Genomic DNA, 57,671 nt, shown 5'->3' on the forward strand with positions numbered 1-57,671 from the left:
GGGTCGAGGCCGGCGTGGTCGACCACCGCCCGCAACCGCGCGTCGAACGCCGCGGGTCCGTCGATCGCCTCGAACCGGTTCCACAGCAGGGGGCTCGCGCCGAACTCCGGGTCCCCGACCACCACCTTCGGGTCGATGACCAGCCACGACTCGCGCGCACCGGCCAGCACGTTGGCGTAGTGCAGGTCCTGGTCGACCAGGATCGACGCGCTCGACGCGCTCAGCGCCACCGAAGCCTCCAGGGCCGCGTCCAGCACCCGTCGCGGCACCGGGGCCGCGGTCCTCGCCCAGTCCGCCACGACCTGCTCGCGCCAGCCCCGCTGCTGGTCGGCGAGGGTGGGCAAGCCGTCGGGCGCCGGGATCGCCAGCTCGCCCAGCAGCCGCGCGCCCACCTCGACGGCGGTGTCCACCGGCGCGTCGAGCAGGGAGCGATCCTCGTCCAGCCGCTCCAGCAGCAGGGCGCACGCCTCGTCGTCCCGGTCCAGCAGCAGGACCACGCCCTTTCCACCCCACGCGGCCAATGCCGAAGCTTCGTACTTGGTCTTGTCATCCGGCCACGACACCTTCAGCACGCACCGTTCACCCGCGGCGGTCGAAGCCGGCAGCACGACCGCGCAGTTGCCGTGCAGCACCCGTCCCTCAAGGCGCAGGCCCCAGCGCCCGGTCAAGCGGTCGACGACGTCCGGCAGCCCGTCCACCCACCGGCTGCCGCGCGGGCCGTACCGGAATACGGTTTCCCGAACAAAGCGCTCAGGAATCTTAATGACCATCCGATGTCCTTCGCATTACGTGTCGTGCCCGCGCGCGGACCGAAGCCCGCGCCGGGCCGGCGTTCAACCGTTCACAGGATTAACGCTGAGGCGCACCGCACACTTGCTACGGAGAGCCACGGGTCACTACACCAACAGACTAGTGGCATTGAAAGACCCGGTCGTGTAGCGTCTGCGGCGACATTGCGGACATTTACGAACGACGACCTGGGGGAAGCCGTGGTTTCGACCGCTTCGTAGTTTCCACGCCGAGGCCGTGAACGACCCGCGGGGCGGAGAGCGCCGCGGGGCGAGCTCGTGCCGGACCGGCGAATGAACCGTTCCAGAACCGCGCGACCGGCGCGGTGATAAAGGTGGACGGACCCTGACCGCCGGTTCCGGGGTCCGCACCGACGCGTGCGGACCGGGCTCGACATTCAGGTGCACGGTTCCCGTTTTTTCTCGGCCGCGCGGCAGTGCGCCAATTCTTTCGACGTGCACGTCGACCCGACCGGTGGGCATTCCGCCCGACCGGCGAGCCGGCGCGCGCGGTGGAACCGCCTACGCAGTCCCGCACCGGAACGCTGGTCCGCCCGTGCGTCGGTGCCGCACATCCCTGGAGTTCCCAACATGGCAGTTCTCGGCGTGTCCGGCCTCTTCGCCACGGAGACGGACGACTACGACCCGAGCAGGTTCTTCGCCTTCTACCACGACGCGACGGCCTGCCTGGTCCACAACGGACGGACCCTGGCGGCGATCGAGGAGGAGCGGCTCAACCGCGACAAGCACACCAACAGGTTCCCGATCAACGCCATCCGGGCCTGCCTGGACGCCTCGGGCACGGACGCGCGCGACATCTCCCACGTCGCCTACTTCTTCGAAGAGGCTTACACCGACCAGGACATCGCCCGAGAGGCCCTCGACGACCCGGGTATGCCCCTGGTCCCCTCGCGGACCCTCCTGCACCAGCGGATCACCGAGGCGACCGGGGTCGACCTGAGCGACCGGCCGACCTCGTTCCTCACCCACCACGAGACCCACGCGGCCTCGGCGTTCTACGACTCCGGCATGTCGTCCGCGCTCATCGTGGTGTCCGACGGCAACGGCGAGCGCGACGGCATCTGCGTGTTCGCCGGCGACGGCGACGGCATCCGCCTCCTCCACGCCTACAACCGCAGCAACTCGCTCGGCCACTTCTACACCGCGGTCACGAAGTACGTCGGCTACAAGAACTTCGACGAGTACAAGGTGATGGGCCTCGCCTCGTTCGGTGACCGCTCGGTGTACCGCAAGCTGTTCTCCGAGCTGTACGCGTTCGGCCCCGACGGCAACTACGCGCTGGCCAACGACCGCGTGGTGAAGACCCTGATCGAGGAGGTCGGCCCGCCCCGACGGCACGACGACCCGATCACCCGCGTCCACAAGGACCTCGCGGCGGCGGCGCAGGAGGCGGTCGAGCGGATCGGCCTGCACGTGATCGAGCACTGGCTGCGGCGGACCGGGCTGACCGACCTGTGCCTCGCGGGCGGCGTCGCGCAGAACACGACGCTGAACGGCAAGCTGCTGAAGCTGCCCGGCGTGCGGCGGGTGTTCATCCCGCCGTCGCCGCACGACGCGGGCGCGGCGCTGGGCGCGGCCATGATCATCGACCGGCGGCTCCACGGCCGGGTGCACGACGTCTTCAGCCCGACCGCCTACCTGGGCGCGCCGCTGGGCGACGACGAGCACATCCGGGCGCGCCTGGACGCCTGGGGCGACTTCATCACCTACGAGCGGCCCGAGCACCTGGAGCGGGACGTCGCCGCGGCGCTCGCGGGCGGCACGGTGATCGGGTGGACGCAGGGCCGGGCCGAGTTCGGCCCCCGCGCGCTGGGCAACCGCAGCATCCTGGCCGACCCCCGCCCGGCGGAGAACCGCGACCGGGTCAACCTCATGATCAAGCAGCGCGAGGACTACCGCCCGTTCGCCCCCGTCGTCACCGCGCCCGACGCCGCGACCTACTTCGAGCTGGACGGCGCCGAGGCGGACCACAGCTACATGGGCTTCGTCGTGCCCGTGCGCGAGGAGCACCGCGCCGGCCTGGGCGCCATCACGCACGTGGACGGCACCGCCCGCGTCCAGGCGCTGCGCGAGGAGCAGAACCCCCGGCTGTACCGGCTGCTCAAGGAGTTCGAGGCGGTCGCGGGGGTCCCCGTGCTGCTCAACACCTCCTTCAACAACCACGCCGAGCCGATCGTGCAGTCGGTCGACGACGCGGTGACGAGCTTCCTCACCACGGGGCTGGACCTGCTGGTGGTCGGCCCGTACGTGGTGCAGCGCACCGACACCCCGGCGGAGGCGCTGGCCAAGTCCCGCCTGGAGATCCCCCGGTTCTGCCAGGTGGTCCGCACCGTCGACCGCCACGGCGAGAACCAGGTGATCATCCGCACCAGCCGGCCGAACCGGAGGACCCCGGTCAGCGCGGTGCTCGCCGAGCTGCTGCGCGAGGGCGGCCGGATCTCCGACCTCCCCCTCGCCGCCGACGAGCGGGAGGAGCTGGTCCGCGAGGTGCGCAGGCTCTGGGACAACCGCCTCGTCGTGGTCTCGCCGAGCTGAGCCGGCCCCCGCGTCCCTCCGCGTCCCTCCGACAAGTGACGACAAGAACAGGGGAACCCGTGTCCGAGAAGACACTGCCCGCTCCTACCACCGATTTCGCCCAGGCCAAGCGCGACGTCCGGGAGCACGGCTACGCCGTGCTGGCCGGCCTGCTGAGCGCCGACCAGGTCGCGCGGCTGCGCGAGCGCGTCGAGGTCGTCGCCGCCGAGCAGCGCGAGCGGCAGGAGGACTGGACGACCAACGGGAACCAGAAGGTCTTCATGCTCCTCAACCACGGCCAGGAGTTCCTGGAGCTGGCGGAGCACCCCGTGGCCGTCGAGTTCGCCGCGGACCAGGTCGGGCCCGACCCGCTGCTGTCGAGCATCACCGCGAACATCGCCAAGCCCGGCAACGTGCAGCAGCAGCTGCACGCCGACCAGCAGTACGTCCCGGAGCCGTGGCCGTACGTGTCGTCGATGAACGTCGTGTGGGCGCTCGACGACTTCACCTCCGAGAACGGCGCCACCGTGGTCGTGCCCGGAAGCCACCTGCTCCAGCGCGCGCCCGACGGCACCCACGAGCGGCTGGAGTCCATCACCGGCCCGGCGGGCAGCGCGGTCGTGCTCGACGGCCGGGTGTGGCACGGCGCGGGCGTGAACAAGACCGAGTCCGGCACCCGGATCGCGATCCTGTCGCACTACTGCGCGCCCTACATCCGGCAGCAGGAGAACATCATGCGCTCCCTCAGGCCCGAGGTCCGCTCGTCCCTCACGGCCGGCCAGCGCAAGCTGCTCGGCTACGACGTGTGGTCGGGGCTCGGCGTGGTCGGCGGTCCCCCGCGCGACTGGACGACGCGCAAGGACCGCAGCGGTCCCACCAACGCCGACGGCCTGTTCCAGGACTGACCCGACGGCCTCTGACTGACACGGAGCGTGGTTGAGATGCCGGGACGATTCGCGTCGCGGACCTCGGGGCAGTCCTGGAACCGGCCGCCCAAGGCAGCGGTGCTCTACCTGACCAACCAGTCGTCGTACCCGCCGCACAGCGGCGGCCAGGTGCGCGAGTGGCAGTTCCTGTCCAGGCTGGACGGGCTGTACGAGGTGCACTTCGTCGCGGTGACACCGCACTTCGACCGGGACGTCGAGACGTTCGACGCCCTGCTGCGGCACTGCCGCACCGTCACGTTCTTCGAGGCGGACCCGGCGGAGGGCGACCCGGCGGTGCTGCCCGACCGCGTCCGGCGGCACTGCCGCGCCGACGTCAACCCGTACCTGCGGTCGTTCATCGCGGCCAACGGCATCTCCTTCGTCCACGTGGAGGGCTTCTTCCTCATGCCGCACGTGCCCGAGGACTGCGGCGTGCCCGTGCACCTGGTCGAGGAGAACATCGAGTACCAGCTGGAGAAGAGCAGGCAGGAGGTGCTCGGCGGGGACGGTCCGCACTGGACGGTCACCCGCGACCTCGAACACGCCGCGTGGCGGCGGGCCGCGAAGTGCGGCGTGGTGAGCCTGGACGACGAAGCGGTGATGCGCGCGGACATGCCCGACCTGTCGGTGTCGTGGCTGCCGATGGGCTGCGACCACTTCCGCGCGTCGGACGACCCCGGCGAGTTCGGGCGCACCACCGTGGACGGTCCGCTGGTGGTCTACACCGGCAGCGCGGCGTGGAGCCCGAGCCGCGACGCCACCCTGTGGCTGCTCGACCACATCTGGCCGCGGGTGCGGGCACGGGTGCCCGCGGCGACGCTCGCCGTCGCGGGCAGCGGCCAGACACGGGAGGCGCTCGGCCTCACCGAGGTCGACCCGTCCGTCCGGCTGCTCGGCACCCTGCCGAGCTTCGGACCGCTGCTCGGCGCGGCGGACGTCTTCCTCTGCCCGCTGCGGTTCGGCGGTGGCACCAAGGCGAAGATCCTGGAGGGCCTGGCCGCCGGCTGCGCCGTGGTCAGCACGCCCGCGGGCGTCCAGGGCATCGACCCCGAGGTCCGCGAGGCGGTCCTGGTGCGCGACTCGGCGGAGGAACTCGCGGACGCCGTCACCCACCTGCTGGTGGACGGCGCGTCCGCCGAGCAGCTGCGCAAGCACCTCGACTCGGTCCGCCACCTCCTGCCCACGTGGGATGACGCCCTGTCGCACCTGGACAAGGCGTGGTCCGAGACAGCCGGCAAGTGACCGGCGGACACCCACGGCACGACAGACACCCGGAGATCCACCACCGGGGCCATTTCACCGAGAAAGGCACTGTCACATGACCATCGTCTCTTCCTACAACGAGTGGGACCCCCTGGAAGAGGTCATCATCGGTACGGCTCGTGGTGCGGGCAAACTCGCGTTCGAACCGGCACTGGCCGCCTACTACCCGAAAGCCGACCCGGAGCGCGGGTTCAAGGGCGCACCGTACCCGCCGGAGGACGTGGAGCGGGCCGAGCGCCAGCTCGACACGTTCGCCCTGGCGCTGGAGAAGGAGGGCGTCACGGTCCAGCGCCCCGACCCGGTGAACCACATCGCGCCGTTCTCCACCCCCGACTTCGAGGTGGCCAACGGGCACGCGCAGACCTGCCCGCGCGACGTCATGCTGGTCGTCGGCGACCGCATCATCGAGGTCCCGATGGCGCAGCGCGGCCGGTTCTTCGAGTACCGGGCCTACCGGCGGCTGGTCAAGGAGTACTTCGCCGGTGGCGCGCAGTGGGTCGCCGCGCCGCGCCCGCAGCTCACCGCGGAGACCTACACCGAGGACTACACCACCGAGGACGAGCTGTACGACTTCACCACGCACCCCGCGCTGACGGAGTTCGAGCCGCTGTTCGACGCCGCGTCGTTCACCCGGTGCGGTCGGGACATCTTCGTCCAGCCCGACGTGGTGACCAACAGGTTCGGCATCGAGTGGCTCCGCCGCTACCTCGGCCCGGAGTTCCGGGTGCGGGTCGTCGAGTTCACCGACCGCTACCCGCAGCACATCGACACCACCCTCGTCCCGCTGCGCCCCGGCCTCGCCCTGACCAACCCGGAGCGCCCCTTCAAGGACGACTCGGCGAAGTTCTTCGCCGACAACGACTGGCGCCTGGTCGACGCCGTCCCGTCGGTGCGCACCGGCCCGCCGACCACGCGCGACGTGAGCAACTGGATCTCGATGAACATCCTGATGCTCAACCCGGAGACGGTCGTGGTCGAGTCGGCGGAGACCCCGCTGATCGAGCTGTTCAAGTCGCTCAAGATCGACGTCATCACCGTCGACTTCGACGCGGTGTTCCAGTTCGGCGGCAGCTTCCACTGCTGCAGCCTGGACATCCGCCGCCAAGGCGAGTTGCAGAGCTACTTCGCCTAGTCACCGCGACGTCCGGAACTGGAGGACCTACGTGGACGCGCACGCGTTGATCGAGCGAGCCACGCTGATCGACGGTGGGGTGCTCGCGAAACCCCACCTGCTGGGTGGGGGCATCGCCGGCGCCAACGAGCCGCAATGGGTCTCGTCCGCCTGCGGCGCCAGGGTGAAGGACGAGGCCGGCCGGCCGTTCCTGGACTTCCTGCTCGGTTTCGGGTCCGTCATCCTCGGGCACGCCGACCCGCGCGTCACCGAAGAGGTCGTCCAGGACATCCGCGAAGGCGTCTCGCCGACCCTGCGGAAGGTGAAGGAACTGGAGCTGGCCGACCTGCTGACGCAGGTCGTCCCGAACGCGGAGATGACGATCCCGCTGAAGTCCGGCTCGGACGCGACCAGCGCGGCGGTCCGGATCTCCCGCGCCTACACCAGGCGATCCCTGGTGGTCCGCTGGGGTTACCAGGGTTGGCACGACTGGTGCGCGCCGCGGGGCGCGGGCATCCCCGACGCCTACCGGGAGCTCACCATCACCGTCCCCTTCAACGACGTGGACGCCCTGGGTGAGGTCTTCGCCCGGCATGGCGACCGGATCGCGGCCCTGGTCGTCATGCCGGCGGACGGGCACGTGCTCGACCGCGAGTACCTGCACGAGTGCCGCAGGCTCACCGACCGGTACGGCAGCCTCTTCGTGCTCGACGAGGTCCGGACCGGGTTCCGGCTGGCGCTCGGGGGCGCCCAGGAGTACTTCGGCGTCTCGGCGGACCTCGTCGCGCTCAGCAAGGCGATGGCCAACGGGCACCCCGTCTCGGCCCTCGCCGGGCGCGAGGAGGTCATGCGGACCCTCGCCGACGTGTCGCTGTCCGGCGTGTTCTTCCGCAGTTCCGACGGCATGGCCGCGGCGCTGGCGACGATCCGGGTCCTCCGGGACACCGACGCGCTGGAGACCGTGTGGGCGCGCGGGCGGCAACTGCTCGACGGGCTGGCCGCGGCGGCGGCCAGGACGGGCGCGCCGGTGCGCCCGGTCGGCCTGCCGCCCATGCCCTACCACGAGTTCGACCTCACCGGCGAGGCGCTGATGAGGGCGGAGCAGAAGTTCTACGAAACCGTCTGGGAACAGGGGCTCCTGCTGTCGCGGGGGCACCACTGGTTCACCTGCGAGGCGATGACCTCGGAGGACGTCCGGTGGGCGATCGACGTCATCACCACCGGTTACGAGGCCGTGGCGGCGTACGGATGAAGGCGGTGGCTCGTGATCCTCGCGACGAACGATGACGGAGTGGCCGCGCCCGGGCTGGCCGCGCTGGTCCGGGCGCTGGAAGCGGCCGGCGTCGAGCACGTGGTGTTCGGCAACGAGGAGGGGTGGACCGGGGCCGGCGCCGCGATGGCGGTGCCGTCCGGTCGGCCCTCGATCGTCCGGGTGGTCGGGGACGCGTGGTCCTTCCGGGACAGCACCCCGGCGTTGATGGTCGCCTCGGCGTTCTCGGGGCTGGCGGGGCCCGCGCCGCGGGGCGTCGTCGTCGGGATCAACCACGGGCCCAACGTCGGCCGCATGACCGAGTTCTCGGGCACGGTCGGGGCCGCGATCACGGCGGCCGCCTTCGGCGCGTCGGCGGTCGCGGTCAGCAGCGACGACGTCTACTCGACGCACGGCCGGGAGGACGGGCCGCTGGAGGGCGAACTGGCCGGGGAGCTGGCGGTCACGCTGCTCGACGCGGCCCTCGACCTCGGCCGCGGTGTCGCGCTGAGCCTGAACGTCCCGAACCTCGACCGCGGTCTGGTCCGGGGGCTGCGCGTCGCGCCGCCCGCGCCGGTGCTGCCGTTCGTCCGGTGCTCCTCGACCGGCGAGCTGACCTGGGCCCCGCGCGCGGTCGAGGCGCCGGAGGGCAGCGACGTGGCGCTCCTGGCGGCCGGTTTCGCGACCGTGACGGTGGTGCGGGGCGCGGTCGCCCCGGACGAGCTGGCCGCGCGCGTCGCGATCATCGAGGCCGATCGGTGGGGTGGGCGACCGGTACCCGCCCGCCTGGCACAAGAGGTGTGAACAGCTATGGCAACCAGACGCGGAGAGGGATTCATGTCGTCAGCATCTCGTTGGGTGGTCGGCCTCAATCACGGTGCGCACGACTCGTCTTGTGCGCTGCTGCGCGACGGCGAGCTGGTGGTGACCGTGGAGCAGGAGCGGCTGTCCCGACGCAAACGAGCAGTGGACCAGTCACCGGCCGACGCGCTGAAGTTCTGCCTGGACCACGCCGGCATCCGGCTCTCGGACGTCGACGTGGTCGCGCTGGGCTCCGACCACGACCGCCTCGCGGAGTGGCTCCACCTGGAGGGCGCGGAGCGCCTGCGCGTCCTGCCGTTCGACACCCCGGAGTGGCTGTTCCCGGACCGGCTCTTCGACGGTGAGCGCCCGCGCGAGGTCCGCCCGGTGGCGCACCACCTCGCGCACGCGGCGAGCGCGTTCTGGCCGAGCGGGTACGAGGACTGCGCGGTGCTCGTCGTGGACGCGATGGGCGAGGACACGGCCACGTCCATCGCCCTCGGCGAGGGCCGCGACCTCCGCATCGTGGAGGACTTCGGCGTCGAGACCTCGCTCGGCTTCTTCTACGAGGCCGCGTCCGAGTTCGCCGGCCTGGGCCGCAACGACGGCGGCAAGCTGATGGGGCTCGCCTCGTACGGCCGCGCCGCGCACGACGCGGCGCTCGCCTTCGAGGACGGCACCATCGTGTGGCGCGGTGTGCCCGACGCGACGACGGTCGGGCGCGACCTGATCAACGAGCGGTCGGCGGCGTTGCAGGAGCACTTCGCGCGGGCCTCGTTCCCCTACGCGCCCCGCCGCGAAGAGTCGATCATGGCCTACGCGGACTTCGCCGCCTCGGCCCAGCGCGCGTTGGAGACGACGCTGCTCGCGCTCGCCGCGCGGGCGCGGGAGCTGACCGGCCGGGAGCGGCTGGCCATCGCCGGCGGCGTCGGCCTGAACTGCACCGCCAACGGGAAGCTCGCCGACAGCGGCATCTTCGACCAGGTCTACGTGCAGCCGATGGCGCACGACGCGGGTGTCGCGCTCGGCGCGGCGCTGGTGGTGGCCAACGAGACGACCGACCTGACGGGCCGCTCGCGCATGGAGCACGCGTACTGGGGCCCGGACCTGGCCGACGAGGACGTGGCCAAGGCGTTCGCGAACGCGGGCATCCGCGCCGAGGAGCTGCCGTACGAGTCGCTGCTGCCCGAGGTGGTCAGGCTGATCGAGTCCGGCGCGGTCGTCGCCTGGGGCCAGGGTCGGGCCGAGGTCGGGCCGCGCGCGCTCGGCGCGCGCAGCTTCCTGGGCGACCCGCGCGACCGCCAGTCGCTCACCCGGTTGAACAACGCGAAGAACCGGGAGATGTGGCGCCCGCTCGCGCCCAGCGTCCAGGCGGAGCACTTCCACGAGTTCTTCGACGGCTCGCCCAACCCGTTCATGATCGTCGCGGCCAAGGTGCGCCCCGAGGTCCGCACGCGCATCCCCGCGGTGGTCCACGTCGACGGCTCGGCGCGCCCGCAGGCGGTCACGGCGGAGGCGAACCCCGTCTACCACGCCCTGCTCGGCGAGTTCCACCGCCGCGCCGGTGTCCCGGTGCTGGTGAACACCTCGCTGAACGTCGCGGAGGAGCCGATGGCGTCGTCGGCCGCCGACATCCTCGGCACCTTCGTGAAGAGCGGTGCGGACGCCGTCGTCATCGGCCGCCACCTCGCGGTCCGGTCATGACGCACCGGGTGGTGGAGGCGCTCCACGACGAGGAGGAGATCCCGCCGTCGCCGGTGCTGGCCGGCGTGCCGTTCCGGGCGGGCGTCGACGACGAGGCGTGGTTCCTCGCGAGCCGCGAGGACGGGCGGCCGACGCTGGCCTCGCAGTCGTGGTGGGACCTGCCCGCGTCGGCCGACACCGCGCTGCTGCTCAAGGCGGTGGGCGTGGTGGCGGCCGGCCACGACGTGCTCACGTCGCGGTTCGCCTACGACGGCGACCGGGTGGTCTGCATTCCGGGCTCGGCCGGGCCCGCGCTGCTGGAGCTGCGCCGCTCGGGCGGGTCGTGGACCGCGCCCGCCATCGAGTCCGACATCGACCCCCTGGCGGGGCCGGTGGTCCGGGCGCTGGTCGAGCGGCACGACTCGGGCGTCCGCTTCGGCCTCCAGGTCAGCCACGCGGTCGTCGACGGGTGGTCGTGGAAGCTGCTGCTGGACGAGCTCGCGGACACCTACGACCTGCTCGCGGCGGGCCACGAGGCCCGGCCGCTCCCGGCGCCGCAGATGCGCGACTGGGCAGCGGCCCAGCACGCGCTGCTGGCGGCCACCGGGGACGACCGGGTCCGCCGGTGGGAGGCGCTGCTGGCCGGGGCGGGCCTCGAACCGGTCGACGTCGACCGGCTGACCGGTTCCTGGTCGGGCGAGCTCGGCTGGGAGGCGCCCGCGTCGCGGTGGGACTCGGTGGTCGATGCGGCGAAGCGGCTGCGGGTCTCCCCGCTCACCCTGCTGGCGGGCCTGCTCGCCCGGACGCTGAGCGCGGTGCGCGGGCGTCCGGGCGCGATCCGCATCCCGTTCCTCAACCGGGACCTGCCCGGTTCGACGGAGATCATCGGCAACCTCAGCAGCCAGCTGCTCGTGCCCTTCCCCGACGTCTCGGCGCTGACCGACGAGCAGGTGGTCGAGGCGGTGCGCGACACGGTCCTGGAGGGCGTCTCGTGCGCGCCGGTCCCCTACGACCAGGCGCTGACCGGTCTGTGGGGCCCCCGGCAGGCCGCGCACGTCCACCTGTGGGCGCCGTTCCTGTCGCTCCAGGACGAGGACGAGGAGCCGCTGCTGGCGGGCGGCCACGTGACCGAGGTCGTCTCGCCGGCCGACGAGCAGGACGGGTGCGAGGTCACGATCGAGCACGACGAGGACGAGCTGCGGATCAGCGCCGCCTGGCGCGGCGTCTCGGAACGCGCGGCGCAGGACTTCATCCGCACGTTCGAGCTGTTCGTGCTGTCCGTCATCGACCTCGACGGCGGCCGGGCGGGGGTGTCGCCGTGAGACCGACACTCCTGATGGACGCGGGAGGGGTCTTCTTCAGCAACGTGAACGAGGAGACCCCCTTCCTGACGTCGATCGCCGAGCGGTACGAGGCCGACCCGGTGGTGTTCCAGGCCGAGGTGGCCGGCCGGCAGCACGAGTACGAGTCCGACGAGCGGACCGCGCACGAGGTGCTGGCCGACTGCCTGCTCGCCGCCGGGGGCGCGTTGCCGCTGGGGCTGGACGAGCAGTGGGCCGACGAGCTGTACCTGAGCTGCGTCTCCGGGTACGGCGAGACGTTCGCGCAGGTGGAGCGCGTCCGGCGGGAGCACCCCCGGCTCCGGCTGGCGCTCGCGAACAACGAGGCCGCGCACTGGGACCGGCTGAAGAACGACAAGCACGGCCACTTCGACCTGTTCGAGGTCCTCTGCTCGTCCTGGGTCGTGGGCGAGGTGAAGCCGTCCAAGGCGTACTTCGACCGCGCCCTGGAGCGTTGCGGGGGCGAGCGGGGTCGATCGGTCCTCATCGACGACCGGCCCGCGGTGGTCGCCGCGGCCGAGGCCAACGGCCTCCACTCCGTTCTTCTGGAGCACCCCTCGGGGATCCACGCGGCGCTGGACGCGGCGCTGGAAAGACTGGGGACGTCAATCGGCGGTACCCGGTGACGTCGACCGCACGTCACCGATCACGAGCTGAGGAGTTTGAGATGGGCGACAACCGCCGCACGGTTCGAGTGGCCATTGTCGGGGTTGGCAACTGCGCGGCGTCGCTGGTGCAGGGTGTCCACTACTACCGCGATGCCGATCCGGGTACCCGGGTGCCCGGGTTGATGCACGTCGAGTTCGGTGGCTACCACGTGCGGGACGTGGAGTTCGTGGCCGCGTTCGACGTGGATGCCAAGAAGGTCGGCACGGATCTGTCCGAGGCGATCGGGGCCAGTGAGAACAACACGATCAAGATCGCCGATGTGCCGCCGTTGGGTGTGACGGTGCAGCGGGGGCCGACGTTGGACGGTCTGGGGCGGTTCTACCGGGAGACGATCGAGGAGTCCGACGAGGCGCCGGTGGACGTGGTGGCCGCGTTGCGTGACGCGGAGGTCGACGTGCTGGTGTCGTATCTGCCGGTGGGGTCGGAGGAGGCGGACCGGTTCTACGCGCGGGCCGCGATCGAGGCGCGGGTGGCGTTCGTCAACGCGTTGCCGGTGTTCATCGCCTCGGATCCGGAGTGGGCGCGCCGGTTCGAGGAGGCGGGTGTGCCGATCGTGGGTGACGACATCAAGTCGCAGGTGGGTGCGACGATCACGCATCGGGTGCTGGCCAGGCTGTTCGAGGACCGGGGTGTGCAGTTGGACCGGACCATGCAGTTGAACGTGGGCGGCAACATGGACTTTTTGAACATGAAGGAGTTGGAGCGGCTGGAGTCCAAGAAGGTCTCCAAGACGCAGGCGGTGACGTCGCAGGTCGATCGGGAGATGGGCAGGCGGAATGTGCACATCGGGCCGTCGGACTACGTGTCGTGGTTGGACGACCGGAAGTGGGCGTATGTGCGGTTGGAGGGTCGGGCGTTCGGTGACGTGCCGTTGAACCTGGAGTACAAGTTGGAGGTGTGGGACTCGCCGAACTCGGCGGGGATCATCATCGACGCGGTGCGGGCGGCGAAGATCGCGTTGGACCGGGGTGTCGGCGGGCCGATCCTGTCGGCGTCGTCGTACTTCATGAAGTCCCCGCCGGTGCAGTACTCGGACTCGGCGGCGCACGAGGCCGTCGAGGCGTTCATCCGCGGCGACGTCGAACGCTGACCGGGACCGGGACCGAACACCGCGCGAGTCGGATGCCGCTCGCGGGCAGGGGCCGAGTTCCCGCCCGCGAGCGGCGCCGCCCGTCCCGGCGAAAGCCCACGACCGCTCGCCGCGCCGGCCACAATGACCGGGTGAGCTCGGAGTCGATCGCAGACGTGGTGGCGGCCCTGTCCGGCGGGGCGGAGCACGCCGTGCTCGCCGTGCGCGGCGAGGTGGTGGTGGTCCGGGTCGGCGACGTGGTGCTCAAAGCACACGAACCGGGCACCGACGCCGATCTGCTCGCGGCCCGGCTGCGGATCGCGGAGGACCTGCCGGGCGTGCTGCTCCCGCCGCTGGGGCCACCGACCACCGTGCACGGCCGCGTGGTGACCTCCTGGCCCTACGGCACGCCGGTCGCGCAGCGCGAGCCGGACGAGCTGCCGCTGGAGGCCGCCGGCCGGCTGCTCGCCGACCTGCACCGGGTCGCCGCGCCGGCGGGCGCGCCCGAGGCGGGCGCGTGGGCGCGGATGGTGCGCGCGGTGCGCGAGGTGCCGCGCGGCGTCGCCGGCGCGGGCGTCGTCGCGGACGCGTTCGCCACCCTGCCCGCCAGGGGGCCGGACGGCTCGACCCTCATCCACGGTGACTGGCACCTGGGGCAGCTGCTGTGGCGCGACGGGTGGCGGCTGATCGACCTCGACGACCTGGGGCGCGGCGACCCGGCGTGGGACCTGGCGCGGCCGGCCGCGCTGCACCTGGCGGGCGTGCTGGACGCGGTGACGTGGCGCCGGCTGCTCGACGCCTACCTCGACGCGGGCGGGACGGCCGTCCGGCGCGCCGACCCGTGGGCCGCGCTGGAGGTGCCCGCACGCGCGCTGGTCGTCCAGATGGCGGCGCGCGCGCTGACCGCGGCCGAGCGCGACGGCAAGCGCCTGGACACCGCGCAGCGCGCTCTGATCGGGGCTTGTGCCCGGATCGTCTCCAGTCACGCGCCGGTGGCGCACGGCTAGTATCGCGGACAACTGTCAGAGCAGGAGGCTCACACGATGCAGTGTCCCAAGTGTCATGCGACCATGCGCACCTTCGACCGCATGGGCGTACACATCGAGCAGTGCGACGGCTGCCGAGGGGTCTTCCTCGACTACGGTGAGCTGGAGGCCATCACCCGCCTGGAGACCCAGATGGCCGCTCCTCCGCCGCCCCCGCCGCCCGTCGCGCCGGCCCCCGCCCAGGTGCACTACGTGCAGCAGCCCGTGCAGCCGGGGTGGGGCGCGCCGCAGCCGCACTACGGCCACGGCTACGGCCACCGCAAGCACCACGGCCTCTCGGGCCTGTTCTTCTCGTCCTGACCCGGTCCTGACCCGGTCCCGGCGCCGTCCGGGCCCGGTTTCCGCCGCCTCCGTTGCGACTCCCGAAAAACTGGGCGATACTCGGTAGTGAACCAGGGAGGTCGCCATGTCGGTCGCAACGGAGGCCGCGCAGATCCGGGATCTCTTCGACCAGATCGAGGAGATCGAGGAGGTCGCCGCGAGCCTGTCCGAGGACGACGCGCGGCGGCACAAGCTCGACGGCGTGGTGGCCCGCGCGCTGCGCAAGGCGCCGCCGGTCCGGCCCGTGGTGGCGGGCGAACTGCTCGACCTGACCGAGAAGACGGTCAAGGCGTGGGCGCGCGAGGGCGTGCTGGCCGTCCACAGCCGCGAGCCCCGGCTGCTGCTGGACGCCGTGCGGCTGCACGAGGTGCTGCACGTGGTGTCCGAGCTGCGGCGCGCCGGCCGCACCAGGGGGCTGCTGGACGAGGTGCACCGCAGGCTCGCCGACCAGGCGCTGCTCGACCGCCCCGACCTCGCGACGAGCCTGGAGCAGCTGCACCGGGGTGAAGGACGGGTAGTCCGCTCAGCTTGATCACCGTAGTCGAGACGCCCGTGGCCGGCGCCCAGGCCGCCCGGCTCCGCGGCCCCGCCCGCCAGGCGTACGAGCGCTTCCTGGACGAGCTGTCCCACCGCGGCTGCGCCGCCCTGGGCTACCGCGTCACCGGGCCGGAGCCCCTGCCCCGCCTGTGCGTGAAGCACCTGCGCGGCAACGACCGCGTCGTCGTGGCGTTCCCGCACCCGACCGACGCGTGGGTGCTGCTGGTCGGCACCCACGAGGACGACCCCGGCCGCAACCTCTACGACGCCCTGTACGAGCTGGCCGGCGTCCGCCCGCGCCTCGACGAGCGCCGCACCAAACCGCCGTGCTGCGGCGACGGCGGCCCGCCGACCTCCGACGAGGACCTGGTGGACGACCTGGTGGCCCGCGCACGCGCCCTGGCCAAGTCCCGCCGCCGGTCCTGACGGGCAGGGCGGGGGTGTCGGGGCCCCTCGCCCTGCCGTCACCGCGCGATCAACCCGGACCGGCCGGTGGCCGTCGCCGGGAGTCGGACGCGGAACCCACCCGGTGCCGGGCCACCCGGGTACGGGTGGAGCCGGTGGCACGGGACGTCGCGGGCACCGGCGGGGCCGGGGTCCGCTGGGTCGCGGAGGTGCCTCGGACCGCGAGCGGATCGCGGTCCGGGACGCGGGATCACGTCCGAGCGGACGTTATCTACTTCCGGGTAACAGCGGCAAGGGGCCCAACCGGTGATCACCCGGACGCCGCATCCGCCTGACCCCGCCGCAGCAGCGGGACCACCGCCCGTGCACGGTGCGCGACGAGCCGCCCGCACGCGTGCGAACCGGGCCCGGACGCGGAACGGCCCCCGGAGCGGGAGGCTCCGGGGGCCGTTCGGTCGTGCGGTGACCGCGATCGGGTCAGCGGTAGTCGCGACCGAAGTCGTAGTCGTCCAGCGGCACCGCCGCACCGGTACCGGTGCCGAAGACGTCCGGCGTGTAGTAGCCGTCGTCGTAGGACGGGATGGCGTAGGCCGCGGCCCGCGCTTCCTCCGTCGGCTGCACCTGGATGTTCCGGTAGCGGTTGATGCCCGTGCCTGCCGGGATCAGCTTACCGATGATCACGTTCTCCTTGAGGCCGATGAGCTTGTCCGAGCGGCCGTTGATGGCCGCGTCGGTCAGGACCCTCGTCGTCTCCTGGAACGACGCCGCCGACAGCCACGAGTCGGTGGCCAGCGACGCCTTCGTGATGCCCATCAGCACCGGACGGCCGGCGGCGGGCTCGCCGCCCTCGGCGACCACGGCGCGGTTGCCGGACTCGAACTCCGCCCGCTCGACCAGCGAGCCGGGCAGGAACTCGGTGGCGCCCGAGTCGATGATCGTCACCCGGCGCAGCATCTGCCGGACGATGACCTCGATGTGCTTGTCGTGGATCGCCACGCCCTGCGCCCGGTAGACCTTCTGGACCTCCTGCACCAGGTGCAGCTGGGCCTCGCGCGGACCCATGACGCGCAGCACCTCGTGCGGGTCGGGCGTGCCCTCCAGCAGCTGCTGGCCGACGTGCACGTGGTCGCCGTCCTGGAGCGGGCCGGTGGCCGTGTTGGCCAGCCGCTGGCGCTTGGACAGCTTCTCGAAGACGATCTCCTCGGACCCGTCGTCCGGGATGAGGGTGATCTTCCAGAACCGGTCGCCGTCCTCGATGCGCACCCGGCCGTCGACGTCCGCGATCGGCGCCTTGCCCTTGGGCACGCGGGCCTCGAACAGCTCCTGCACGCGGGGCAGACCCGTCGTGATGTCGTCGCCGGCCACACCACCCTGGTGGAAGGTGCGCATGGTCAGCTGGGTGCCGGGCTCACCGATCGACTGCGCGGCCACGATGCCGACCGCCTCGCCGACGTCGACCAGCTTGCCGGTCGCCATCGAGCGGCCGTAGCAGGACGCGCACACGCCGACCGCCGACTCGCAGGTCAGCACCGAGCGGACCTTGACCCTGGTCACGCCCGCCTCGACGAGCGTCGCCAGCGCCGGGTCGCCCAGGTCGTCACCGCGGTTGAGGACCACGTTGCCGTTGGCGTCGGTGATGTCCTCGGCGATGGTCCGGGCGTACACGGAGGTCTGCGCGAACTCGTGCAGGCCGACCTTGTCGCCGATCCGCTCGCCGACCGTCATGTTCACGCCGCGCGTGGTGCCGCAGTCGATCTCGCGGATGATGACGTCCTGCGACACGTCCACCAGACGACGGGTCAGGTAACCCGAGTCGGCGGTGCGCAGCGCGGTGTCGGCGAGACCCTTGCGGGCGCCGTGCGTGGCGATGAAGTACTCCAGCACCGACAGGCCCTCGCGGAACGAGTTCTTGATCGGCCGCGGGATGTACTCGCCCTTCGGGTTGGTCACCAGACCGCGCATGCCCGCCAGCGAGCGGACCTGGGTCATGTTGCCCGCCGCGCCGGACTTCACGATCATGCGGATCGAGTTGTCCTCGGGGAAGTTGGCCTCCATGACCTCGGCGACCTCTTCCGTCGCCTTGGTCCACACCTTGACCAGCTCGTTGTTGCGCTCGGTGTAGGAGAGCTGACCGCGCTGGTAGCGCTTCTCCACCGCGTCGGCGAGCTTCTCGTACTCGTCCAGGATGCCCTGCTTGGCCTCCGGCACGAGCACGTCGGAGATCGCCACCGTGACACCCGACCGGGTGGCCCAGTAGAAACCGGCGTCCTTCAGCTTGTCCAGCGTCCGGGCGACGGTGACCATCGGGTACCGCTCGGCGAGGTCGTTGATGACCGTGGCCTGCCGCTTCTTGGGCATGACCTCGTTCAGGAACGGGTAGTCCTGCGGCAGGACCTCGTTGAACAGGACGCGACCGAGGGTGGTCTCGGCCAGCCACGGCTGACCGGGCTCCCAGCCCTCCGGCTCCTGGCCCTTCGGCGGGTTCTTGTCCGTGATCCGGATCTTGACCATCGCCTGGAGGCCCAGCACCTTGCGGTCGAACGCCATCAGCGCCTCGGCGGGCGACGAGTACGCCAGGCCCTCGCCGATGTCGCCCTCCTTGTGCCGGGTCAGGTGGTACAGGCCGGTCACCATGTCCAGGCGGGGCATGGCCAGCGGCTTGCCCGACGCGGGCGAGAGGATGTTGTTCGACGACAGCATCAGCACGCGCGCCTCGGCCTGCGCCTCGGCGGACAGCGGCAGGTGGACCGCCATCTGGTCACCGTCGAAGTCGGCGTTGAACGCCTCGCAGACGAGCGGGTGGAGCTGGATGGCCTTGCCCTCGACCAGCTGCGGCTCGAACGCCTGGATGCCGAGGCGGTGCAGCGTCGGCGCGCGGTTGAGCAGCACGGGGTGCTCGGTGATGACCTCTTCCAGCACGTCCCACACGGCCGGGCGCGCGCGCTCGACCATCCGCTTGGCGGACTTGATGTTCTGCGCGTGGTTGAGGTCCACCAGCCGCTTCATCACGAACGGCTTGAACAGCTCCAGCGCCATCTGCTTGGGCAGGCCGCACTGGTGCAGCTTCAGCTGCGGGCCGACGACGATGACCGAACGGCCGGAGTAGTCGACGCGCTTGCCGAGCAGGTTCTGGCGGAACCGGCCCTGCTTGCCCTTGAGCAGGTCGGACAGCGACTTCAGCGGCCGGTTGCCCGGACCGGTCACCGGGCGACCGCGGCGGCCGTTGTCGAACAGCGCGTCGACGGCCTCCTGGAGCATCCGCTTCTCGTTGTTGACGATGATCTCGGGCGCGCCGAGGTCGATCAGCCGCTTGAGGCGGTTGTTCCGGTTGATGACCCGGCGGTACAGGTCGTTGAGGTCCGAGGTCGCGAACCGGCCACCGTCGAGCTGCACCATCGGGCGCAGGTCCGGCGGGATGACCGGGACGCAGTCCAGGACCATGCCCTGCGGGTTGTTGCGGGTCGCCTGGAAGGCGGCCACGACCTTCAGCCGCTTGAGGGCGCGCAGCTTCTTCTGGCCCTTGCCGCTGCGGATCGTCTCGCGCAGCACCTCGGCCTCGGCGTCCACGTCGTAGTCACCCAGCAGCTTCTGGATGGCCTCGGCGCCCATCGCGCCGGTGAAGTAGTCGCCGTAGCGGTCGTACAGCTCGCGGTAGAGCAGCTCGTCCGCGATCAGCTGGGCGCGCTCCAGCTTGGTGAAGGTGGACCAGATCTCGTCGAGCCGGTCCAGCTCGCGCTGGGCCCGGTCGCGGAGCTGGCGCATCTCGCGCTCGCCGCCCTCCTTGACCTTGCGGCGGACGTCGGACTTGGCGCCCTCCGCCTCCAGCTCGGCCAGGTCGGCTTCCAGCTTCTGCGCACGCGCCTCGACGTCGGCGTCGCGCTTGTTCTCCACGCGCTTGCGCTCGACCTGCATCTCGTTCTCGAGCGTCGGCAGGTCGTTGTGGCGCAGCTCGGTGTTCACGCCCACGATCACGTAGGCCGCGAAGTAGATGATCTTCTCAAGGTCCTTCGGCGCCAGGTCGAGCAGGTAGCCCAACCGGCTCGGGACGCCCTTGAAGTACCAGATGTGCGTGACGGGCGCGGCCAGCTCGATGTGGCCCATCCGCTCGCGGCGCACCTTGGCGCGGGTCACCTCGACGCCGCAGCGCTCGCAGATGATGCCCTTGAAGCGGACGCGCTTGTACTTGCCGCAGTAGCACTCCCAGTCCCGGGTGGGACCGAAGATCTTCTCGCAGAACAAGCCGTCCTTCTCCGGCTTGAGCGTGCGGTAGTTGATGGTCTCGGGCTTCTTGACCTCGCCGAAGGACCACTGGCGGATGTCGTCCGCGGTCGCGAGACCGATGCGGAGCTCATCGAAGAAGTTGACGTCTAGCACGTCTACTCTCTTCCCCTTTTTGGATCGTTGCCCCAGCAGGGCTGGCACGGGAGCTGGCGGTGGCCGCCGGGAGGCGCGGGAGGCGTCGCCCGGCGGCCGGCGAGGGTCAGTTGACGACGTCGTCCACGGACGGCGACTCGGTCCTCGACAGGTTGATGCCGAGGTTCGCGGCCGCGCGTTCGAGGTCTTCGTCGTCGCCGTCGCGCATCTCGATCGCGGCGCCGTCCGAGGACAGCACCTCGACGTTGAGGCACAGCGACTGCAGCTCCTTGAGCAGCACCTTGAAGGACTCCGGGATACCCGGCTCCGGGATGTTCTCGCCCTTGACGATGGCCTCGTAGACCTTCACGCGGCCGAGCACGTCGTCGGACTTGATGGTCAGCAGCTCCTGCAGCGTGTAGGCCGCGCCGTACGCCTGCATCGCCCAGCACTCCATCTCACCGAAGCGCTGGCCGCCGAACTGCGCCTTACCGCCCAGCGGCTGCTGCGTGATCATGGAGTACGGGCCGGTGGAGCGGGCGTGGATCTTGTCGTCCACCAGGTGCAGCAGCTTCAGGATGTACATGTAGCCGACCGACACCGGGAACGGGTACGGCTCGCCGCTGCGCCCGTCGAAGAGCCGCGCCTTGCCGTTCTCCTTGACCATCCGCTCGCCGTCGCGGTTCGGGATCGTCGAGCCGAGCAGGCCCGTGATCTCGTCCTCGCGCGCGCCGTCGAACACCGGGGTGGCGGTCTTCGTGCCGGGCTCCACCTCGTACAGGTCGGCGGGCAGGTTCTTCGCCCAGTCCGGGTCGCCGTTGATGCTCCAGCCCTGCTTGGCGATCCACCCGAGGTGGGTCTCCAGCACCTGGCCGATGTTCATACGGCGCGGCACGCCGTGCGTGTTCAGCACGATGTCCACCGGGGTGCCGTCCTCCAGGAACGGCATGTCCTCGACGGGGAGGATCTTGCCGATGACGCCCTTGTTGCCGTGGCGGCCGGCGAGCTTGTCGCCGTCCTGGATCTTGCGCTTCTGGGCGACGTAGACGCGGACCAGCTCGTTCACGCCGGGGGGCAGCTCGTCGTCGTCCTCGCGGCTGAACACGCGGATGCCGATGACCTTGCCGTACTCGCCGTGCGGCACCTTCAGCGACGTGTCGCGCACCTCACGGGCCTTCTCGCCGAAGATCGCGCGCAGCAGGCGCTCCTCCGGGGTCAGCTCCGTCTCGCCCTTGGGCGTGACCTTGCCGACCAGGATGTCGCCCGGCTGGACCTCGGCGCCGATGCGGATGATGCCCCGCTCGTCGAGGTCGGCCAGGACCTCCTCGGAGACGTTCGGGATGTCCCGCGTGATCTCCTCGGCGCCCAGCTTGGTGTCCCGCGCGTCGATCTCGTGCTCCTCGATGTGGATCGAGGTCAGGACGTCGTCCTGCACGAGGCGCTGCGACAGGATGATCGCGTCCTCGTAGTTGTGGCCCTCCCACGGCATGATCGCGACGAGCAGGTTCTTGCCCAGCGCCATCTCGCCGTTCTCGGTGCACGGGCCGTCGGCCAGCACCTGGCCGGTCTGCACCCGGTCGCCCTCGTTCACGATGGGCTTCTGGTTGATGCAGGTGCCCTGGTTCGAGCGGCGGAACTTGTGCAGGCCGTAGGTCTGCCGCGAGCCGTCGTCGGCCATGACCGTGACGTAGTCGGCGGAGATCTCCTCGACCACGCCCGTCTTCTTGGCCACCACGACGTCGCCGGCGTCGACCGCGGCGCGCAGCTCCATGCCCGTGCCGACCAGCGGCGACTCGCTGCGCAGCAGCGGCACCGCCTGGCGCTGCATGTTCGCGCCCATCAGCGCGCGGTTGGCGTCGTCGTGCTCCAGGAACGGGATCATCGCGGTCGCGGCGGACACCATCTGCCGCGGCGAGACGTCCATGTAGTCGACGTCGCGCGGGTCGATCTGCTCGACCTCGCCGCCCTTCTTGCGGACCAGGACGCGGTCCTCCAGGAAGTTGCCCTCGTCGTCGATCTTGGCGTTGGCCTGGGCCTTGACGTAGCGGTCTTCCTCGTCCGCCGTCAGGTAGTCGATCTGGTCGGTGACCCGACCGTCGACGACCTTCCGGTACGGCGTCTCGATGAAGCCGAACGGGTTGACCCGGCCGTAGCTCGACAGCGAGCCGATCAGGCCGATGTTCGGGCCTTCCGGCGTCTCGATCGGGCACATGCGGCCGTAGTGCGACGGGTGGACGTCGCGGACCTCCATGCCGGCCCGCTCACGGGACAGACCGCCCGGACCGAGCGCCGACAGGCGGCGCTTGTGGGTGAGCCCGGCCAGCGGGTTCGTCTGGTCCATGAACTGGGAGAGCTGGGACGTGCCGAAGAACTCCTTGATCGCCGCCACGACCGGGCGGATGTTGATCAGGGTCTGCGGGGTGATCGCCTCGACGTCCTGGGTCGTCATGCGCTCGCGCACGACGCGCTCCATGCGGGACAGGCCGACCCGGATCTGGTTCTGGATCAGCTCGCCGACGGTGCGCAGGCGGCGGTTGCCGAAGTGGTCGATGTCGTCGACCTCGACCGGGACCTCGGTCTCGCCCGGCTTCATCGTCGTCTCACCCGCGTGCAGGCGGACCAGGTACTCGATCGTCGTGACGATGTCGTCCTCGGTCAGCACGCCCGTGGTGATCGGGATGTCCAGGCCCAGCTTCTTGTTGACCTTGTAGCGGCCCACCTTGGCCAGGTCGTAGCGCTTGTCCTTGAAGAACAGGTTCTCCAGCAGCGCCTGCGCCGACTCCTTCGTCGGCGGCTCGCCCGGACGCAGCTTGCGGTAGATGTCGAGCAGCGCCTCGTCGGTGCCCGCGGTGTGGTCCTTCTCCAGCGTCGTCAGCAGCGTCTCGGAGAACGAGAACCGCTCGCGGATCTGCTCGGTGGTCCAACCCAGCGCCTTCAGCAGCACGGTCACCGGCTGCCGGCGCTTGCGGTCGATGCGGACGCCGACGGTGTCGCGCTTGTCGACGTCGAACTCCAGCCAGGCACCCCGCGAGGGGATGATCTTGACGCTGAAGACGTCCTTGTCGGTCGTCTTGTCGATCGCCGTGTCGTAGTAGACACCCGGCGAGCGGACGAGCTGGGAAACCACGACCCGCTCGGTGCCGTTGATGATGAACGTGCCCTTGTCCGTCATCATCGGGAAGTCACCCATGAACACCGTCTGGCTCTTGATCTCGCCAGTGGTGTGGTTGGTGAACTCCGCCGTGACGAACAGCGGGGCCGCGTACGTCATGTCCTTGTCCTTGCACTCCTCGGTCGAGGCTTTCACCTCGTCGAAGCGCGGGTCGGAGAAGGAGAGCGACATCGAGCCGGAGAAGTCCTCGATCGGCGAGATCTCGTTCAAGACCTCTTCGAGGCCGCCCGTCGGCGCCTCGTCACCCTCGTCGACGCGGCGCTGGAACCACGCCTCGTCACCGGTGAGCCATTCGAACGACTGGATCTGCAGGTCGAGCAGGTTGGGCGTCTGAAGCGGCTCGTGGATCTTCGCGAAAGAGACTCGCTTCGGCGCTCCGGGAATCCCCGACGTGGAGTTGGTCGCAGCAGTGGCCTTGGTCGCGCGAGAGATCGCCAAGATGCGTCCTTCCAGGGACAGGTAGCTGGCTAGCAGCGCACTAGCACGGCTGTCAAGGGTGCGGCGATGCCCGGCAATCCAGCTCTCGGCGAAGGGCAAACGGAAAGAGGGCAGCGCAAAGGGGCAGTCTAGCCACGCGCACGCCAACTGTCGAGAGGCACCTGGAAGGACCTTTCTCGTCGTCACCGACAGAGTGACCCTGCCGACGCCCACAGTCAAGATGCCACGCGGCGATCACCCTCGTGGCGCAAGCCGGGTTCACTCGGCGTTACCGCCCTGACCTGCGGAATTACACGGTTGTGGGCCACAGTGAACTGTTGGCGGCGGTTCGTTGCCCGAAGGACGGGCCCGGCGGCTCCGCTCGGTGACCGCGCTGAAAGTGTGACCGACATCACTGTCAGTGGCGGTTGCGAGCGGGTCGCCGCGCCCCTTGCGGGCGCCTGGGCGAGCTGCGGGCCATGATCATAGTGACGAGGGGTCGGCGGGGCGCGCGGCGGGTGCCGGAGCGGACCTGGAGCGGGGTCCGGGACGGGGTCCGGGGCGGGCGAGGTGGCCGCGAACACACAGGTTCCGGGCCGTGCGCGTGCCGTGACACAGCGCGCACGGCGAGGCGCACCACCACGCACCGACCCAGACCCAGCCCCACCGCACGCGCAGCACAGACCTCTGGTCTCGTGTTCTCCCCGTATGGCCTGCCCGCAGGGCAACCACATTTGTCGAGGGGGTGCAAGCACGCTTCACCGCTTGCACCCCCTCGACAAATGTGGTGGTCTTTGACAGGTCATGCGGGGAGAACACGACGCCTTTAAAGCTTTTCCTCCCCGGAGGTCTGCCCAGCGGCGAGCGCTTCTTTAAAGCTTGTGCGGGTGCCTTCCGCGCGGAAGTTCTTCGGTTTTAGCGGGTCAAAGCGGAAAAGAAGGGCGCTCGCCGCTGGGCAGGCCACCGAGGATGGGGGCAAAGCTTCTTCGAAGCTTTGCAAGCTTTTCAAGCTTCTTCGAAGCTTGAAAAGCTTTGGCTGCGTGCCATCCCCGTACGACCTGTCAAAGACCACCACGCTCGTCAGAGGGGCGCAAGCGGTGAAGCGTGCTTGCGCCCCTCTGACGAGCGTGGTTGCCCTGCGGGCAGGCCGTACGGGGATGACACGCAGCCCGACCGAGGTGTGCCCGGGGGTGGGCGGGTCCAAGGGCGAGGGTGTGCGGGGTGTCTTGGGTCAGTTGCACTTCGCCAGTTCTGCCGATTGGCCATCGGTTCGGCCGAACATCTCCATGTTGTCCACCTTCCAGCGGCCCTCGGACTTCTGGGCCGCCGCCCTCATCATGGCGATGCCGCCGCCGCTCTGGTTGTCCGTCGTGCGGGTGGTGACCTGGTCGAGGAAGAGCAGGACGGTGGCCCGGTTGTCGTCCAGGCTCGTCACGCCGCTGGCGACGGCCTTCACCGTGACCACCAGCTTCTGCTCCGGGGCCAGCGTCCGCACCGGGCCGAAGATGGCGTCGTACTGGCACTTCGCCTTGCCGGTGAGCAGTTCGCCCGCGGCGGCCTCGGTGGCCTTCACGTCGGTGAAGTTGTAGGAGAACGCCTTTTCCACGGCCTCCCGCACCTGTCCCGCTACCTCCGTCGTCCCGGCGCTGTCGACGAGCGCGCGGTTGTACTTCGTCTCGCCCGCCCGGCCCTGGAGCCAGACGCCGCCGGCCACGAGCGCCAGCGCGAGCAGCACCAGGGCGACGGGCAGGGCGACCGCGGTCGACGTCGTGGCGTCCTTGGCGCGTGGTGTCGGGGTCGGGCGGGGTGTCGGGGTCGGGCGGGGTGTCGGGGTGTCGGTCGTGTCGGCGCTGTCGGTCGTGGCCTCGGTGGAGGGCGGTGGTGGGTCGGTCTGCTCCGCGTCGGGCGCGGGGGCCTGGTCCGGCGCGGGTCCTTCGACGGGCTTCGGGAGCGGGTCCCGCCTCGTGGGCGGGGTCGGGTGGTCGGCGCGCTTGCGCAGGCCGGCCACCCGGACGCGACCGGTCGGGGTGGTGGGCACGGGGCGGCGGCGGGTCGGGGGCACGGGCTGCTCCAAAATCCTCGTCACGCGCCGCCGGCCGCGACCGGCCCCAGCGCGTTGAGCTTCCAGCCGGCGTCGGTGCGGGTCAGGTCGGTCCGGTAGCGGTTGACCTTGCGCACCGACTGGCCGCCGTCGGGGGTGACCGTGGTCTCCACGACGGCTATCACGTGGGCTTTGCCCGCCCGCGCGTCCAGCTCCGTGACCGCCGCGTCCAGCACCCGGCTGACGGTCACCGTCCTGGCGTCCGTGATCTGCTTGCGCCTGCTGTCGCGACCGGTCTCGATCTCGGCGCGCAGTTCGCCCGTGGCCGAGTCGAGCCAGCGGTTCAGGTCCTCGTCGACCTTCCGGTAGTCCAGGGTCGTGAAGTTCGCGATGCCGACCTGGCCCACGCGCAGCACCTCCTCGCGTTCCCTGGAGAACGCCACCGAGTCGTTCGTCGTCGAGTTCCACCAGGACACGCCGGCCCAGAGCGCGTACCCGGCGGCCAGCACGGCCAGGCCGGCCGCGATCGGCAGGAAAAGACCTCGCACGGTGTCCTCCAACTCAGCCCGGCAGCCCGAGAAGCTGGCCGAGGTCGGTGAGGACCGGGGCCTCGGCCCGCTGACCGGACGGCTCCCGTCCCGGCTGGGACGTCTCGTCACCGATCGGCGTCGTGGGTGTGCCGCCGTAAGGCGCGTTCTGCGCCCCGCGGACGGCGGTGGCGCTACCGCGCGCCAACGCGCAGTACGCCCGGGTGTTCAAGGGCTCGTGAGTGGTGTCGGTGCCCTGGCGGATGCGGGTGCCCTCGTAGCCCGCGGTGCACGGGGGCGGGTCGAAGACGTTCACGGCCAGCCCGAAGTGGGCGCCGGTGCCGTCGCCCTTCGCCACGCTGAAGCCGCCGCCCACGACGAGGGGGTAGGTGACGGCGATCTGCTCCAGGCCGTCCAGCCTGGTCACGAGGATGTCGCCGGTGGTCAGCAGGTTCGCCAGGACGACGCCCAGGTTGGGCCCGGTCTCGCGGAGCAGCGCCGAGAGCTGCTCGGCCGCCCGCGGTGAGACGCCGATGAGCTGCCGCAGGTCGCCGTCGGACTTCCGCAGCTGCTCGGCCAGGACCTTCAGGTCGGCGCTGAACGCGCGGATGGCGCTGCCCTGGGCCGCCTGCGTGTTGAGCACCACCAGCCCGTCGTCGAGCAGCGCCTTCGTCTGCGGCAGGTGCCGGGTGGCGGCCTCGGTGAACGCGCGGGTGTTGTCCAGCAGCACCTGGAGATCGGGGCCCGCGCCGTTGAACGCCAGGTCCAGCTCGTCCACGACGGTGCGCAGCGAGTCGGTGGGCACCGACTTCGCGAACGCGTCCAGGTTGGTCAGCAGGCCGTCGACCGGGGGCGGAGTCCTGGTCGCGGACCTCGGGATGACCGAGCCCGCCGCCAGGTACGGGCCGCCGTCGCCGCGCGGGCGCAGGTCGACGAACTGCTCGCCCACCGCCGACCGGTTCGCGACCACGGCCTCCAGGTCGGCCGGGATGCGGGGCGCGGCGGGGTCGATGTCCAGGTCGACGTCCAGGCCGTCGGCCGTCAGGCGCAGCTGCCCGACCCGGCCCACGGCGACGCCCCGGTAGGTGACCTCGGCGTTGGTGAACACCCCGCCGGAGTCGGCGAGCTGAAGGGTCACCACGTAGCCGGCCGGACCGACCAGCCTGCCGAGGCCCGCGTACCGCGCGCCCGCGTAGCTCACGCCGAGCAGCGCGATCAGCGCGAACGCGGCGATCCGGAGCTTCACCCGACCGGGGATCACCGCCGACCACCTCCCAGGAGCCCGCCGAGCAGGTCGCCGAGCCCGGTGTCCGCGCCGACGCCCGGCAGCGGGTGGTTGGGCAGCGGCAGCGGCAGGGACGGCGCGGTGCCGTCGATGCCGGGCAGCGCGGGCAGCGGGCTCTGCCGGGACCGGCCCAGGTTGTCCACGACCGTGCCCAGGTCCAGGTCGAGGTCGACGTACAGGTTGGTGTAGTCGCCCTTGATGCCGTCGAGCGCCGAGTCCGGGAACGGGTAGGTGGCCAGCAGCTCCAGCGCGTTGGGCAGGTTCGCGCCCGCCTCCGCCAGCCGCCGCAGCGTCGGGGCCAGCGCCCTCAGGTCCGCCACGAGGTCGTCCTTCGACCGGCGCACCGTGTCCACGGCGACGTCGGACAGCGCGTCCAGCGACTGGAGCAGGGTGACCAGCTGGGTGCGCTGCTCGGCGAGCACCCGCAGGCCCGGCTCCAGGCCGTCCAGCACGCCGGTGATCCGCTCGCGCTGCGCGCCGAGCGCGCCGCCGAGGCGGTTGAGGCCGTCCAGCGCCCTGGTGATCTCGGTCCGGTGCCCGTCCAGCTCGCCGACCAGCGTCTTGAGGTTGGCCAGCAGGGAGCGGACCGCGGGCTCGTTGCCCTCCAGCGCGGCGTTCAGCTCGCGGCTGATGTCCTGCGCCCGGCCGATGCCGCCGCCGTTGAGCAGCATCGACAGCGCGCCGAGGACCTCCTCCACCTCGGGGTTGCGGTCGGTCCGCTCGACCGGGATGGTCGCGCCGTCGGTGAGCGCGCCCTCCGCCCGGCCCTCGGCGGGCGCGGCCAGCTCCACGTACTTCTCGCCGAGCAGCGCGGACTGGCGCAGCCGGGCGACGGCGTTCGCGGGCAGCCGCACACCGCCGTTGACCAGGACCGTCACCTCGGCGGTCCACCCGTCGGCGGCCAGGTCGATCCGGTCCACCCGGCCGACCGGCACGTCGTTGACCTTGACGCCCGCCTGCGGCACGAGGTCCAGCACGTCCTGGAAGCGGACGCGCACCGAGTACGGGTGGTCGCCCAGGTCCGCGCCGCCGGGCAGCGGCACGGTGTGGATGCCGTCGAAACCGCCCGAGCCGCACCCCGCCAGGAGCAGGGCCGCGGCGGTCACCGGGACGAGCAGGCGCTTCCTCACCGGGGCACCCCCGCGAGCGGCAGGGGCAGCGGCAGCTTGCCCTGCGACAGGTCGCCGACCACCTCGGCGGGCGTCTTCAGCGGCACCGCGCCGGACAGGACCGGTTCGAGCTGCCGGCACGCCTGCGCGAGCGGCAGCGGCACCCGGCCGGGTTCGAGCGACTGGACCAGCTTGCACACCAGCACGATCGGCGGCTGGTTCAGCTCGTTGATGTCGGCGCGGGTGTCGAGCGTGCCGGACGCCGCGTTGTAGGCGTTCTGGAGGTTGCCCAGCGCGAGCGGGGCGACGTCCAGCGTCTCGGCCAGCGCCGCGCGCTGGTCGACCAGGACCTGCGTGATGCCGGTGAGCTTGTCGACGTTCGACTTGAGCGCCGCGCGGTTGTCCTCGACGAAGCCCCGGACCCGGTCCAGCGCGGCGGCCAGCTCGGTCAGCGCGCCCGCCAGGTTCTCGCGCTCGTCGGCGAGGAACCCGGCGACCTCGGCGAGCTGCCGGTTGACGTCGCGGACCTGGCCGTCGTTCGCGGCCAGCATGCCGGTGAACCGCTGGAGGTTGTCGACCGTGCCGAACAGGTCGTCCCGCGAGCCGGACAGCGTGCGGGTGGCGTCGCCGAGCTGCCTGACGGCGTCGCCGAGGGCCTTGCCGTTGCCGTCGAGGCCCCGCGCGGCGGAGTCGAGCAGCTCGGACAGCGCGCCCTCCCGGTTCGCGCCGTTCGGGCCGAGCGCGGTGGTCAGCCGGTCCAGGCTCGCGTACAGCTCGTCCAGCTCCACGGGCGTGGCGGTGCGCTCGCGCGGGATCACGGCGTTGTCGCCCAGGCTCGGGCCGCCGGTGTAGACGGGCGCGAGCTGCACGTAGCGGTCGGAGACCACGCTGGGCGCGACCACGACCGCCTGCGCGTCGGCGGGCACCGGCACCGTGCGGTCGATCGACAGGGTGACCCGGACCTGCGCGCCCTGCGGCTCCACGTCCTCGACGACGCCGATCCGCACGCCCAGCACCCGCACGTCCGAGCCGGGGTACACGCCCACGGCCGCGCCGAACAGCGCGGTCACCCGACGGCTGTTCACGTCGGCGAACGCCCACCACATCGCCACCGCGGCGACGAGCCCGACCACGCACGCGAGCGCCGACACCCGCCCGAGGTTCCGCCTCGCGTCACCGGTCATCGCCCACCTCCCGACGGAGCCGTGCGCTGCACGCCGGGCGGCAGGCAGCCCTCCTCGGTGAAGCCCACCACGCCGAGGTCCACCGCCGGCGGCAGCAGTCCGCAGATGTAGACGTCGAACCACCGGCCGTTGCCCAGGGTGTTCGCGAACACCCGGTAGAAGGGGCCCATCAGCGCGAGCCCCCGGTCGAGCGCGTCCTGGTTGCGCTGGAGCAGCGCGGTCACCCGGTCCAGCTGCTCCAACGCCGGCCTGAGCTGCGCGGTGTTGTCCTCGACCAGCCCGGACAGCTCCCGCGACAGCGCGCGGGTGCCGGTGAGCAGCGCACCGATCGCGTCCCTGCGCTTGCGCAGCTCGCCGAGCAGCAGGTTCCCGTCCGCCAGCAGCTTCTCGAACTGCTCGTTGCGGTCGGCCAGGGTCTCGGTGAGCTGCCGGGTGTTGCCCAGCAGGCGCGCGAGCTGCTCGTCGCGCGAGGAGATCGTCCTGGACAGCGCGGACAGGCCGTCGAGCGCGCCGCGCACGCTGTCGGCCGAGCCCCGGAAGGTCTCCGACAGCACCTGGAAGCTGTGCGCGAGCTGCCCGGTGTCGAGCTGCCCGACCGTGGTGGCCAGGCCGTTGAACGCCTCCTGCACGTCGTACGGGGACAGCGTGCGGTCGCGCGGTATCGGCGTGCCGGGGTCCAGCGGTTCCGCGCCCCGCGGGTCCAGCGCCAGGAACTTCTGGCCGAGCAGCGTCTTGACGCGGATCGCGGCCGTGGACCGGTCGCCCAGCCAGGCGTCCTTGACCCGGAAGGTCACCAGCACCCTGTCGCCGGCCAGCCCGACGTCGGTCACCTTGCCGACCTTCACGCCCGCGACCCGCACCTCGTTGGTCGGCACCAGGCCCGCCGCCTCGGTGAACTCCGCCGAGTACGTCGTGCCGCCGCCGATGATCGGCAGGTCGTCGGAGTGGAACGCGGCGAGCAGCAGCAGCGCGATCACGGTCAGGCCGACCACGCCGGTCCGGATGGGGTTCCGCGGTGTCCTCGTCACGGGCGGCACCTCGCTTGCGTGACGGGCAGCGCCGTGACCGGGACGGGGTCGCTGACGACCGGCGGCACGGTGAGCTGCCCGGTGGCCTCGCACAGGTAGAAGTTGAACCACGAGCCGTAGGAGGCGGTGCGCGCCATCGACTCCAGCTTGGTCGGCAGGCGCTGGAGGACGCCCTCCACGACGGCCTCGTGGTCGGCCAGCGTCCGCGACACCAGGCCGAGGTCGGCGATGTCGTCCTTGAGCGGCTGCCGGGACTCGGCCAGCAGGCCCGCGGTGGCGCCGGTCAGGTCGCCGAGGGCGCTGATCGCCTCGCCGATCGGCTGCCGGTCGCCCGCGAGGCCCGCGGTCAGCTCCTGGAGCGTCGCGACCAGCGTCGACACCTGGTCCGTCCGGCTGTTCACGGTGTCCAGGACGGTGTTCAGGTTGGTCACGACCTCGCCGATCACCCGATCCCGCGCGGCCAGCGTCGAGGTCAGCGAGGCGGTGTGCCGCAGCAGGCCGTCGATCGTGCCGCCCTCGCCCTGGAGCACCTGGACGATCTCGTTCGACAGCTGGTTCACGTCGTCCGGGTCCAGCGCTTGGAACAGCGGCTTGAACCCGTTGAACAGCACGGTCAGGTCCAGCGCCGGCCGGGTGCGCTCCAGCGGGATCACGTCGCCGGGCCGCAGCGGCGACGCGTCGCCGACGCCGTGCTCCAGCGCGACGTACCGCTGGCCGACGAGGTTGCGGTACTTGATCGTCGCGGTCACCGACCGGGGCAGGCTGCGCTCGCCGTCGACGGTGAACTCCACCTCCGCGAGCCGGCGCTCCACCACTCGGACGTCCTCCACCTGGCCGACCCGGACGCCCGCGATGCGGATGTCGTCGCCCTCGTTCAGGGCGGTCACGTCGGTGAACCGCGCCGTGTAGGAGGACGTGCCGGTGAAGCCGGTGTTCGAGATGGTCACCGCGAGCAGCGCCGTCGCCAGGACCGTGACGGTGGCGAAGACGGCCAGCTTGACCAGCGGCGCGACGAGCGACCTCACACCGTCACCTCCGCGCCGCGGTACAGCGGGCCCAGCAGCAGGGCCGTGAAGCTCGGCACCTCCGCCCGCGCGACGCCGAGCTCCGGCGCGAGCAGCGCGGCGAGGAAGTCCTGCTCGCCCGGCGAGTTCGCCAACGACGGCGGCGGGTACCCGCCGGACGACGGCGTGGCGCCGGCCATCCCGGCGAACCCCGTCGCCGGCGGCAGGACGCCGTCGTGCGCGGACCGCGCCGGCGGCGGCGGGGTCGAGCCGTCCCGCACCGGGCCCTCCGGCGGGTACTGCGGGAACGGGTCGGGCCGCGGCACGATGTCGTAGCAGCGCGGCCCGCGCTTGTCCGCGTACTCGGGCTCGTCCCTGCCCGGCTCGTACTTGCCGCGGTTGCCGGTGACCTCCAGCGTGATGTGCAGGCCGGGCTCGTCGGTGCCCTTGCCGAACACCTGGTCCATGATCGGCTTGAACTCGGTGAGGCCCTTGAGCAGGCACGGGTACTCGGGCGCGTACTTCGCGAGCAGCTCCAGCGTCGGCCGCGACACGTCCGCGAGCCGGATCAGGTTGTTCCGGTTGACCGCGAGGAAGCCGGCCAGGTCGACCGACGTCGTGGTCAGCGCGCCGTACATGGCCGACAGCCGCTCGCGCTGGTCGACCAGCGTGCGGCTGGTGGCGGTGGCGTCGTCGAGGGCCTGCGCGAGGTCGGGGGCGGCGTCGGCGTAGACGGCCGAGACGTCCGCGAGCCGGCTGATGCCCTCCTTGAGCCGGGGCAGCTCGGGGTTCAGCTCGCCCAGGTAGGAGTCGAGGCGCACGAGCGTGTCGCCCAGCTGCCCGCCGCGGTTCTCCAGCGCCTGCGACACGGCGGTCAGCGTGGTGGCCAGCTTCTCCGGCTGCACGGCCCGCAGCACCGGCAGCAGGTCGTCCAGCACGCGCTCCAGCTCGACCGCGCCGCTGGAGCGGTCCTGCTCGATGACGTCGCCGTCGGTCAGGTGGTCCACCGGGTCGGGCGGCGGCACGAGGCTCACGTAGCGCTCGCCGAACAGCGTCTTCGGCAGCAGGCGCGCCGACACGTTGCCGGGGATGTGCTCGACCTGGTCGGGTCGCAGCGCCAGCGCCAGCTCCGCGCCGTCCCCGGTGGTCCGGACCTGCCTGACCTCGCCGACGACCATGCCGCGCACCTTCACGTCCGAGTCGACCAGGAGCTGGTTGCCCACCCGGTCGGTCTTCAGCGTCACCGTCACGACCTCGGTGAAGGCGTCCTGGTAGAGCGCCACGGTGAGGCTGAGGAAGAGGGCGATCACCGCGAGGAACGCGACGCCGAGGAGTCGTCCGCGGATCATCCGGCGATCCTCACCGTCGTCGTGGTGCCCCAGATCGCCAAGCTCAGGAAGAAGTCGAGCAGGCTCGTGGTGACGATGGCGGTGCGCACGGCCCGGCCGACCGCGACACCGACCCCCGCCGGGCCTCCGCTCGCGCGGTAGCCGTAGTAGCAGTGCGTCAGGATGATCACCACGGAGAACACGAGCACCTTGCCGAACGACCAGAGCACGTCCACCGGTGGCAGGAACAGCGTGAAGTAGTGGTCGTAGGTGCCCGCCGACTGGCCGTAGAACTCGACCGTGATGACGCGGGCGGCCAGGTACGAGGTCAGCAGGCCGATCACGTACAGCGGGATGATCGCGACGAAGCCCGCGATGATCCGGGTCGTGACGAGGAACGGCAGGCTGGGCACGCCCATCACCTCCAGCGCGTCGATCTCCTCCGAGATCCGCATCGCGCCGAGCTGCGCCGTGAAGCCCGAGCCGACCGTCGCCGACAGGGCGAGCCCGGCCACCAGCGGCGCGATCTCGCGGGTGTTGAAGTAGGCCGACACGAACCCGGCGAACGCCGACGTGCCGATCTGGTTCAGGGCGGTGAAGCCCTGGAGGCCGACCACCGTGCCGGTGAACACCGACAGGCCGACCATCACGCCGATCGTGCCGCCGATGACGGCGAGCGCGCCGGACCCGAAGCTCACCTCGGCCAGCAGCCGCAGCGTCTCCCGGAGGTAGCGGCGCAGCGTGCGCGGCGTCCAGGCCAGGGCGCGCAGGTAGAACCACAGCTGGTCGCCGAGCACGTCCAGCACCGACAGCGGCGCGTTGGCCGCTCCGCGCAGGCGCTCCTTGATCCCGGCCACCTCAGCTCCCCTTCGCCGGGACGACCTGGAGGTAGATCGTGGTGAGCACGAAGTTCACGAAGAACAGCAGCAGGAACGTGATGACGACGGCCTGGTTCACGGCGTCGCCGACGCCCTTCGGCCCGCCCGCCGGGTTGAGGCCCCGGTAGGCGGCCACGATGCCCGCGAGGAACCCGAAGACCAGCGCCTTGATCTCGGAGATCCACAGGTCGGGCAGTTGCGCGAGGGCCGAGAAGCTCGCCAGGTACGCGCCGGGCGTGCCGTCCTGGAGGATCACGTTGAAGAAGTAGCCGCCCAGCACGCCGACGACGCTGACCATGCCGTTGAGCAGGACGGACACCAGCATCGCGGCCAGCACCCTCGGCACCACGAGGCGCTGGACCGGCGAGACGCCGAGCACCTCCATCGCGTCGATCTCCTCGCGGATCTTCCGCGACCCGAGGTCGGCGCAGATCGCGGACCCGCCCGCGCCTGCGATCAGCAGCGCCGTCACGATCGGGCTGGCCTGCTGGATGATCGCCAGCACGCTCGCCGCGCCGGTGAACGACTGCGCGCCGATCTGCCGCGTCAGCGACCCGATCTGCAACGCGATGACCGCGCCGAACGGGATCGACACGAGGGCCGTCGGCAGCACCGTCACGCTGACCACGAACCAGCACTGCTGGACGAACTCGCGCACCTGGAACGGCCGCCGGAACGCGTTGCGGGCGACGTCGACGCCCAGCGCGAACATCCGGCCGGTCTCCCGCAGGGCGCCCGCGCCGGGGAAGGTGGCGGGCGCGCTCACCGCACACCACCCGGCCGGGGCCGGGGACTGGGACTGGGCGCGCGGCGGGCGTCGGGCACCGCCACCGGCCCGGCCGACACCCGGTAGTGCCGCCGCTCGTCCGGCGTGAGGCTCGCGATGATGCCCTGCTGCGCGTCCGGCGGCAGGGTGTGGATGATGCCCATGACGCGGTCCTTGCGCCGGCGGACGGCGCCGCGCGGCGGCAGACCGGGCGTGGGCTCCAACTGCGGCACGACACCGCGCACGTCACCGTCCGGCGACCCGTCCGAGTGACCGGCGTCCCGGTGCGCCAGCTCGGCCGCCATCGTGGCCTGGTCCTTCTCCTCGGACATGCCGATGGGCCCGATCCGACGACCGTTGAGGAACTGCTCCACCACCGGCTCGTCACTGGTCAGCAGCACCTCGCGCGGCCCGAACACGACCAGCTCGCGGCGGAACAACATGCCGAGGTTGTCCGGCACCGTCCGGGCCACCGTGATGTTGTGGGTGACGATCAGGATCGTCGCGTCGACCTGCGCGTTCAGGTCGATCAGCAACTGCGACAGGTAGGCGGTGCGCACCGGGTCGAGCCCGGAGTCCGGCTCGTCGCACAGGATGATCTCGGGGTCGAGCACCAGCGCGCGAGCCAACCCGGCCCGCTTGCGCATACCGCCGGAGATCTCACCGGGCAGCTTCTTCTCCGCGCCGACGAGCCCGACCATCTCCATCTTCTCGAGGACGATGCGCCGCACCTCGGCCTCGGTCTTGCGGGTGTGCTCGCGCAGGGGGAAGGCGACGTTGTCGAACAGGTTCATCGAGCCGAACAGCGCGCCGTCCTGGAACAGGACGCCGAACAGCTTCCGGATCTCGTACAACCTGCGCTCGGAGCACCGCACGAGGTCGGTGCCGTTGATCACGATCCTGCCGCGCTCGGGCTTCAGCAACCCGACCAGCGACTTGAGGAAGACGGACTTGCCGGTGCCGGAGGGGCCGAGCATGACGCTGACCTCGCCCGGCGGAAGGGTGAGCGTGACGTCCCGCCAGATGGTCTGCCGGCCGAACGACTTGGTGAGGCCCTCGACGACCACCTCGACGCCCATCGCACCTCCAGGCCACCGCCGTCACCCCAGGAGCACGCCCCGATCACAGGACGCCACACCCGTGCAACGAGCCCGTAGCACCGTGGTTACTCCCCAGTTGGCTCAACCCACCCCAACCACACCCCACGAACCCCACCCGAGCGTGTCATCCTCGGCGGCCGGCCCGTCCGCGAGGACGCTCTCCACGCTTTTCGATCTCGACCTGAACCCCACCCCACCCACCCCGCGCTCAACGCGAAGAGGGCGGGCACCCCCACACGGGGTGCCCGCCCTCTTCGGATCGATCCTTCAACCGATCCAGCGCCCCAAGGGCGCGAGGATCACTTGAGCGAGATCTTGGCGCCGGCCGCTTCCAGCTTCTCCTTGGCGGCGTCCGCGACGTCCTTCGCGACGTTCTCCAGCAGCGGCTTCGGAGCGGACTCGACGAGCTCCTTGGCCTCCTTCAGGCCCAGGCCCGAGACGACCTCGCGGACGACCTTGATGACCTGGATCTTCTTGTCGCCGGCGCCCTCGAGGACGACGGTGAACTCGTCCTTCTCCTCCTCGGCGGGGGCAGCGCCGCCACCGGCGGCCGGGGCGGCGGCAACGGCGACGGGCGCCGCGGCGGTGACCTCGAAGGTGTCCTCGAACTCCTTCACGAAGGCCGTCAGCTCAAGGAGGGTCATCTCCTTGAACGCGTCGAGCAGCTCTTCGGTGCTGAGCTTCGCCATGATCGGCGGTCCTTTCTTTCAACGCCCGAACTGCGGCCGGGACGCGGAGTGTGTCGGGTGATCAGCTTTCGGCCGGAGCGTCGGCCTCGGCGGCGGCAGGCGCCTCCGCGGCCTTCTTCTCCTGCAGGGCAGCGGCCAGGCGGGCGACCTGGGAAGCCGGGGCGTTGAACAGACCCGCGGCCTTGGCCAGGTTGCCCTTCATCGCGCCCGCCAGCTTGGCGAGCAGCACCTCGCGGGATTCGAGGTCCGCGATGCGGGTGACCTCGTCGACCGTGAGGGAGCGGCCTTCCATGTAGCCGCCCTTGATGACCAGGGCCTTGTTGTCCTTCGCGAAGTCACGCAGCGCCTTGGCCGCGTCGACCGGCTCGCCTTCGACGAAGGCGATGGCGGTCGGACCGACGAGCAGGTCGTCCAGACCTTCGATGCCCGCGTCCTGAGCGGCCAGCTTGACCAGCGTGTTCTTCGCGACGGTGTACGTGGTGCCCGCGCCGAGAGCGCGACGCAGCGTCGTGAGCTGCGCCATGGAGAGGCCACGGTACTCGGTGACGACAGCGGCCGAGCTACCGCGGAACTTGTCCGTGAGCTCGGCGACGGCCGAGACCTTGCTGGGCTTCGCCATGATCGCCTCCTCTCTGGGCTGTGGGTGACCACCGGCCGGCCGAAGAGAGGGCATGAAAAACGCCCCGGCGCACAGCAGCACGGGGCGAACAGGCGCGCAAGCGCCTCGCGAACCTCGTCCTCCTGCGCGGGCCGTTCGCCGTGCGAACCCTTCGTTCCCACGCCCCGGAGGGCACGGGAAGACCAGCGGTCTTCGGTGGAACTCCGCACCATGCTAGCCGATGGCCGACCCGGCGCCCAAATCGGCATGATGTGACCCGTGACCGAAGAGCCACCGAGGAACCCGCCGCCACCACCGGACATCGACCCGGAACAGCTGAGGCAGTTCCAGGAGTTCCAACGGTTCCAGGAGTTCCAGCGCTTCCAGCAGGCCCAAGGCACCACACCGGCCGCCCTGCCACCTGGCCAGTCCCCCACCGGCCGGCCCGCACCGGGTGGACTCGCCCTGCCCGACGAGCCGGCCCGTCCCGCCCAGGACGCGCAGCCCGCGCGGTTCGACCAGTCCGCGCCACCCGGTCACCCGGCGCTACCGGTCGGTCAGCCGCCACCGGGCCGGCCGCCGCTCCCCTTCGGTCCACCGGCCGCGCCTCCCCCGGCGGCACCCGCCGCTCGCCGCCGCAGGGCGCTGTGGATGGTCCTGCTGCGCAGCAAGTTCTTCCGCCGCCTGGTCTACCTCGCGGTGGTGCTGCTCGTCGCGTCCTACTTCTACGAGCGGTACTTCGGCGGTCCGAGCCCCAGCGAGGTGGCGGTGGACAGCGGCGGCGACAAGGGGAACGTCATCGCGCCGCAGACCCCGTACGGGCTCCAGGGGACGGTCGCCCTGTTCTACAAGCACGTCATCAACGACGACGCGGGCCGCGCCTGCCTGCTGTTCAGCGAGGACAAGGCCGAGCAGGCGTTCACGCGGGCGTTCGGCGCGAAGGACTGCGAGTCCGCGATCCACCAGCTGTCCGGCCAGGTCACCAATGGCGCGCAGTACCGCCAGCCCGGCTTCCCGGCCGACATGAGGACCACGCCCGAAGGCGGCACCGTCGAGGTGAGTTCGTGCAAGCTCCAGGTGACGGGCGGTCCGCGGCTCGGCCGGTTCGTCCTCACCATGCAGGAGAACCGCACCTGGGTGATCACCGGCTACGAGGCGGAGCCCGCCGACTGCCTCACCGGCTGATCCAGGCCACTGCACGAACGACGGAGCCCCCGACCCACGAAGGGCCGGGGGCTCCGCGTCAGCTCCGGGAAACCGCGATCAGACCGCGGCCTCGTCGGTGAGCAGGTTGCGCGTGCGGTTCGGGTCGACCGGGATGCCGGGGCCCATCGTCGTGGACACCGTGACCTTCTTCAGGTACCGGCCCTTCGCCGCCGACGGCTTGGCCCGCAGGATCTCGTCCAGCGCCGCGGCGTAGTTCTCGACCAGCTTCTCCGGGTCGAACGACACCTTGCCGATGACGAGGTGCAGGTTGGCCTGCTTGTCGACGCGGAAGTTGATCTTACCGCCCTTGATGTCCGTCACGGCCTTGGTGACGTCGGGCGTCACGGTGCCGGTCTTCGGGTTCGGCATCAGGCCGCGCGGGCCGAGGATGCGGGCGATGCGGCCGACCTTCGCCATCTGGTCGGGCGTCGCGATCGCGGCGTCGAAGTCGAGCCAGCCACCCTGGATGCGCTCGATCAGGTCCTCGGAGCCGACCGCGTCCGCACCGGCGGCCTCGGCCTCGGCGGCCTTGTCACCGGTCGCGAAGACGATCACGCGGGCGGTCTTGCCCGTACCGTGCGGCAGGTTCACGGTGCCGCGGACCATCTGGTCGGCCTTGCGCGGGTCGACGCCGAGCCGGATGGCGACCTCGACGGTCGCGTCCAGCTTCACCTTGGACGTCTCCTTGGCGAGCTTGGCTGCCTCCAGCGGCGAGTAGAGCCGCTCCCGGTCAACCAGCTCAGCAGCGTTCTTGTACGCCTTGCTGCGCTTCATGCTTCTGTCCTTAATGGTGGATCAGTTGTGGTGACTGAGCCAGCGCGTGGCTCTCCCACGACTACTGAGAGAAAGATCAGCCTTCGACCGTGATGCCCATCGAGCGGGCCGTGCCGGCGATGATCTTCGCCGCCTGGTCCACGTCGTTGGCGTTGAGGTCGACCATCTTGGTCTGCGCGATCTCGCGCACCTGGTCCATCGTCACCTTGGCGACCTTGTTGCGGTGCGGCTCGCCGGAGCCCTTCTCCACGCCCGCGGCCTTCAGCAGCAGCTTCGCCGCCGGCGGCGTCTTGAGCTTGAAGTCGAACGAGCGGTCCTCGTACACGGAGATCTCGACGGGCACCACGGTGCCGCGCTGCGACTCGGTCGCCGCGTTGTACGCCTTGCAGAACTCCATGATGTTGACGCCGTGCTGACCCAGCGCGGGACCAACGGGCGGCGCGGGGTTCGCGGCCCCGGCCTTGATCTGCAGCTTGATGATCGCTGCGAGCTTCTTCTTCTTGGGTGGCATCTCAGTGCTTCCTGTTATTGCGGTGTCCGCGCGCGGCCCTGCCAGCCGCAGCGTGGCTGCCGGTTCCTACGCAGTAGCAACCGATCAGATCTTGGAGACCTGGCTGAACGACAACTCGACCGGAGTCTCGCGGCCGAAGATCGACACCAGGACCTTCAGCTTCTGGCCGTCCGCGTTGACCTCGCTGATCGTCGCGGGCAGCGTGGCGAACGGGCCGTCCATGACGGTGACCGACTCGCCCACCTCGAAGTCGACCTCGACGGTCGCCTTGACCGGCGCGGCGCTGGCCTTCTTGCCCGCGGCCGGCTTCTCGCGCTCGACCTGGGGCAGCAGGAACTTCAGCACCTCGTCGAGGGTCAGCGGCGACGGCTTGGACGTCGCGCCCACGAAGCCGGTCACGCCGGGCGTGTTGCGCACCGCGCTCCACGAGGCGTCGTTGAGCTCCATCCGGACCAGGATGTAGCCGGGCAGCACCTTCCGCTGGACCTGCTTGCGCTGGCCGTTCTTGATCTCGGTGACTTCCTCGGTCGGCACCTCGACCTGGAAGATGTAGTCCTCCATGTCGAGCGTCTGGATGCGCGTCTCGAGGTTCGTCTTGACCTTGTTCTCGTACCCGGCGTACGAGTGCACGACGTACCAGTCGCCGGGCGCGTGCCGCAGGGCCTCGCGCATCTCGGCGGCCGGGTCGGCGGGCTCGGCGTCGATCGGCGTCTCGTCGACGACGACGTCCTCGTCCGCGCCCTCGTCGTCGGCGGCGGCGCCCTCGTCGTCGGCGGCGGCGGGCTCGACGTCGGCCGAGGAGGGCTCGGCGTCGACGGGCTCGGCAGCGGACGCGGACTCCGCGGTGTCCTCCGTCGCCTCGTCCTGCTCGACGTCCTCGACGCCACCGTCGAGGTCCTGCCCGTCGGTCAGGTCGGTCAGCTCCTGGGCGTCAACGCCGTTCTCGGAGGTCACTGTGGGTCTCGCTTCCTTTCATGCATCACGTGCTCCGACCGCGCCCCGAAGGCGGCGGCGGGTGTTCGACTCTAGGCGAACACCTTGAACACGCCCCAGGCGAAGGCCGAATCCAGGCCGAACACCAAGGCCACCATGAAGGCCACGAAGACCAACACGACCGAGGTGTAGGTGACCATCTGCTTGCGGGTCGGCCAGATGACCTTCCGCAGCTCGCTGACCACCTCACGGATGTAGCGGACGATCCGGGCGAAGAAGCCCGGCCGCTTCTCCTGGTCGCCCCTGGCGCGCGTGGGGCGACCCTTCTTGCCCTCCGAGGCGTCGGAGTCGGCCTCGGCCGACTTCTTGGCCTCGGCGGGACGTGCGGCGGAGTCCTTGCGACCCGCCGGGCGCACGGAGCCGCGGCGCTCGCGGCGTGCAGCGGCGGTGACCGGCCGGGCCGCGCTCTCGCGCTCTTCCGGCTGGTCCTGCTCGCGGCCCTCGCTCATGCCGTCCTCCGCTCACCATCGCGCTTCGACGCAGGGGCGACAGGACTTGAACCTGCAACCTGCGGTTTTGGAGACCGCTGCTCTGCCAGTTGAGCTACACCCCTTTGACACCCCGCGGTGGAGGTGCCCTGGCTGAGGCCGTCTTGCACCCTCCTCACGTGGCCCGTGAGGCAGCGGCTGGACGTTCTCGGACCTGAAGCATACGGCACGGGGTACCCCTCCTTCCAACCGGCCCGGTCAGAGGGGGTGCCGAGGGCGATCCCGGTTGTGCCGTCTGCCACGATTGTCGCATGGCCTCACCTGAGACGACCTCCGCCCCCGGCACCTCCGACTTCCCCCGGATCTCGAAGCGGATCGGCGGCATCGCCGAGTCCGCGACGCTCGCGGTGGACGCGAAGGCGAAGGCGCTGAAGGCGGCCGGGCGGCCGGTGATCGGCTTCGGTGCGGGCGAGCCCGACTTCCCGACCCCGGACGCCGTCGTCGCCGCTGCTCAGGCCGCGTGCGCCGATCCGAGGAACCACCGGTACACGCCCGCCGCGGGCCTGCCCGAGCTGCGGGAAGCCGTAGCCGCGAAGACGCTGCGCGACTCCGGGTACGCCGTGACCGCCGCGCAGGTGCTGATCACCAACGGCGGCAAGCAGGCCGTCTACCAGGCGTTCGCCACCGTCCTGGACCCCGGTGACGAGGTGCTGCTGCCCGCGCCGTACTGGACCACCTACCCCGAGGCGATCACCCTCGCGGGTGGCGTCCCGGTGCAGGTCACGGCGGACGAGGCGACCGACTACCTGGTCACCGTCGAGCAGCTGGAGGCGGCGCGGACGCCGCGGACCAAGGTCCTGCTGCTGTGCTCGCCGTCCAACCCGACCGGCGCGGTGCACAGCCGCGAGCAGATCACCGCGATCGGCGAGTGGGCGCTGGAGCACGGCCTGTGGGTCATCTCCGACGAGATCTACGAGCACCTGGTCTACGACGGCGCCGAGGCGGTGTCGCTGCCCGTGGCGGTGCCCGCGATGGCGGACCGGACGATCGTGCTCAACGGCGTGGCGAAGACCTACGCGATGACCGGCTGGCGGGTGGGCTGGCTGATCGGCCCGACCGACGTCGTGAAGGCCGCCGCGAACCTCCAGTCGCACCTGACCTCGAACGTGGCGAACGTGTCGCAGCGCGCGGCGCTGGAGGCCGTGTCCGGCCCGCTCGACGCCGCGCACGCGATGCGGGCGGCGTTCGACCGGCGGCGGCGGACCATCGTGGACATGCTGTCCGCGATCCCCGGCGTGACGTGCCCGACGCCGAAGGGCGCCTTCTACGTGTACCCGTCGGTGAAGGCGCTGATCGGCAAGTCGCTCCGCGGCACGACGATCACCGACACCGTGCAGCTGGCGGCGCTCATCCTGGAGCACGCCGAGGTCGCGGTGGTGCCGGGCGAGGCGTTCGGCACGCCGGGCTACCTCCGCCTGTCGTACGCCCTGGGCGACGACGACCTGAAGACCGGCGTCGCGCGGATCGCCGAGCTGCTGGGCGAGGTCGAGGGGTAGTCGAACGGGTCGCGCCAGAACCCGACAGTCCATCACGAAAGGCGTCCCCACGGGGCGCCTTTCGTCGTTTTTGGACACGTTCGGGTGACGACCGGTAACCGGACCACGGGATCGTTCGATGCTCCGATCACCCGGCTCGCCGAGCCGCACCCCGTGAGGAGCGCATATGGCCTTACCCCAACCACCGACGACGCACCACCCCCAGCACGCCGCGCCCACCCCTCCGCGCAACGGGCTCGGCACCGCGGGTCTCGTGCTCGGCCTCCTGGGCCTGCCGGCCGCCTTCCTGCCCGTGATCGGCCTCGTGGCGTGGCCGCTGGTCGTCCTGGGCCTCGTCCTGGGCGCGCTGGGCGTCGCGCGGGCGAGCCGCGGCCGGGCGACCAACAAGGGCATCGCCGTGGCGGGCGTGGTGCTGTCCGCCGCCGGCCTGGCCGTGTGCGCCCTGTGGGCCGCGTTCTTCGGGAAGGCCGCGAGCGACGCCGCGCGGACCCTCGACGACCTGGAGCGCGAGGCGAACAAGGAGTCGCGGGTCGTCTACGAGATCAGCGGCGACGCGCCGAAGGCGGCGGTGACCTACACGACCTACAGCGACGGCGGCAGCGCCACCAGCAAGGAGGACGCGACGAGCCTCCCGTGGACCAAGGAGCTGACCGTGAAGGGCTTCCTCAGCGGAGGCACCCTGACCGCGATGACCGGCGCCGAGGGCGGCACCGTGACCTGCCGGATCAGCGTCGACGGCGTGGAGAAGAAGACCGCGACCGCCACCGGGGCGTTCGTGCTCGCGAGCTGCTCGAACTTCTGACCCGCGCCCGCTCGGGCGGAGCTCCGCACCCGCCCGAGCGCAGGCGCCGGCCGCTAGCGCGCGAGCCGCACGCGGGCGGACGCGCCGCCCAGCACGGACTTCCCCTCGAACGCGGCCGTCACGTTGACCTTGAACGTCCCGTCCTCCAGGACCTTGGTGACCTTGCCGGTCACCTCCACGAGCGCGCCCTCGTCGTCGTCGGGCACCGGGACGGGCCGCCCGAACCGCACGCCGTACTCGACGACCGCGCCGGGGTCGCCCGCCCACTCGGTGACGATCCGGCCGGCGAGGCCCATCGTCAGCATCCCGTGCGCGATGACGCCCGGCAGGCCGACGCCGGTGGCGAAGCGCTCGCTCCAGTGGATCGGGTTGAAGTCGCCGGACGCGCCGGCGTACCGGACCAGGTCGGCGCGGGTGATGCGGATGGTCAGCGGCGGCAGCTCGTCGCCCACCGACACGTCTGCGGCGCGGATCACGCGTCCTCCCCCCGGACCACGAGCGTGCAGCGCCCGGTGGTCACCCGCTCGCCCTCTTCGGTGCTGATCTCGGCGCGGAGGGCGAGCATGTCGTTGCCCATCCGCGAGGTGATGCCGTCCACGTGCAGCTCGACCACGAGCCGGTCGCCCGCGGTGATGGGGCGGTGGTGGACGAAGGACTGGTCGCCGTGCACGACCCGGCTGTAGTCCAAGCCCAGTTCCGGGTCCTCGACCAGCACGTCGTTCGCCTTGAGCGACACGATGACGGCGAACGTGGGCGGCGCGATGACGTCCCGGTAGCCCGCGGCGCGGGCGGCCTCGGCGTCGCGGTGCAGCGGGCTCGTCGCGCCGACCGCGTCGGCGAACTCGCGGATCTTCTCGCGGCCCACCTCGTAGGGCGGCGACGGCGGGTACACGCGTCCGGTGAACGACTGGTCGAGGGGCACCGGAGCAGGTTACGCGACGAGGCCCGCCCCCTGGTCGGGGACGGGCCTCGGGCACGGGCTCGGGGGCAACCTCAGCGGGTTTCCTTGTGCGCCCGGTGGGTCTTGCAGTTCGGGCAGAACTTCTTGATCTCCAGGCGGTCCGGGTCGTTGCGCCGGTTCTTCCTGGTGATGTAGTTCCGGTGCTTGCACTCCTCGCACGCGAGGGTGATCTTCGGGCGTACGTCGGTTGCAGCCACGGTCCTTGCCTTCCTAGAGCGCACGTGCCCCGGTGCATCCAGTGCGGGCTTACCGCCTGGCGGGGATTCGGAGACGACCTCGATGCGAGCCGAGTCGCCAGTAACACCGCGAAGCCTACGCCCCGCACGTCCTGCTACTTCACCCCGCCCACCCGCACCCAGCCGGGGGTCCGGGGGGCTTCGCCCCCCGGGCGGGGCCCGGGGGCTGCGCCCCCGGTGTGATGCGGAGCGAGCCGGCCCGCGCTCTCCGCGGGCACAGCTCACCCACTCGCGTAGCGGTGGCCGGACTTGAACCGGCGACACAGCGATTATGAGCCGCTTGCTCTACCAACTGAGCTACACCGCTTCACACAACACGGCCGCGATGCCTGTGCACCGCGGCCAAGTCGTGGAGCCCCTTTACGGAATCGAACCGTAGACCTTCTCCTTACCATGGAGACGCTCTGCCGACTGAGCTAAAGGGGCTTGCTCTTGCGTTCCTTGCGGAGCGAGGGGAACTCTACACAACCTCCCCGCAGGAGTGAAATCGGGGGGCCCGATCAGTGCACCAAGGTGAGCACCGTCTCATCGCGGGCACCCCTGACCTGCACGGTCCGCGCGCGCAGCCAGGCGTCGAAGCGCTCCTCGGACAGCGGTCGGGAGATGAGGTAGCCCTGGGCCACGTCGCAGCCCATCGACACCAGCTGGTCGCGCGCGGCGTCGTCCTCCACCCCCTCGGCCACCACGGTCAACCCCAGCGAGTGACCCAGCTCGACGATCGAGCGCACCACCGCCATGTCACCCAGGTCGGTGCCCATGCCCAGCACGAACGACTTGTCGATCTTCACCTCGTCCACCGGCAACTGCCGCAGGTAGGCCAACGACGAATACCCCGTGCCGAAGTCGTCCACCGCCAGCACCACCCCCATCGCGTGCAACCGCCGCAACACCGGCAACGCCCGCTCCGGGTCCGCCATCACCCCCGACTCGGTCAACTCGAAGGTCAACAACTCCGGCGGCACCCCGTGCCGGCGCAACGCCGCCCCCACCCGGTCCGGGAACTCCTCGTCCGCCAACGTCCGCACCGACAGGTTCACCGCGATCGACATCCGCAACCCCCGGTCCACCCACCGGCGCACCCGCTCCAACGCCCTGTCCAACACGAAGTCGGTCAACACGTCCACCAGCCCGGTCGCCTCCACCGCCGGCACGAACTCGTCGGGGTCCACCCGCCCGAACTCCGGGTGCCGCCACCGCACCAACGCCTCCGCCCCGATCACCTGACGGCTCGGCAACGCCACCTTCGGCTGGTAGTGCACCGACACCTGCCCCGACTCCAACGCCGACCGGAACTGCGTCACCAACTGGAACCGGCGCAGGAAGATCTGCCCCATCGACGGCGCGTACGCCCGCAGCGGATCACCCTCCGAGGTCGCCCGCACCGCCACATCCGCCCGCTGCAACAACGCGTCCGGGTCGGGGTCCTCCAGCTCGCAGTTCGCCGTGGACGCCCACCCGGCGACCGCACCCGCTTCGACGGTGAGCCGGTCGACGGGGTAGGGCACGGACAGGGCGGAGCGCAGGCGCTCGGCGATCTCCTGGATGCGCTCGGCCTGCCGGTCAAGCAGCAGCGCCGCGAACGCGCCACCCTCCAACCGGGCCAGCGGCACCTCGGGACCGAGTTCGTCGCGCAGGCGTCGACCGGCCGCCACCACCATCCGGTTGCCCCACGCCTGCCCCAGCGCGTCGGACACCGTCGACAGCACGTCGAGGTCGATCCGCACGACCACGGCCGTGGTCGCCTCGCGCATCGGCTCGCTGGCCGCCTCCCGGAAGCCCGGCCGGTTCAGCAGGCCCGTCAGCGGGTCGTGGTAGGCGTCGTGGCGGAGCCGGGCGAGCAGCCGCCGGTTGTCCACGGCGGTGGACAGGTGGCTGGCGAGCGTGCGCAGCAGCTGGAGGTCGGCCTTGCCGAAACCGCGCCACCGGCTGAGCCGGTCGTGCACCTCGACCGCGCCGAGCAGCTGCGTCGCGCCGCGCAACGGCACCACCAGCGCCTCCTGCGCGCCGCGGCGGGCCAGCGCGTCGGACACGTCGTCACCGGCGTCGACGACGCGGAAGTACCGCACCTGCGAGCCGGGCAGCTGGAGCATGGCGTCCTCGCGCAGCTGGCGAGGGTCGTCACGGCGCATCCGGGGCGGCAACGGCTCACCCGCCACCAGCGTGCGCATCGGGGCCTGCGGGTCGGTGCGCAGGCGCAACACGACGCGGTTGGCGTTGAGCTGCTCGCGGATGCGCTCGGCGATCAGCTGCCACTCGTCCTCCTCGGCCTGCCCGTCGTCGAACTCCGGCGACGCGCCGCGCGGTCCGGTGGCGTGCCGCCCGGACCGGGCGACGCGCAGCGACACCTCGCTCAGCGCCTCCAGGTCGCGCTGTTCCCGCAGCAGGCCGGAGTACGCGAGGTAGATGGCGGTGATGCCGGCGAACACCAGGGCGATCAGCAGGCCGCCCCACGGCGCCTTGGAGGCGATCTCGTAGCCCGCCAGGCCGGCCGCCGTGTTCAGCAGCGCCACGACGAGCGTCTGGAGCACCAGCCGCAGCCCGGACGCGACCCTCATGCCCTTGCCCATCACCCGCAGCGCGGTCAGGCCGAGGACGCTGGCCAGCAGCGGGACGGAGATCGTGCCGACGAACGCGCCCGCCCAGAACGGCCCGTTCTCGCCGACGAACCCGGTCACGAGGTGGGCCACCGCGAAGGCGAGGGATATCTCCATGAACATCAGGCCCGCGTTGTAGACGGCGCGGTCCAAAACCCGCCTGCCCAGCAGCGTGCCGACGCCCGCGACCACGTGCGCGGCGAGCACGATCTCGAACGGCGCGAGCAGCAGGCCGAGCACGAGCGGGATCTCGGTGAACGAGATGGTCCACGCCACGCCGCTGCGCACGTCCACGTTCACGGCGAGCTGCTCGGCGAGCAGGAACCCGACCACGAGCAGCGGGCCGGCCCACAGCAGGTTGTCGTCGTCCCGTTCGGGCAGCCAGGAGCCGACGGCGACGGCGGACAGGGCGCCCGCCACGAGGAGCAGGCCCGCGAACACGCTGAACGCGCGATTCGTGGACCGGGTCGGCGCGCTCGGCGCCGCGACCGACGCGTGGTCGGACATCCAGCCTCCTCGTCGGCCGTCGTCGCGGTCGGCCGGGTCGCGGCCTTCGAGCTCGTGACGTGACTGAGGGGCCCCGAACACCAACCGAGACCCCTCCAGGGGTGTCAATGTACCCCGGTTGGGCGACGAAATGGCAGGTCGTTGAGCCGATTACCACGAGAAGTAACGGAACGGCTCACACGTTCAGCTCCCCTTGCCGACACCACCACGCCCCGACCCGCGAGCCACTCCCCGGGGCCGCCGACCCCTGCCCGAACCCGTCCACCGGGCCGTGGCTTCACACGGCGAACAGCCCGGCCCGGCACGTCGGGCGGTGTGGCGCGCGGTCGGGGGCCGGGTCCCCCGCTTGGAGGCCCGGTACGGTGCCGCCGGCACGGCGATGTGATCTCAATCGGTGACACCAGGCGAACCCAAGAAGTTCACCCGCCCTTCACCGACGCCGGGAGCGGCCACCCAAACACGAGCGGGTGAATCAGGGTGCGGACATGTACGAAACCCACGCCACCCCCACTCGGTAAAAAAGGAAGCCGCGCGAACCACCCCCACCCCGTCCCCACGACCCGTCAACCCCCGCCCAACAACCCTGAACCCCGGCGATGAGCCAGCCGCCATCGGCGAGCCACCCGCCAGCAACGAACCATCCGCCAGGGATGAGCCGCCCCCGGTGATGAGCCAGCGCGGTGGTGCCGACCCGCCGGTTGCCCACCGACGCCCGATCGTCGCCCCACCGACCCCGCACCCCACCGACCCCGCACCCAACCGTGACCCCGACCCGCCGACGCCCGCGCCCGGTCGATGCCCCGCCGACGCCGCGCCCGATCGCCCCACCGGTAGGGCCCGATCGGCGGGGCCCGATCGGCAGCGGCCGTCCCATCACGTGGGCAGCTCGCGACTCTCGGCCACGCAGCTCGCGGTGCTGGATCGCCGCTGTCGCGGGCTGGGGCACCACCCGGTTCTTGCGTGCCGGGGCCAACCGGCCCGTTCTCAGGCGATCACCAGATCCCTGCCCACGTCGAGGTCGCGACGCAGCCCGTCGCGGATCACGTCCAGGCACGCGCGGGCCCGTGCGGCGGCCTGGTGCTGCGCCGCGCCGCTGCCCACCGCCTCCCGCAGCACGAGCCACGCCGAGGCGTCGTCCTCGCGCACGGCGGTGAGCAGCTCGCGCGGTTCGGGGTAGGGGTGCTGGGCGATGCGCTCGGTGTGGGCGCGCAGGTCGCGTGCCGTGTCGCGGTCGACGAGGCCCGTGCGGACGATCCGGTCGAGTTTGGCGGGCAGGTCGACGGAGACGAGTTCGGTGCTCGACAGCGGGCCGAAGTCGAGCACCGTGTTGAGCCCGTACTCCAGGTCGTCGGTGGCGTGCAGCAGGTCCCGCAGGCGGCCCCGCTCGGCGGCGTCGCCTGCCCGCCGGGTCGTCCGCCGCAGCCACCCGGAGCGCCGGGTGACCGCGCCGAGGACGACGCCGACGAGGAGGGCGGCACCGACGGCCAGGACGAACCAGGTTTCGCTCATGGGTTCGAGTCTCGACGCCGCCCGGCCGCGCCGCGGCCACCGCACGGCGGCAGGGCCGTTCCCAGCGCCGAGAGGTCGGCCGGACTTCGGCTGGGCTGAACAGCCCAGCCTGTCGGCGTGGCGACGTGACCCGAACGGTCGCGGCCACCAAGGTGGGTGAACCGGCCGTCGCCGACGTTTACCACCCGTTCGGCGGGTACTCAACCGGCAGGTCGCGACCTCCTTAGTGATGAGGGGCCGAACGGAAAGGACGAGGCGAGGGGGTCGCCATGACGATTGCGATGGAACTATCCGGCCGGGCGAAGGCCATGCTGCGGGCGGTGGCCGCGGGCAGGGCGCAGCTGTCCGGCGGTCGGGAACCGGACCTGTACGTGGACGGCCTGCCGTGCTGCGATCAGATGGTGACCCACGACCTGGTCCACGCCGGCCTCCTGCGCGCCCGGCGCGCGGTGGGGCTGGACGAGCGGTCGGACGCGGAGCTGACCGACGAGGGCAGAGCCGCGATCGCATAATCCTCGAACATACGTTCGAGATGGGTTATGCTGCACACGGGGCCGGCACGCAAGCGAGAGGAAGCGCTTGCGCGCCGGCCCCACCTCTTGCCGGGACCATGACCCGGATCAACTCCCGGTCGCACCGCCCTGCGGCGGATACCGGCGACGCCGTCCGGCACACCGAGCGTCCGACGGCGCGGCGGAAGGCGCACCCAGCCGCTGGCCTCGGTCAGCAGTCCACCAACCACCCGTCCGCGCCACTGCCGACACCGTCACCGGTCGCCAGGCGTCCGCATGACTTGTGTCACGCCTGCGTGTTGACGTGGCTCAACGCGGGTGTGGAGGCGACGCGCGTAGCCGAGTGGGCCAGGCACAGCGTGGCCGTTCTCCTGCGGGTCTACGCGAAGTGCCTGGACGGTGGCGAGCAAACCGCCCGTCAGAGCGTCCAGGACGCTCCAGGGGGCCGCAGAACTCGGACGCGCCCTGGACGTGAACGCCCGTAGCCGGCCGTTCTGAGCCGAACACGACCGGACAGCACGAGAAAAGCCCCTGTGACCGGCTCTCGCTGGTCACAGGGGCTTCCGTCCTGCTGTGGCGGGTAGAGGATTCGAACCTCTGTAGCTTTCGCGACGGATTTACAGTCCGCTCCCATTGGCCGCTCGGGCAACCCGCCCCGCTCCCGGCACTGCCGGGTGCGGAGGAGAGAATACATAGGCCCGCACGGCCCCCTGCAACCGGGATACCCCGGTAGGCTTCCGGGCGGTTCCAGACACACCGACGCGGAGGTACCGGGCACGTGGCAGACCCGTCGTTCGACGTGGTGAGCAAGGTCGACCGGCAGGAGGTCGACAACGCGCTCAACCAGGCAGCCAAGGAGCTGAGCACCCGGTTCGACTTCCGGGGCACCAACACCACGGTGGCCTGGGCGGGCGAGGAGGCGATCTCCTTCCAGTCCGAGACGGAGGAGCGCTGCAACGCCGCGATCGAGGTGTTCCGGGAGAAGCTGGTCAAGCGCGGCATCTCGATGAAGGCGTTCGAGATCGGCGAGCCGGCGGCGTCCGGCAAGGTCTACAAGGTCACCGGGAACGTGGTGCAGGGCATCTCGTCCGAGAAGGCCAAGGAGATCGCCAAGAAGGTCCGCGACGAGGGCCCCAAGGGCGTGCAGGCGCAGATCCAGGGCGACCAGCTGCGCATCTCGGGCAAGAAGAAGGACCACCTGCAGGACGTGATCACCCTGCTGAAGAACACCGACTTCGGGATCGCCCTCCAGTTCACCAACTACCGATGAAGGGCATCATCCTGGCGGGCGGCAGCGGTACGCGGCTGCACCCGATCACGCAGGCCGTGTCGAAGCAGTTACTCCCGGTGTTCGACAAGCCGATGATCTACTACCCGCTGTCGGTGCTGATGCTGGCGGGCATCCGTGAGGTCCTGGTCATCTCGACGCCGACCGACCTGCCGCTGTTCCGCCGCCTCCTCGGCGACGGCACGCAGTTCGGGCTCCACATCGAGTACGCGGAGCAGCCCCAGCCGAACGGGCTCGCGGAGGCGTTCGTCATCGGCGCGGACTTCGTCGGCGACGACGACGTGTCGCTCGTCCTGGGCGACAACATCTTCTACGGCCAGGGCTTCTCCCGGCTCCTCCAGCACCACGTGGCGACGCTGGACGGCTGCGTGCTGTTCGGCTACCCGGTGCGCGACCCCGAGCGCTACGGCGTGGGCGAGGTCGACGCGGAGGGGAAGCTGCTCTCCATCGAGGAGAAGCCCGCGCGCCCCAAGTCGAACAAGGCGATCACCGGCCTGTACTTCTACGACAACGAGGTCGTGGAGATCGCGCGCGGCCTGAAGCCGTCGGCGCGGGGCGAGCTGGAGATCACCGACGTGAACCTGGCCTACCTGCGCCGGGGCCGGGCGCACCTGGTGGACCTGGGTCGCGGCTTCGCCTGGCTGGACACCGGGACGCACGACTCGCTGCTGGAGGCGGGGCAGTTCGTGCAGGTGCTGGAGCACCGGCAGGGCGTGCGCATCGCGTGCCCGGAGGAGATCGCGCTGCGGATGGGCTTCATCACCGCGGACGAGTGCTACGCGCTGGGCGAGAAGCTGGCGAAGTCGGGGTACGGGCAGTACCTGATGACCGTGGCGCGCGAGAGCCGCTAGGTCCGCGAGGCCGGCCGCGCGCCAACCGCCCGGTCACCCGCCCGCCCGGAGCCGCTCGGGCTCCCCACGAGCGCGCAGCGAGCAGCGAGCAGCGAGAGGGCGGGCTCAGGCGCGGCGGGCCAGTTCCTCCAGGCGGCGCACGCGGTCCGCGATCGGCGGGTGCGTGGAGAACAGGCGGGCCAGGTGCTCGCCCGGCCGGAACGGCGACGCGATCATCAGGTGCGCCTGGGACACCACCGCCGGTTCGGGCGCGAGCGGCGCGGCGCGGGTGCCGAGGTCCAGCTTGCGCAGGGCGGACGCCAGCGCCAGCGGGTCGCCGGTCAGCTCCGCGCCCGACGCGTCCGCCTGGTACTCCCGCGACCGGCTGACGGCCATCTGCACGATCGCGGCGGCGACGGGCCCGAGCACCGCGATGAGCAGGACCGCGAACGGGTTCGGGCGGTCCTCCTCGTCGTCGCCGAAGACGCTCGCGAACACCGCCAGGTTGGCCAGCGCGCTCACGGCGCTCGCCAGCGCGCCCGCGACGCACGAGATGAGGATGTCGCGGTTGTACACGTGGGACAGTTCGTGCCCGAGCACGGCCCGCAGCTCGCGCTCGTCCAGCAGCTCCAGGATGCCGGTGGTGCAGCACACGGCCGCGTTGCGCGGGTTGCGGCCCGTCGCGAACGCGTTCGGCGCGGCGGTCGGGCTCACGTACAGCCTGGGCATGGGCTGCCGCGCCGCCATCGCCAGCTCGCGGACGATGCGGTACAGGGCGGGCTGCTCGACCTCGGACACGGGTCGCGCCCGCATCGCGCGCAGCGCCAGCTTGTCGGAGTTGAAGAACGCGTAGGCGTTCACGCCCAGCGCCAGGAGCAGGCCGACGACCAGGGCGGTCCGTCCGAACAGCGAGCTGATCGCGACGATCAGCGCGCCCATGACGCCCAGCAGCAACGCGGTCTTCACCCCGTTGTAGTGCTTGTGCACGTCGCTTCGCCTCCGGGTTCTACGTCCTCTCCCTCAACGCTCCGGGACGGCGCGCGGTTCCGGAACCCCCTCGTGCCGGGCGCTGGGCGGCCGTCTCCGGCGCGGGTTCGGCGGCCGGGTCGAGCGGGGGCGGCGGCGGCACGTGCGCGACCCAGGCGCCCAGCACGTCCCGCTCGTGGACCAGTTCGGCGACCGCGCCGGAGCCGTCCGCGCCGCCCGTGCCGGGGTAGGAGAAGTCGGGCGCCCAGTGCAGCGCGTCGAACGGGCACGCCTCCACGCAGATGCCGCAGTACAGGCACTGCCCGTAGTCGATGGCGAACCGGTCGAGCACGTTGCGCGCGCGTGGCCGGGCGGAGCCGGGCTGCTGCTCGACCTCGGTGTGCGAGTCGATGTGGATGCACCAGTCGGGGCACTCGCGGGCGCAGATCATGCAGACCGTGCAGTTCGCCTCCAGCAGCGCGATCACACCCCTGGTCCGCGGTGGCAGGTCAGGCACGGTTCTCCCCTTCGCGTCGAGGGCCCCAGGACGGGTCGGGCACGCCGGGCGGCGCGGTGCGGCGGCGGCTGGGCGCGGAGGCGCCGTCCTCGCCGGGTTCGAGGCGTCCCGGCCACGGCCGCACGACGCGGGAGGCCAGGACGAAGTCCTTGCGCAGCGGGTGGCCGGCGAAGGCGTCGGGCAGCAGCAGGCGCGGCGCGGGCCGGGTGAGGGCGAGGCCGAACATCTCGGCGGCTTCCCGCTCGTGCCACGCCGCGCCCGCCCACACGTCCGCCACGCTGGGCAGCGGCTCGTCGCCGACCTCCGTGCGCAGCAGCAGCCCGAGCCGGGTGCCGGGGTGCACGACGTGCAGGAACACCGCGTGCCGCAGCCCGGACGCGCCGGGTCGGCCGGCGTCCTCCGCGCCCAGCCAGTCGAACGCGGCGCAGCCGAGCACGTCGCGGGCGTGCCGGGCGGCGGTGGACCAGTGCGCGAGCGGCACGTGCGCGGTGGTCTGCCCGAACGCGGTCCGGGCGGCGGCGTCGGGCACCGCGGCGACGAGCGCGGCGGCCAGTTCGGCGGAGGCGGCGGTCACGACACGAGCCGGTGCAGCGCGGCGAGGCCCTCCAGCAGCGCCTCGGGGCGCGGCGGGCAGCCGGGTACGGCGACGTGGACCGGCAGCGCCTGGTCGATGCCCTTGGTGACGCTGTAGGAGTCCCAGTACGGGCCGCCGGTGTTGCTGCACGCGCCGACGGACAGCACGTAACGGGGTTCCGGCATGTCCTGGTACGTGGCGATCACCGCGGGCAACATGGCGTCGGTGACCGTGCCGGAGACGATCAGCACGTGGGCCTCCCCCGCCGCGTGCGCCACGTCGACCCCCAGTGCGGCCAGGTCGTGCGGCCGGTCGCCCTCGAGCGCCGCCATGACCTCGACGCCGCAGCAGGCGAGCCCGAGGTCGAGCACGGTGACCCGGTACGTCGTGCCCCAGTCCAAGGTGGAAACCGTCACATCGGGTCAGGTTAATACGTGGGGGCCCGCCCGGCTGCCGCCCGGCGGGCCCCCAACCCCCCAAAACTCCCCCCGATTGCCCCCAGGCGAACACCCACCTGGTTGCGGGAGAAGTCTCTTACGGATCGCGTATACCTGTCCAGCGAAAGCGGTCAAGTTCTTCGGATAATTTCACCACAAACTGCGGTCAAGTTCAGTACAACTAATCGGTAGAACACTGTCGTCCCCGACCCGAGAGGCCCTGATGTCCACCTCGGCCCGGCTGCTGCTCCCCGCGGGGAACCAGCTCAGCAGGCTCCTCCAGACCTCGCCACTGCTGCTGGACACCACGTTGGACCAGCTCAGGACCTTGATCACGGTCCACGAGACCCGGTCGGCGCTGCGGGCGGCGCGCGCCCTGGGCCGCGAGCAGTCCAGCGTCCAGAAGCAGCTGGACACGCTCAACCGCAACTTCAAGTCGCTGTGCGGCGAGCCGCTGGTCGTCAAGCAGGGCCGGGGAAAAGACGTGCTGATCACACCGACCGGCGAGGCGTTGGTGGAATTGGCGAAGGAGACCCTGGGCGACTGGCTCGACGCCATTCACGAGTGCCGCCGCAAGCTCGGCACCACGCTCACCGTGGGCACCACGCGGTTCATGCTCGACTCGTTGGCGAAGGCGTGGCACCACGTGGCGGACGACTTCCGGCGGCGGGACGTGGAGCTGAAGGTCGTGCACATCCGGACGAAGGACATCTGGCGCAAGCTGGAGAGCAAGGAGGTCGACATCGTCTGCGGCAGCGTCGTGACGCCGGCGGGCGGCGGGTCGGACTTCGCGGACTTCGACGTGATCGAGTGGCGGCGCGGCGGGCTGGCGCTGCTGACGAACCTGCCCGCCCACCGGCTGGGTGACCGCGTCGGCACCGGGGAGCTGCCGAAACTGCCGCTGGTCGTGCCGGGGGACGGGTTGATCGCGGAGTTCCTGCGCGGGTGGTTCGGGCCGGACTACCGGAACGAGCTGGACATCGCGGCGGAGATCGACGAGATCCAGTACGGCATGTCGCTCCTGCGCTCGGGGCTCGTCGAGGGGTGCATGATCGTCACGTCCGGGCTGGGCGTGGTGGCGGCGAACAACGAGCTGCGCGAGGGGTCCGGCCTGCGGGTGGTGGAGCTGCGGAACGACCGGAAGCCGGAGCTGGAGCGCCTGGTCGGGGTCTTCGCCCGCAAGGAGGAGCGGGCGAAGTTCCCGTCCGACCACCCGCTGAACCTGCTGTGGGCGGCGTTCCAGCGCGAGGTGGCCGACTGAGCCGGCCGCGCGGTGGGTCCCCACCGCGCGGTGGCGGTCTGGCCGTGCGGTGGCGGTCTGGCCGCGCGGGAGGGGCGGCCCGGCCGTGCGGTGCCGGTGCCCGGCCGCCGCACGGCCGCGCCGCCCGACCGGGACCGCCCCGAGCGAGGCGCAGCCGGCCGCCTAGTGCTGCCGTTGTCGCTGCCGGTGCACCTGCCGGACCAGCCACTCCAGGCCGCTGAGCGGTGCGGGGACCTCCGTCTTCTCCCGTTCCACCCGTTCCTCCTCCTGCTGCTGGGGCTGAGGTGGCGGCCGGCGGTCGTCGAGGTCGTTCATGGCGCGCTCCCTACCTTGGTCGACAGCGAGTGCCGTCGATCGGAGCACTGACCGCACCCGCCCCGCTAGCCCGGTCAGCCCTACGGGTGACAAGGTCGTGGGCCCGCGCGCCCGCTACCCGAGCGCTTGGCGGATGGCCTCGGCGGTCTGGATCGCGGGCGCGGCGGCCTCGCCCGCTTCGCGCACGGCGCTGAGGACGCCCGACACGAGCGCCCGGATCCGGGACCGCGACGGCTCGGCGGCGGCCGCCTCGACCTCGGCCATCCGGGCCAGCTCGACCTGCTCGTCCGCCGTCGGGCCGAGCTGCTCCAACTGCGTGACGAGCTGCCGGAGCAGCGCGGGCAGGTCGACGCCGGACCGGGCGCCGTCGCCGAACGCGGAGTTGCCGATCCCGATGTCGCTGCCCACCGCCCCCTGCACCCTCGCGCCGTCCCCGATGTGGATGTCGGTCGTCTTCTCGACGTTGTTGTCGCCCACGATTACCTTCCCTCCATCGGTGTTCTTGATGTTGACGAACAGGACCGCCGGCCGGTCGGGCGCGGTGGCGCGGCCCAGTTCGGCCGCCTCCGCCACGAGCCTGGTGAGGCTCGGGCTGACGTTGCGGAACGCCGCCTCGACGGACGCCGTCACGGAGGGGGTCAGGTCGGCGTACGCCTTCGCCAGGCCGGCGAGCAGGCCGCGCTGGGGCAGGCTCTCGTAGCGCGGGCGGAGGATGCGCTTGGCGCTGCCGTGCAGGTAGTCCCTCAGCGGCTCGGAGGTCGCGGGCGACAGGCGGCCGGTCAGGCACGCGCGCAGCACCGAGGTGAACGCCTGCGACTCGCAGTGCAGTCGCATCGCGTGGACCCGCACCTGGCGGACGACCGCGGCGGCGGTCGCCGACCCGTGGGAGACCGCCCACAGCGCGGCGGTGCCGGCCACCGACGTCTCCCACAGGTGTTCCAGGAGCACGCCGGTCTCCGGGTCCTCCATCACGGTGGCCACGCCGTCGCCCCGCAGCCCGCGCCGCTCCACGAGGATCAGGGGCTGGCCGGGCACCACGAGGGCCGGCGCGCGGTCGCGGCAGGACACCGGGGTGGTGGCCTTCGAGTAGAGCTTCGCCAGCGCCAGGCCGGCGGCGGCCAGGCGCCCCGGAGCCGCGCCGCGCACCCGGACCGGCAGGTCCGCGACCGACCGGGCGACGTCGTCGAGGTCGAACCGGTTCGAGACCTGGAAGGCCACCTCGACGCGCCCGACGACCCCGTTGGTGAGCATCCGCCGGTACCGGGGCACCAGCCGCACCCGCGGGTTCTTGGTCGGTGAGCCGCGGAAGGTCAGCGCCGAGGAGGCGGCGCAGAAGTACTCCTCGCCGGACCAGGGGTGCAGGCCACCGTCCGGCGTGGCGCGCACCACCCCGAAGTCGCGCACGAACTCGTGGCCGACCAGGGGCAGCGGCCAGGCCGGGCGGGCCAGTCGGGCCACCCGGTCGCCCGCCAGGAAGGGGCGCAGGTCGACGAACGGCAGTTCGGTGATCACCAGCACGCAGCATCACCGTGAGTGTGGAATTGTCCCCCACTCGCGAGTCAGTGAGGGACGAGGCCGCATGTGAAAGTTGGTTGGGTTACTCCGCGCGGAAAAGTCCCGTGTTGAGCGAGACCCCTTCCGCCGCGGGCAGCCCGTTGGTGCTACGGGCTGC

The 57,671-nt window shown here is 71.3% G+C and carries 52 protein-coding genes and 4 tRNA genes (1 of these 56 running past the window's edge); 21 read left to right on the top strand and 35 right to left on the bottom strand.

From position 1 onward, the window contains the following. Positions 1 to 698, bottom strand: partial view of an aminoglycoside phosphotransferase family protein gene (locus tag C8E97_RS32435; protein WP_170212054.1) — the 5' portion only. It extends 121 nt beyond the left edge of the window; 698 of the gene's 819 nt are visible here — the first part of the coding sequence; its start codon is at positions 696 to 698; its stop codon lies off the left edge, out of view. 681 nt (positions 699 to 1,379) lie between these two features. On the opposite strand from C8E97_RS32435, the gene C8E97_RS32440 reads away from it, so the two are divergent. From C8E97_RS32440 to C8E97_RS32505, 14 genes are all read left to right on the top strand, one after another. Beyond that, the gene (locus C8E97_RS32440) at positions 1,380 to 3,344 is read left to right on the top strand and encodes a carbamoyltransferase family protein (RefSeq protein ID WP_121009902.1); all 1,965 of its coding nucleotides are present in this window, start codon (positions 1,380 to 1,382) and stop codon (positions 3,342 to 3,344) included. A 59-nt stretch (positions 3,345 to 3,403) separates the two neighbouring features. Next, complete coding sequence (locus tag C8E97_RS32445) at positions 3,404 to 4,228, top strand: phytanoyl-CoA dioxygenase family protein (protein WP_170212055.1); 825 nt, start codon at positions 3,404 to 3,406, stop codon at positions 4,226 to 4,228. Between the two features lie 36 nt (positions 4,229 to 4,264). After that, complete coding sequence (locus tag C8E97_RS32450) at positions 4,265 to 5,491, top strand: glycosyltransferase (RefSeq protein WP_121009905.1); 1,227 nt, start codon at positions 4,265 to 4,267, stop codon at positions 5,489 to 5,491. A gap of 76 nt (positions 5,492 to 5,567) precedes the next feature. Beyond that, positions 5,568 to 6,644 carry an amidinotransferase gene (locus C8E97_RS32455; protein WP_121009908.1) on the top strand — a complete coding sequence of 359 codons (1,077 nt, stop codon included), beginning with the start codon at positions 5,568 to 5,570 and terminating at the stop codon, positions 6,642 to 6,644. Between the two features lie 31 nt (positions 6,645 to 6,675). Then, positions 6,676 to 7,875: an aminotransferase class III-fold pyridoxal phosphate-dependent enzyme gene (locus C8E97_RS32460; protein WP_121009911.1), complete on the top strand. Its 1,200-nt coding sequence runs from the start codon at positions 6,676 to 6,678 to the stop codon at positions 7,873 to 7,875. A gap of 12 nt (positions 7,876 to 7,887) precedes the next feature. After that, complete coding sequence (locus C8E97_RS32465; RefSeq protein WP_121009914.1) at positions 7,888 to 8,676, top strand: 5'/3'-nucleotidase SurE; 789 nt, start codon at positions 7,888 to 7,890, stop codon at positions 8,674 to 8,676. Positions 8,677 to 8,730: 54 nt separating this feature from the next. Further along, entirely contained in the window at positions 8,731 to 10,377 is a 1,647-nt protein-coding gene (locus C8E97_RS32470) for a carbamoyltransferase family protein (protein WP_170212057.1), read from the top strand. Beyond that, positions 10,374 to 11,678: a condensation domain-containing protein gene (locus C8E97_RS32475; RefSeq protein WP_121009920.1), complete on the top strand. Its 1,305-nt coding sequence runs from the start codon at positions 10,374 to 10,376 to the stop codon at positions 11,676 to 11,678. Before C8E97_RS32470 ends, C8E97_RS32475 begins: the two co-directional genes overlap by 4 nt. Further along, on the top strand, positions 11,675 to 12,322 hold the full coding sequence (locus C8E97_RS32480; RefSeq protein WP_147455292.1) for an HAD family hydrolase: 648 nt from the start codon (positions 11,675 to 11,677) through the stop codon (positions 12,320 to 12,322). The genes C8E97_RS32475 and C8E97_RS32480 overlap by 4 nt, the downstream gene beginning before the upstream one ends. A 41-nt stretch (positions 12,323 to 12,363) precedes the next feature. Further along, positions 12,364 to 13,455: an inositol-3-phosphate synthase gene (locus tag C8E97_RS32485; RefSeq protein WP_121000825.1), complete on the top strand. Its 1,092-nt coding sequence runs from the start codon at positions 12,364 to 12,366 to the stop codon at positions 13,453 to 13,455. Positions 13,456 to 13,586: 131 nt separating this feature from the next. Continuing rightward, positions 13,587 to 14,441: a phosphotransferase gene (locus tag C8E97_RS32490; protein ID WP_246019299.1), complete on the top strand. Its 855-nt coding sequence runs from the start codon at positions 13,587 to 13,589 to the stop codon at positions 14,439 to 14,441. A gap of 36 nt (positions 14,442 to 14,477) precedes the next feature. Beyond that, complete coding sequence (locus C8E97_RS32495; RefSeq protein ID WP_121009929.1) at positions 14,478 to 14,780, top strand: TFIIB-type zinc ribbon-containing protein; 303 nt, start codon at positions 14,478 to 14,480, stop codon at positions 14,778 to 14,780. A 106-nt stretch (positions 14,781 to 14,886) separates the two neighbouring features. Next, positions 14,887 to 15,333: a hypothetical protein gene (locus tag C8E97_RS32500; protein WP_121009932.1), complete on the top strand. Its 447-nt coding sequence runs from the start codon at positions 14,887 to 14,889 to the stop codon at positions 15,331 to 15,333. Next, positions 15,330 to 15,764 carry a hypothetical protein gene (locus C8E97_RS32505; protein ID WP_147455293.1) on the top strand — a complete coding sequence of 145 codons (435 nt, stop codon included), beginning with the start codon at positions 15,330 to 15,332 and terminating at the stop codon, positions 15,762 to 15,764. The genes C8E97_RS32500 and C8E97_RS32505 overlap by 4 nt, the downstream gene beginning before the upstream one ends. A 456-nt stretch (positions 15,765 to 16,220) precedes the next feature. Here the strand turns inward: C8E97_RS32505 and C8E97_RS32510 are convergent, their stop codons facing one another. The 15 genes from C8E97_RS32510 to rplJ all read right to left on the bottom strand — a co-directional run bounded on the left by C8E97_RS32510 (position 16,221) and on the right by rplJ (position 37,243). Continuing rightward, positions 16,221 to 20,117, bottom strand: coding sequence for a DNA-directed RNA polymerase subunit beta' (locus C8E97_RS32510; RefSeq protein ID WP_121009938.1), 3,897 nt, complete (start codon positions 20,115 to 20,117; stop codon positions 16,221 to 16,223). 106 nt (positions 20,118 to 20,223) lie between these two features. Next, on the bottom strand, positions 20,224 to 23,706 hold the full coding sequence (gene rpoB / locus C8E97_RS32515) for a DNA-directed RNA polymerase subunit beta (protein ID WP_121009941.1): 3,483 nt from the start codon (positions 23,704 to 23,706) through the stop codon (positions 20,224 to 20,226). Between the two features lie 1,210 nt (positions 23,707 to 24,916). Beyond that, positions 24,917 to 25,747, bottom strand: a complete 831-nt coding sequence (locus C8E97_RS32520) for a hypothetical protein (protein WP_147455294.1) — start codon at positions 25,745 to 25,747, stop codon at positions 24,917 to 24,919. Between the two features lie 20 nt (positions 25,748 to 25,767). Next, entirely contained in the window at positions 25,768 to 26,274 is a 507-nt protein-coding gene (locus tag C8E97_RS32525) for a nuclear transport factor 2 family protein (protein ID WP_170212058.1), read from the bottom strand. Positions 26,275 to 26,287: 13 nt separating this feature from the next. Beyond that, positions 26,288 to 27,514 carry an MCE family protein gene (locus C8E97_RS32530; protein ID WP_121009949.1) on the bottom strand — a complete coding sequence of 409 codons (1,227 nt, stop codon included), beginning with the start codon at positions 27,512 to 27,514 and terminating at the stop codon, positions 26,288 to 26,290. After that, positions 27,511 to 28,668, bottom strand: a complete 1,158-nt coding sequence (locus tag C8E97_RS32535) for an MCE family protein (protein WP_121009952.1) — start codon at positions 28,666 to 28,668, stop codon at positions 27,511 to 27,513. The genes C8E97_RS32530 and C8E97_RS32535 overlap by 4 nt, the downstream gene beginning before the upstream one ends. Then, entirely contained in the window at positions 28,665 to 29,831 is a 1,167-nt protein-coding gene (locus tag C8E97_RS32540) for an MCE family protein (RefSeq protein ID WP_121009955.1), read from the bottom strand. The genes C8E97_RS32535 and C8E97_RS32540 overlap by 4 nt, the downstream gene beginning before the upstream one ends. Continuing rightward, entirely contained in the window at positions 29,828 to 30,859 is a 1,032-nt protein-coding gene (locus C8E97_RS32545) for an MCE family protein (protein WP_121009958.1), read from the bottom strand. Before C8E97_RS32545 ends, C8E97_RS32540 begins: the two co-directional genes overlap by 4 nt. Then, positions 30,856 to 31,884, bottom strand: a complete 1,029-nt coding sequence (locus tag C8E97_RS32550; RefSeq protein ID WP_121009961.1) for an MCE family protein — start codon at positions 31,882 to 31,884, stop codon at positions 30,856 to 30,858. The genes C8E97_RS32545 and C8E97_RS32550 overlap by 4 nt, the downstream gene beginning before the upstream one ends. Further along, complete coding sequence (locus C8E97_RS32555) at positions 31,881 to 33,212, bottom strand: MCE family protein (protein ID WP_121009965.1); 1,332 nt, start codon at positions 33,210 to 33,212, stop codon at positions 31,881 to 31,883. The genes C8E97_RS32550 and C8E97_RS32555 overlap by 4 nt, the downstream gene beginning before the upstream one ends. Beyond that, entirely contained in the window at positions 33,209 to 34,048 is an 840-nt protein-coding gene (locus tag C8E97_RS32560; RefSeq protein ID WP_121009968.1) for an MlaE family ABC transporter permease, read from the bottom strand. Before C8E97_RS32560 ends, C8E97_RS32555 begins: the two co-directional genes overlap by 4 nt. 1 nt (position 34,049) lies before the next feature. Continuing rightward, on the bottom strand, positions 34,050 to 34,781 hold the full coding sequence (locus C8E97_RS32565) for an MlaE family ABC transporter permease (protein WP_246019452.1): 732 nt from the start codon (positions 34,779 to 34,781) through the stop codon (positions 34,050 to 34,052). Positions 34,782 to 34,831: 50 nt separating this feature from the next. Next, positions 34,832 to 35,914, bottom strand: coding sequence for an ABC transporter ATP-binding protein (locus C8E97_RS32570; protein ID WP_121009974.1), 1,083 nt, complete (start codon positions 35,912 to 35,914; stop codon positions 34,832 to 34,834). 320 nt (positions 35,915 to 36,234) lie between these two features. After that, positions 36,235 to 36,624, bottom strand: a complete 390-nt coding sequence (gene rplL / locus C8E97_RS32575) for a 50S ribosomal protein L7/L12 (RefSeq protein WP_121009977.1) — start codon at positions 36,622 to 36,624, stop codon at positions 36,235 to 36,237. A 61-nt stretch (positions 36,625 to 36,685) separates the two neighbouring features. Beyond that, entirely contained in the window at positions 36,686 to 37,243 is a 558-nt protein-coding gene (gene rplJ / locus C8E97_RS32580; protein ID WP_121009980.1) for a 50S ribosomal protein L10, read from the bottom strand. A gap of 258 nt (positions 37,244 to 37,501) precedes the next feature. On the opposite strand from rplJ, the gene C8E97_RS35045 reads away from it, so the two are divergent. Continuing rightward, complete coding sequence (locus C8E97_RS35045) at positions 37,502 to 38,407, top strand: hypothetical protein (RefSeq protein ID WP_170212059.1); 906 nt, start codon at positions 37,502 to 37,504, stop codon at positions 38,405 to 38,407. Positions 38,408 to 38,485: 78 nt separating this feature from the next. Here the strand turns inward: C8E97_RS35045 and rplA are convergent, their stop codons facing one another. The 5 genes from rplA to C8E97_RS32610 all read right to left on the bottom strand — a co-directional run bounded on the left by rplA (position 38,486) and on the right by C8E97_RS32610 (position 41,259). Beyond that, positions 38,486 to 39,202: a 50S ribosomal protein L1 gene (gene rplA, locus C8E97_RS32590; protein ID WP_121009986.1), complete on the bottom strand. Its 717-nt coding sequence runs from the start codon at positions 39,200 to 39,202 to the stop codon at positions 38,486 to 38,488. Positions 39,203 to 39,278: 76 nt separating this feature from the next. Further along, the gene (gene rplK / locus C8E97_RS32595; RefSeq protein ID WP_121009989.1) at positions 39,279 to 39,713 is read right to left on the bottom strand and encodes a 50S ribosomal protein L11; all 435 of its coding nucleotides are present in this window, start codon (positions 39,711 to 39,713) and stop codon (positions 39,279 to 39,281) included. An 84-nt stretch (positions 39,714 to 39,797) separates the two neighbouring features. After that, entirely contained in the window at positions 39,798 to 40,667 is an 870-nt protein-coding gene (gene nusG, locus C8E97_RS32600; RefSeq protein WP_121009992.1) for a transcription termination/antitermination protein NusG, read from the bottom strand. 71 nt (positions 40,668 to 40,738) lie between these two features. Continuing rightward, complete coding sequence (secE, locus tag C8E97_RS32605; protein ID WP_121009995.1) at positions 40,739 to 41,155, bottom strand: preprotein translocase subunit SecE; 417 nt, start codon at positions 41,153 to 41,155, stop codon at positions 40,739 to 40,741. A 31-nt stretch (positions 41,156 to 41,186) separates the two neighbouring features. Further along, positions 41,187 to 41,259, bottom strand: a tRNA-Trp gene (locus C8E97_RS32610). Between the two features lie 186 nt (positions 41,260 to 41,445). Between C8E97_RS32610 and C8E97_RS32615 the strand changes: the two genes are divergently transcribed. Next, positions 41,446 to 42,690 (top strand): pyridoxal phosphate-dependent aminotransferase, encoded by a 1,245-nt coding sequence (locus C8E97_RS32615; RefSeq protein ID WP_121009998.1) that lies wholly within the window; start codon positions 41,446 to 41,448, stop codon positions 42,688 to 42,690. Positions 42,691 to 42,856: 166 nt separating this feature from the next. Next, on the top strand, positions 42,857 to 43,492 hold the full coding sequence (locus C8E97_RS32620) for an MmpS family transport accessory protein (RefSeq protein WP_121010001.1): 636 nt from the start codon (positions 42,857 to 42,859) through the stop codon (positions 43,490 to 43,492). Between the two features lie 53 nt (positions 43,493 to 43,545). Here the strand turns inward: C8E97_RS32620 and C8E97_RS32625 are convergent, their stop codons facing one another. The 7 genes from C8E97_RS32625 to C8E97_RS32655 form a co-directional block, all read right to left on the bottom strand. Next, complete coding sequence (locus C8E97_RS32625) at positions 43,546 to 43,968, bottom strand: MaoC family dehydratase (RefSeq protein ID WP_121010004.1); 423 nt, start codon at positions 43,966 to 43,968, stop codon at positions 43,546 to 43,548. Continuing rightward, positions 43,965 to 44,414 (bottom strand): MaoC family dehydratase N-terminal domain-containing protein, encoded by a 450-nt coding sequence (locus tag C8E97_RS32630; RefSeq protein WP_121010007.1) that lies wholly within the window; start codon positions 44,412 to 44,414, stop codon positions 43,965 to 43,967. Before C8E97_RS32630 ends, C8E97_RS32625 begins: the two co-directional genes overlap by 4 nt. 71 nt (positions 44,415 to 44,485) lie before the next feature. Then, positions 44,486 to 44,650, bottom strand: a complete 165-nt coding sequence (gene rpmG, locus C8E97_RS32635; protein ID WP_015105301.1) for a 50S ribosomal protein L33 — start codon at positions 44,648 to 44,650, stop codon at positions 44,486 to 44,488. Between the two features lie 273 nt (positions 44,651 to 44,923). Continuing rightward, positions 44,924 to 44,996, bottom strand: a tRNA-Met gene (locus C8E97_RS32640). 43 nt (positions 44,997 to 45,039) lie between these two features. After that, positions 45,040 to 45,115: transfer RNA gene (locus tag C8E97_RS32645), tRNA-Thr, on the bottom strand. A 74-nt stretch (positions 45,116 to 45,189) separates the two neighbouring features. Beyond that, on the bottom strand, positions 45,190 to 47,790 hold the full coding sequence (locus tag C8E97_RS32650; protein ID WP_121010010.1) for a putative bifunctional diguanylate cyclase/phosphodiesterase: 2,601 nt from the start codon (positions 47,788 to 47,790) through the stop codon (positions 45,190 to 45,192). Between the two features lie 984 nt (positions 47,791 to 48,774). Continuing rightward, on the bottom strand, positions 48,775 to 49,299 hold the full coding sequence (locus C8E97_RS32655) for a hypothetical protein (RefSeq protein ID WP_121010013.1): 525 nt from the start codon (positions 49,297 to 49,299) through the stop codon (positions 48,775 to 48,777). Positions 49,300 to 49,568: 269 nt separating this feature from the next. On the opposite strand from C8E97_RS32655, the gene C8E97_RS32660 reads away from it, so the two are divergent. Further along, positions 49,569 to 49,811: a hypothetical protein gene (locus C8E97_RS32660; protein ID WP_121010016.1), complete on the top strand. Its 243-nt coding sequence runs from the start codon at positions 49,569 to 49,571 to the stop codon at positions 49,809 to 49,811. A 574-nt stretch (positions 49,812 to 50,385) separates the two neighbouring features. On the opposite strand, the gene C8E97_RS32670 is transcribed toward C8E97_RS32660, so the two are convergent. Beyond that, positions 50,386 to 50,466 (bottom strand) — tRNA-Tyr (locus tag C8E97_RS32670). A 123-nt stretch (positions 50,467 to 50,589) separates the two neighbouring features. Between C8E97_RS32670 and C8E97_RS32675 the strand changes: the two genes are divergently transcribed. Both C8E97_RS32675 and rfbA read left to right on the top strand, forming a co-directional pair. Continuing rightward, positions 50,590 to 51,081: a YajQ family cyclic di-GMP-binding protein gene (locus C8E97_RS32675; RefSeq protein WP_121010019.1), complete on the top strand. Its 492-nt coding sequence runs from the start codon at positions 50,590 to 50,592 to the stop codon at positions 51,079 to 51,081. After that, the gene (rfbA, locus tag C8E97_RS32680) at positions 51,078 to 51,950 is read left to right on the top strand and encodes a glucose-1-phosphate thymidylyltransferase RfbA (protein ID WP_121010022.1); all 873 of its coding nucleotides are present in this window, start codon (positions 51,078 to 51,080) and stop codon (positions 51,948 to 51,950) included. The genes C8E97_RS32675 and rfbA overlap by 4 nt, the downstream gene beginning before the upstream one ends. A gap of 105 nt (positions 51,951 to 52,055) precedes the next feature. On the opposite strand, the gene htpX is transcribed toward rfbA, so the two are convergent. The 4 genes from htpX to C8E97_RS32700 are packed head-to-tail and all read right to left on the bottom strand — an operon-like array spanning position 52,056 to position 54,402. Beyond that, positions 52,056 to 52,916, bottom strand: a complete 861-nt coding sequence (htpX, locus tag C8E97_RS32685; RefSeq protein WP_121010025.1) for a zinc metalloprotease HtpX — start codon at positions 52,914 to 52,916, stop codon at positions 52,056 to 52,058. Positions 52,917 to 52,935: 19 nt separating this feature from the next. Further along, positions 52,936 to 53,412 carry a 4Fe-4S binding protein gene (locus C8E97_RS32690; RefSeq protein WP_121010028.1) on the bottom strand — a complete coding sequence of 159 codons (477 nt, stop codon included), beginning with the start codon at positions 53,410 to 53,412 and terminating at the stop codon, positions 52,936 to 52,938. Next, a complete protein-coding gene (locus C8E97_RS32695; RefSeq protein WP_246019301.1) occupies positions 53,405 to 53,986 on the bottom strand; it encodes an NADH-quinone oxidoreductase subunit C in 582 nt (193 codons plus the stop codon). Before C8E97_RS32695 ends, C8E97_RS32690 begins: the two co-directional genes overlap by 8 nt. Next, positions 53,983 to 54,402: an NADH-quinone oxidoreductase subunit B gene (locus C8E97_RS32700; protein WP_121010031.1), complete on the bottom strand. Its 420-nt coding sequence runs from the start codon at positions 54,400 to 54,402 to the stop codon at positions 53,983 to 53,985. Before C8E97_RS32700 ends, C8E97_RS32695 begins: the two co-directional genes overlap by 4 nt. Positions 54,403 to 54,646: 244 nt before the next feature. Here C8E97_RS32700 and C8E97_RS32705 point away from each other — a divergent pair, with 244 nt between their 5' ends. Then, entirely contained in the window at positions 54,647 to 55,684 is a 1,038-nt protein-coding gene (locus tag C8E97_RS32705) for a LysR family transcriptional regulator (RefSeq protein ID WP_121010034.1), read from the top strand. Positions 55,685 to 55,846: 162 nt separating this feature from the next. On the opposite strand, the gene C8E97_RS35050 is transcribed toward C8E97_RS32705, so the two are convergent. Then, on the bottom strand, positions 55,847 to 55,999 hold the full coding sequence (locus tag C8E97_RS35050) for a hypothetical protein (RefSeq protein WP_170212060.1): 153 nt from the start codon (positions 55,997 to 55,999) through the stop codon (positions 55,847 to 55,849). A gap of 114 nt (positions 56,000 to 56,113) precedes the next feature. After that, entirely contained in the window at positions 56,114 to 57,517 is a 1,404-nt protein-coding gene (locus tag C8E97_RS32715) for a hypothetical protein (protein WP_121010040.1), read from the bottom strand. Between the last annotated feature and the right edge of the window lie 154 nt (positions 57,518 to 57,671).

The organism is Saccharothrix australiensis (assembly GCF_003634935.1).
GTDB classification, from domain to species: Bacteria; Actinomycetota; Actinomycetes; order Mycobacteriales; family Pseudonocardiaceae; genus Actinosynnema; species Actinosynnema australiense.

Coding starts and splice junctions, on each gene's coding strand:
- C8E97_RS32440 (WP_121009902.1), top strand. CDS start 1,380: ATGGCAGTTCTCGGCGTGTCCGGCCTCTTCGCCACGGAGACGGACGAC.
- C8E97_RS32450 (WP_121009905.1), top strand. CDS start 4,265: ATGCCGGGACGATTCGCGTCGCGGACCTCGGGGCAGTCCTGGAACCGG.
- C8E97_RS32455 (WP_121009908.1), top strand. CDS start 5,568: ATGACCATCGTCTCTTCCTACAACGAGTGGGACCCCCTGGAAGAGGTC.
- C8E97_RS32475 (WP_121009920.1), top strand. CDS start 10,374: ATGACGCACCGGGTGGTGGAGGCGCTCCACGACGAGGAGGAGATCCCG.
- C8E97_RS32485 (WP_121000825.1), top strand. CDS start 12,364: ATGGGCGACAACCGCCGCACGGTTCGAGTGGCCATTGTCGGGGTTGGC.
- C8E97_RS32495 (WP_121009929.1), top strand. CDS start 14,478: ATGCAGTGTCCCAAGTGTCATGCGACCATGCGCACCTTCGACCGCATG.
- C8E97_RS32500 (WP_121009932.1), top strand. CDS start 14,887: ATGTCGGTCGCAACGGAGGCCGCGCAGATCCGGGATCTCTTCGACCAG.
- C8E97_RS32540 (WP_121009955.1), bottom strand. CDS start 29,831: ATGACCGGTGACGCGAGGCGGAACCTCGGGCGGGTGTCGGCGCTCGCG.
- C8E97_RS32555 (WP_121009965.1), bottom strand. CDS start 33,212: ATGATCCGCGGACGACTCCTCGGCGTCGCGTTCCTCGCGGTGATCGCC.
- C8E97_RS32565 (WP_246019452.1), bottom strand. CDS start 34,781: ATGTTCGCGCTGGGCGTCGACGTCGCCCGCAACGCGTTCCGGCGGCCG.
- C8E97_RS32570 (WP_121009974.1), bottom strand. CDS start 35,914: ATGGGCGTCGAGGTGGTCGTCGAGGGCCTCACCAAGTCGTTCGGCCGG.
- rplL (WP_121009977.1), bottom strand. CDS start 36,624: ATGGCGAAGCTCAGCACCGAAGAGCTGCTCGACGCGTTCAAGGAGATG.
- rplJ (WP_121009980.1), bottom strand. CDS start 37,243: ATGGCGAAGCCCAGCAAGGTCTCGGCCGTCGCCGAGCTCACGGACAAG.
- rplA (WP_121009986.1), bottom strand. CDS start 39,202: ATGAAGCGCAGCAAGGCGTACAAGAACGCTGCTGAGCTGGTTGACCGG.
- rplK (WP_121009989.1), bottom strand. CDS start 39,713: ATGCCACCCAAGAAGAAGAAGCTCGCAGCGATCATCAAGCTGCAGATC.
- secE (WP_121009995.1), bottom strand. CDS start 41,155: ATGAGCGAGGGCCGCGAGCAGGACCAGCCGGAAGAGCGCGAGAGCGCG.
- C8E97_RS32615 (WP_121009998.1), top strand. CDS start 41,446: ATGGCCTCACCTGAGACGACCTCCGCCCCCGGCACCTCCGACTTCCCC.
- C8E97_RS32620 (WP_121010001.1), top strand. CDS start 42,857: ATGGCCTTACCCCAACCACCGACGACGCACCACCCCCAGCACGCCGCG.
- C8E97_RS32650 (WP_121010010.1), bottom strand. CDS start 47,790: ATGTCCGACCACGCGTCGGTCGCGGCGCCGAGCGCGCCGACCCGGTCC.
- C8E97_RS32655 (WP_121010013.1), bottom strand. CDS start 49,299: ATGAGCGAAACCTGGTTCGTCCTGGCCGTCGGTGCCGCCCTCCTCGTC.
- C8E97_RS32660 (WP_121010016.1), top strand. CDS start 49,569: ATGACGATTGCGATGGAACTATCCGGCCGGGCGAAGGCCATGCTGCGG.
- rfbA (WP_121010022.1), top strand. CDS start 51,078: ATGAAGGGCATCATCCTGGCGGGCGGCAGCGGTACGCGGCTGCACCCG.
- C8E97_RS32705 (WP_121010034.1), top strand. CDS start 54,647: ATGTCCACCTCGGCCCGGCTGCTGCTCCCCGCGGGGAACCAGCTCAGC.
- C8E97_RS35050 (WP_170212060.1), bottom strand. CDS start 55,999: ATGAACGACCTCGACGACCGCCGGCCGCCACCTCAGCCCCAGCAGCAG.